This window comes from Neisseria maigaei (assembly GCF_958267405.1).
Lineage (GTDB): Bacteria > Pseudomonadota > Gammaproteobacteria > Burkholderiales > Neisseriaceae > Neisseria > Neisseria bergeri.
The window spans coordinates 1-57,499 of sequence record NZ_CATQFT010000044.1 but is presented as its reverse complement, the minus strand read 5'-3'; the positions used below and the strand labels follow the sequence as shown (position 1 = coordinate 57,499).

Annotated in this window: 47 protein-coding genes, 7 tRNA genes and 4 pseudogenes; 25 read left to right on the top strand and 33 right to left on the bottom strand. The window is 52.4% G+C overall.

From position 1 onward, the window contains the following. Positions 1 to 94 precede the first annotated feature (94 nt). Positions 95 to 424: pseudogene (locus Q3O06_RS08415) on the bottom strand (hypothetical protein); the annotation flags it as partial. A gap of 106 nt (positions 425 to 530) precedes the next feature. Further along, complete coding sequence (locus tag Q3O06_RS08410; RefSeq protein ID WP_301818409.1) at positions 531 to 659, bottom strand: hypothetical protein; 129 nt, start codon at positions 657 to 659, stop codon at positions 531 to 533. Here Q3O06_RS08410 and Q3O06_RS08405 point away from each other — a divergent pair. Further along, positions 653 to 844 carry a hypothetical protein gene (locus tag Q3O06_RS08405; RefSeq protein WP_301818408.1) on the top strand — a complete coding sequence of 64 codons (192 nt, stop codon included), beginning with the start codon at positions 653 to 655 and terminating at the stop codon, positions 842 to 844. The two genes, Q3O06_RS08410 and Q3O06_RS08405, sit on opposite strands and share 7 nt — an antisense overlap. 28 nt (positions 845 to 872) lie before the next feature. Here Q3O06_RS08405 and Q3O06_RS08400 read toward each other — a convergent pair whose 3' ends face one another. From Q3O06_RS08400 to Q3O06_RS08370, 7 genes are all read right to left on the bottom strand, one after another. Further along, complete coding sequence (locus tag Q3O06_RS08400) at positions 873 to 1,589, bottom strand: GntR family transcriptional regulator (protein WP_301818407.1); 717 nt, start codon at positions 1,587 to 1,589, stop codon at positions 873 to 875. A gap of 417 nt (positions 1,590 to 2,006) precedes the next feature. Beyond that, entirely contained in the window at positions 2,007 to 2,429 is a 423-nt protein-coding gene (locus Q3O06_RS08395) for an OsmC family protein (protein ID WP_301818406.1), read from the bottom strand. A 117-nt stretch (positions 2,430 to 2,546) separates the two neighbouring features. Beyond that, positions 2,547 to 3,218 (bottom strand): DUF3108 domain-containing protein, encoded by a 672-nt coding sequence (locus tag Q3O06_RS08390; protein WP_301818405.1) that lies wholly within the window; start codon positions 3,216 to 3,218, stop codon positions 2,547 to 2,549. Between the two features lie 15 nt (positions 3,219 to 3,233). Beyond that, on the bottom strand, positions 3,234 to 3,860 hold the full coding sequence (gene purN, locus Q3O06_RS08385) for a phosphoribosylglycinamide formyltransferase (protein ID WP_301818404.1): 627 nt from the start codon (positions 3,858 to 3,860) through the stop codon (positions 3,234 to 3,236). Between the two features lie 111 nt (positions 3,861 to 3,971). Next, entirely contained in the window at positions 3,972 to 4,790 is an 819-nt protein-coding gene (locus Q3O06_RS08380) for an FKBP-type peptidyl-prolyl cis-trans isomerase (RefSeq protein ID WP_301818403.1), read from the bottom strand. Between the two features lie 259 nt (positions 4,791 to 5,049). After that, a complete protein-coding gene (locus tag Q3O06_RS08375) occupies positions 5,050 to 5,490 on the bottom strand; it encodes a DNA polymerase III subunit chi (RefSeq protein WP_118792327.1) in 441 nt (146 codons plus the stop codon). 62 nt (positions 5,491 to 5,552) lie between these two features. Then, positions 5,553 to 6,959 (bottom strand): leucyl aminopeptidase, encoded by a 1,407-nt coding sequence (locus tag Q3O06_RS08370; RefSeq protein WP_301818402.1) that lies wholly within the window; start codon positions 6,957 to 6,959, stop codon positions 5,553 to 5,555. A 158-nt stretch (positions 6,960 to 7,117) separates the two neighbouring features. On the opposite strand from Q3O06_RS08370, the gene lptF reads away from it, so the two are divergent. The 4 genes from lptF to argF all read left to right on the top strand — a co-directional run bounded on the left by lptF (position 7,118) and on the right by argF (position 13,232). After that, positions 7,118 to 8,233: an LPS export ABC transporter permease LptF gene (lptF, locus tag Q3O06_RS08365; protein WP_301818401.1), complete on the top strand. Its 1,116-nt coding sequence runs from the start codon at positions 7,118 to 7,120 to the stop codon at positions 8,231 to 8,233. Then, positions 8,230 to 9,300 (top strand): LPS export ABC transporter permease LptG, encoded by a 1,071-nt coding sequence (lptG, locus tag Q3O06_RS08360; RefSeq protein ID WP_301818400.1) that lies wholly within the window; start codon positions 8,230 to 8,232, stop codon positions 9,298 to 9,300. The genes lptF and lptG overlap by 4 nt, the downstream gene beginning before the upstream one ends. Positions 9,301 to 9,509: 209 nt before the next feature. Then, on the top strand, positions 9,510 to 12,095 hold the full coding sequence (gene acnB, locus Q3O06_RS08355; RefSeq protein WP_301818399.1) for a bifunctional aconitate hydratase 2/2-methylisocitrate dehydratase: 2,586 nt from the start codon (positions 9,510 to 9,512) through the stop codon (positions 12,093 to 12,095). Positions 12,096 to 12,236: 141 nt separating this feature from the next. After that, positions 12,237 to 13,232 (top strand): ornithine carbamoyltransferase, encoded by a 996-nt coding sequence (argF, locus tag Q3O06_RS08350; protein WP_301818398.1) that lies wholly within the window; start codon positions 12,237 to 12,239, stop codon positions 13,230 to 13,232. A 117-nt stretch (positions 13,233 to 13,349) separates the two neighbouring features. On the opposite strand, the gene ilvC is transcribed toward argF, so the two are convergent. From ilvC to Q3O06_RS08320, 6 genes and pseudogenes are all read right to left on the bottom strand, one after another. After that, positions 13,350 to 14,363, bottom strand: a complete 1,014-nt coding sequence (gene ilvC / locus Q3O06_RS08345) for a ketol-acid reductoisomerase (RefSeq protein ID WP_002226185.1) — start codon at positions 14,361 to 14,363, stop codon at positions 13,350 to 13,352. Between the two features lie 80 nt (positions 14,364 to 14,443). Next, entirely contained in the window at positions 14,444 to 14,737 is a 294-nt protein-coding gene (locus Q3O06_RS08340; protein ID WP_118792333.1) for a putative quinol monooxygenase, read from the bottom strand. Positions 14,738 to 14,796: 59 nt separating this feature from the next. Then, positions 14,797 to 15,288, bottom strand: a complete 492-nt coding sequence (gene ilvN / locus Q3O06_RS08335) for an acetolactate synthase small subunit (RefSeq protein WP_118792334.1) — start codon at positions 15,286 to 15,288, stop codon at positions 14,797 to 14,799. Positions 15,289 to 15,298: 10 nt separating this feature from the next. Continuing rightward, positions 15,299 to 17,026, bottom strand: coding sequence for a biosynthetic-type acetolactate synthase large subunit (ilvB, locus tag Q3O06_RS08330; RefSeq protein ID WP_301818397.1), 1,728 nt, complete (start codon positions 17,024 to 17,026; stop codon positions 15,299 to 15,301). 419 nt (positions 17,027 to 17,445) lie between these two features. Further along, positions 17,446 to 17,556 (bottom strand): annotated as a pseudogene (locus tag Q3O06_RS08325) (IS5/IS1182 family transposase); the annotation flags it as partial. A gap of 177 nt (positions 17,557 to 17,733) precedes the next feature. Next, positions 17,734 to 17,818, bottom strand: a tRNA-Leu gene (locus tag Q3O06_RS08320). A gap of 275 nt (positions 17,819 to 18,093) precedes the next feature. Here Q3O06_RS08320 and Q3O06_RS08315 point away from each other — a divergent pair. The 9 genes and pseudogenes from Q3O06_RS08315 (at position 18,094) to Q3O06_RS08275 (ending at position 26,204) form a co-directional block, all read left to right on the top strand. Then, complete coding sequence (locus Q3O06_RS08315; RefSeq protein ID WP_025457746.1) at positions 18,094 to 18,747, top strand: SCO family protein; 654 nt, start codon at positions 18,094 to 18,096, stop codon at positions 18,745 to 18,747. Between the two features lie 78 nt (positions 18,748 to 18,825). Continuing rightward, on the top strand, positions 18,826 to 19,479 hold the full coding sequence (gene hisG, locus Q3O06_RS08310; RefSeq protein WP_301818411.1) for an ATP phosphoribosyltransferase: 654 nt from the start codon (positions 18,826 to 18,828) through the stop codon (positions 19,477 to 19,479). Between the two features lie 103 nt (positions 19,480 to 19,582). Further along, positions 19,583 to 20,478, top strand: a pseudogene (locus Q3O06_RS08305) (LEM-3-like GIY-YIG domain-containing protein). Further along, a complete protein-coding gene (gene hisD, locus Q3O06_RS08300) occupies positions 20,475 to 21,764 on the top strand; it encodes a histidinol dehydrogenase (protein ID WP_301818395.1) in 1,290 nt (429 codons plus the stop codon). The pseudogene Q3O06_RS08305 and the gene hisD overlap by 4 nt, the downstream one beginning before the upstream one ends. A 45-nt stretch (positions 21,765 to 21,809) precedes the next feature. Next, complete coding sequence (gene hisC / locus Q3O06_RS08295; protein ID WP_301818394.1) at positions 21,810 to 22,907, top strand: histidinol-phosphate transaminase; 1,098 nt, start codon at positions 21,810 to 21,812, stop codon at positions 22,905 to 22,907. Then, positions 22,904 to 23,821, top strand: a complete 918-nt coding sequence (hisB, locus tag Q3O06_RS08290; RefSeq protein WP_301818393.1) for an imidazoleglycerol-phosphate dehydratase HisB — start codon at positions 22,904 to 22,906, stop codon at positions 23,819 to 23,821. The genes hisC and hisB overlap by 4 nt, the downstream gene beginning before the upstream one ends. A 75-nt stretch (positions 23,822 to 23,896) precedes the next feature. Beyond that, positions 23,897 to 24,766, top strand: a complete 870-nt coding sequence (locus tag Q3O06_RS08285) for an NAD(P)-dependent oxidoreductase (RefSeq protein WP_301818392.1) — start codon at positions 23,897 to 23,899, stop codon at positions 24,764 to 24,766. A 124-nt stretch (positions 24,767 to 24,890) separates the two neighbouring features. Next, complete coding sequence (locus Q3O06_RS08280) at positions 24,891 to 25,322, top strand: MarR family winged helix-turn-helix transcriptional regulator (protein WP_301818391.1); 432 nt, start codon at positions 24,891 to 24,893, stop codon at positions 25,320 to 25,322. 9 nt (positions 25,323 to 25,331) lie between these two features. Next, positions 25,332 to 26,204: an ABC transporter six-transmembrane domain-containing protein gene (locus Q3O06_RS08275; protein ID WP_301818390.1), complete on the top strand. Its 873-nt coding sequence runs from the start codon at positions 25,332 to 25,334 to the stop codon at positions 26,202 to 26,204. Between the two features lie 50 nt (positions 26,205 to 26,254). Here Q3O06_RS08275 and sohB read toward each other — a convergent pair whose 3' ends face one another. From sohB to Q3O06_RS08225, 10 genes are all read right to left on the bottom strand, one after another. After that, complete coding sequence (sohB, locus tag Q3O06_RS08270; RefSeq protein ID WP_301818389.1) at positions 26,255 to 27,307, bottom strand: protease SohB; 1,053 nt, start codon at positions 27,305 to 27,307, stop codon at positions 26,255 to 26,257. 103 nt (positions 27,308 to 27,410) lie between these two features. Further along, positions 27,411 to 27,500, bottom strand: a tRNA-Leu gene (locus Q3O06_RS08265). Positions 27,501 to 27,600: 100 nt separating this feature from the next. Beyond that, a tRNA-Cys gene (locus tag Q3O06_RS08260) sits at positions 27,601 to 27,674 on the bottom strand. 26 nt (positions 27,675 to 27,700) lie between these two features. Beyond that, a tRNA-Gly gene (locus tag Q3O06_RS08255) sits at positions 27,701 to 27,776 on the bottom strand. Positions 27,777 to 27,797: 21 nt separating this feature from the next. After that, positions 27,798 to 27,873, bottom strand: a tRNA-Gly gene (locus Q3O06_RS08250). Between the two features lie 23 nt (positions 27,874 to 27,896). Beyond that, positions 27,897 to 27,972 (bottom strand) — tRNA-Gly (locus Q3O06_RS08245). 25 nt (positions 27,973 to 27,997) lie between these two features. Further along, a tRNA-Gly gene (locus tag Q3O06_RS08240) sits at positions 27,998 to 28,073 on the bottom strand. A gap of 80 nt (positions 28,074 to 28,153) precedes the next feature. Further along, positions 28,154 to 28,717 carry a CDP-diacylglycerol--glycerol-3-phosphate 3-phosphatidyltransferase gene (pgsA, locus tag Q3O06_RS08235; RefSeq protein ID WP_301818388.1) on the bottom strand — a complete coding sequence of 188 codons (564 nt, stop codon included), beginning with the start codon at positions 28,715 to 28,717 and terminating at the stop codon, positions 28,154 to 28,156. A 105-nt stretch (positions 28,718 to 28,822) separates the two neighbouring features. Then, a complete protein-coding gene (locus tag Q3O06_RS08230; protein WP_301818387.1) occupies positions 28,823 to 29,293 on the bottom strand; it encodes a hypothetical protein in 471 nt (156 codons plus the stop codon). A gap of 128 nt (positions 29,294 to 29,421) precedes the next feature. Further along, positions 29,422 to 29,757, bottom strand: coding sequence for a carboxymuconolactone decarboxylase family protein (locus Q3O06_RS08225; RefSeq protein ID WP_118811801.1), 336 nt, complete (start codon positions 29,755 to 29,757; stop codon positions 29,422 to 29,424). A gap of 128 nt (positions 29,758 to 29,885) precedes the next feature. On the opposite strand from Q3O06_RS08225, the gene mtrA reads away from it, so the two are divergent. Further along, the gene (gene mtrA / locus Q3O06_RS08220; protein ID WP_301818386.1) at positions 29,886 to 30,791 is read left to right on the top strand and encodes an efflux transporter MtrCDE transcriptional activator MtrA; all 906 of its coding nucleotides are present in this window, start codon (positions 29,886 to 29,888) and stop codon (positions 30,789 to 30,791) included. A 60-nt stretch (positions 30,792 to 30,851) separates the two neighbouring features. On the opposite strand, the gene Q3O06_RS08215 is transcribed toward mtrA, so the two are convergent. Further along, positions 30,852 to 31,340 carry a prokaryotic membrane lipolipid attachment site family protein gene (locus tag Q3O06_RS08215; RefSeq protein ID WP_107819453.1) on the bottom strand — a complete coding sequence of 163 codons (489 nt, stop codon included), beginning with the start codon at positions 31,338 to 31,340 and terminating at the stop codon, positions 30,852 to 30,854. 147 nt (positions 31,341 to 31,487) lie between these two features. Here Q3O06_RS08215 and Q3O06_RS08210 point away from each other — a divergent pair, with 147 nt between their 5' ends. Beyond that, entirely contained in the window at positions 31,488 to 32,390 is a 903-nt protein-coding gene (locus Q3O06_RS08210) for a DMT family transporter (protein ID WP_301818385.1), read from the top strand. Between the two features lie 40 nt (positions 32,391 to 32,430). On the opposite strand, the gene Q3O06_RS08205 is transcribed toward Q3O06_RS08210, so the two are convergent. Further along, complete coding sequence (locus Q3O06_RS08205; protein ID WP_301818384.1) at positions 32,431 to 33,561, bottom strand: polyamine ABC transporter substrate-binding protein; 1,131 nt, start codon at positions 33,559 to 33,561, stop codon at positions 32,431 to 32,433. Positions 33,562 to 33,764: 203 nt separating this feature from the next. Between Q3O06_RS08205 and alaS the strand changes: the two genes are divergently transcribed. Continuing rightward, positions 33,765 to 36,389, top strand: a complete 2,625-nt coding sequence (alaS, locus tag Q3O06_RS08200) for an alanine--tRNA ligase (protein WP_301818383.1) — start codon at positions 33,765 to 33,767, stop codon at positions 36,387 to 36,389. Positions 36,390 to 37,078: 689 nt separating this feature from the next. Next, entirely contained in the window at positions 37,079 to 39,961 is a 2,883-nt protein-coding gene (locus Q3O06_RS08195) for a class I SAM-dependent DNA methyltransferase (RefSeq protein WP_301818382.1), read from the top strand. Between the two features lie 1,398 nt (positions 39,962 to 41,359). Here the strand turns inward: Q3O06_RS08195 and Q3O06_RS08190 are convergent. Then, a complete protein-coding gene (locus tag Q3O06_RS08190) occupies positions 41,360 to 42,043 on the bottom strand; it encodes a 2,3-diphosphoglycerate-dependent phosphoglycerate mutase (RefSeq protein WP_301818381.1) in 684 nt (227 codons plus the stop codon). A 146-nt stretch (positions 42,044 to 42,189) separates the two neighbouring features. Between Q3O06_RS08190 and parC the strand changes: the two genes are divergently transcribed. From parC to Q3O06_RS08170, 4 genes are all read left to right on the top strand, one after another. Next, positions 42,190 to 44,493, top strand: a complete 2,304-nt coding sequence (gene parC, locus Q3O06_RS08185) for a DNA topoisomerase IV subunit A (RefSeq protein WP_301818380.1) — start codon at positions 42,190 to 42,192, stop codon at positions 44,491 to 44,493. Positions 44,494 to 44,512: 19 nt separating this feature from the next. Then, positions 44,513 to 46,105 (top strand): ATP-binding protein, encoded by a 1,593-nt coding sequence (locus Q3O06_RS08180; RefSeq protein ID WP_301818379.1) that lies wholly within the window; start codon positions 44,513 to 44,515, stop codon positions 46,103 to 46,105. Then, the gene (locus tag Q3O06_RS08175) at positions 46,098 to 47,612 is read left to right on the top strand and encodes a sigma-54-dependent transcriptional regulator (protein WP_301818378.1); all 1,515 of its coding nucleotides are present in this window, start codon (positions 46,098 to 46,100) and stop codon (positions 47,610 to 47,612) included. Before Q3O06_RS08180 ends, Q3O06_RS08175 begins: the two co-directional genes overlap by 8 nt. Before the next feature lie 106 nt (positions 47,613 to 47,718). Continuing rightward, entirely contained in the window at positions 47,719 to 48,471 is a 753-nt protein-coding gene (locus Q3O06_RS08170) for a class I SAM-dependent methyltransferase (RefSeq protein WP_301818377.1), read from the top strand. Between the two features lie 144 nt (positions 48,472 to 48,615). Here Q3O06_RS08170 and Q3O06_RS08165 read toward each other — a convergent pair. The 4 genes and pseudogenes from Q3O06_RS08165 to Q3O06_RS08150 all read right to left on the bottom strand — a co-directional run. Then, positions 48,616 to 48,729 (bottom strand): annotated as a pseudogene (locus Q3O06_RS08165) (IS5/IS1182 family transposase); the annotation flags it as partial. A 1,264-nt stretch (positions 48,730 to 49,993) separates the two neighbouring features. After that, positions 49,994 to 50,200, bottom strand: coding sequence for a DUF2788 domain-containing protein (locus Q3O06_RS08160; protein ID WP_002212781.1), 207 nt, complete (start codon positions 50,198 to 50,200; stop codon positions 49,994 to 49,996). 86 nt (positions 50,201 to 50,286) lie between these two features. Next, on the bottom strand, positions 50,287 to 51,456 hold the full coding sequence (gene metZ, locus Q3O06_RS08155) for an O-succinylhomoserine sulfhydrylase (protein WP_301818376.1): 1,170 nt from the start codon (positions 51,454 to 51,456) through the stop codon (positions 50,287 to 50,289). Between the two features lie 144 nt (positions 51,457 to 51,600). Continuing rightward, positions 51,601 to 52,371 (bottom strand): hypothetical protein, encoded by a 771-nt coding sequence (locus Q3O06_RS08150; RefSeq protein ID WP_301818375.1) that lies wholly within the window; start codon positions 52,369 to 52,371, stop codon positions 51,601 to 51,603. A 254-nt stretch (positions 52,372 to 52,625) separates the two neighbouring features. Here Q3O06_RS08150 and Q3O06_RS08145 point away from each other — a divergent pair, with 254 nt between their 5' ends. The 3 genes from Q3O06_RS08145 (at position 52,626) to Q3O06_RS08135 (ending at position 54,017) form a co-directional block, all read left to right on the top strand. Then, positions 52,626 to 52,877: an NGO1151 family protein gene (locus tag Q3O06_RS08145; RefSeq protein WP_107819397.1), complete on the top strand. Its 252-nt coding sequence runs from the start codon at positions 52,626 to 52,628 to the stop codon at positions 52,875 to 52,877. A 51-nt stretch (positions 52,878 to 52,928) separates the two neighbouring features. After that, positions 52,929 to 53,735 carry a basic amino acid ABC transporter substrate-binding protein gene (locus Q3O06_RS08140; RefSeq protein ID WP_301668494.1) on the top strand — a complete coding sequence of 269 codons (807 nt, stop codon included), beginning with the start codon at positions 52,929 to 52,931 and terminating at the stop codon, positions 53,733 to 53,735. 84 nt (positions 53,736 to 53,819) lie between these two features. Continuing rightward, positions 53,820 to 54,017: a hypothetical protein gene (locus Q3O06_RS08135; protein WP_301818374.1), complete on the top strand. Its 198-nt coding sequence runs from the start codon at positions 53,820 to 53,822 to the stop codon at positions 54,015 to 54,017. A 518-nt stretch (positions 54,018 to 54,535) separates the two neighbouring features. Here Q3O06_RS08135 and Q3O06_RS08130 read toward each other — a convergent pair. Continuing rightward, on the bottom strand, positions 54,536 to 57,415 hold the full coding sequence (locus Q3O06_RS08130; protein ID WP_301818373.1) for an autotransporter outer membrane beta-barrel domain-containing protein: 2,880 nt from the start codon (positions 57,413 to 57,415) through the stop codon (positions 54,536 to 54,538). Positions 57,416 to 57,499: the final 84 nt, after the last annotated feature.

Below are 57,499 nucleotides of genomic sequence, written 5' to 3'. Positions count from 1 at the left end.
ACAAGGGAAGACTTACTCGTGGCTGCAACCCTACTAGCTCAAAATTTATTCACACATGGTTACGCTTTGGGGAAATTATGAGGGGATCTCTCAGTACTGAGCTTTCAATTAATTGAACTGAATTCTTTGGCTCAATACCAGCATCAAACTTAAACCCTAACTGACCAAGAGTATGTTTAGGATTAGATTTATAAGTAGTTTCACTAACCGTTTTATCTGGATTTTTAATTTTTATTGAGATAGCTTGAGGAACAGGTATAGAAGACTCTACTCCCTGTCCTTTAGACATACCAAAATCATTCTTTTGATAATTCTTCTGATGATTCTTCGACGCCAACACCGTATCCGGAATCCTGTCCCCCTTCGCAACATTGCCGTTTGCAGGGATACGGATATCCCCCGCACCCGCTAATAAGGGATCGCTTATCTCGCCCCATCAAAGGCTCACTGCTTTTCTTAACTACCTTTTTAACAACCGGGCGAAAAAGCTTTTTATGTCATCAGATAAATTAATATAAATTGATATTTCCTTACCTGTCGAACCCCGCCTTTCGGATGGCGGGATACGGCTTGGTTCGGAAAACCGACGATTGGTGCGGCACGCGGTTTGTTCCCGATGTGCGCCCCGCGTATTGGAACGCATCGGCATCAAATGCCATATTCCCCTGCCCTTACGCCTGGCTGCCCGCAACATCTGCACGCCATATCCGATGCCTTGCCCCATTCGGGAAGCCATACCCCGATTGCGGCAAAATGCGGGTCGATGCCGTCTGACCACTGCGGGGCCGCATTTCGGCTTCAGACGGCATCAGGTTCGCCATTAAAAAACCGCCTGAACATCTGATTCAGACGGTTTTCTCTCCATTAGGCATTCAATCCTCCAAGGTCCGCTCCAAGCGTTCCATACAGTTGCCCAAATGGCGGCGCAGGATTTTGACCACGCGGTTGCGCCTGCCCGCCAGCAGCAGGTCGAGGATTTCGCGGTGTTCGGAATGCGTGTGCGTATTGATGGCGTGTTTTTCCTCGCGATGCACGCCCGCCACGGCGACAATCAGGGAAGACCGCGCGCACAGCGTGTTCATAATGTCGAACAGCACATCGTTGCCCACCAGGCGCGCCAGTTCGACGTGGAAGGCATTGGACAGGCGATTCCAGCCGACGCGGTCTCCTCTGCCGGAAGCCTCTTCTTCGCGCCTTATCATCGCATAAAGCGGCTTGAGGCGCGTTTCCAAATCCGGCAGGTCGGCGAGGATATTCAAAATCATCGTCTCCATTTCGATGCGCGCATTGAACACATCCTGCATTTCTTTCAAATCGGGAACGTGGACGAACGCGCCCCTGTTGGGTTGCAAATCGACAATCTTGTCGTGCGCCAAAAGCGACAGCGCGCCGCGGACGGTGTTGCGCGAACACACCATCTGACGGCAAAGTTCGGATTCGGTCAGCTTTTTGCCGGGCAGCAGCACCTGATCGGTAATGCCGTCCAAAATCAGGGCGTAAACACGGAACAGTTCCGAATCGTGCCGCTCTTCGAGAATCAGGGAAGACGTGGTCGGCGCATGGATAATGTCGTCGTTTTCAAAGTTCATGATGTTTTCCGTATTTTTACGCTTTCAAGTTTTTTAAGATGTTTTAAGACGGCTGTGTTTCAAATCGTGTCGGAGAAATTAAAGTATTACACAAATTTATTTTAATTCAACAAATTAATATATGGCTTAAAATAACGAGATACCCGCCTTCCGCCCGCCCGCAGAAGCAGGCGGGCACCATTTTAAAACGCGGCATTTAAAATTTGACCGAAAATTGTTGACAATCCGGAATCAAGCCTGCACAATACCCCGACAAGTCCAAGTATTATAAAGGCTGAATAAAGAGGAAACAGCAGGCAGATATATTCGGGAGGTGCAGTCCGAATATATCTGCTTTTTTATGCACTTCCGACTTATCCGCCATTCCTTTTCCTTTCAGACGGCATCGGATATTTTCCTCATGATGCCGTCTGATACTTATTTCTCCGCCTCGACAGTTTCAAAACTATGGGTAATCTTTGCCGCTTTGCCCAACATAATCGAGGCCGAACAGTATTTTTCGGCAGACATCTGAACGGCGCGCTCAATGGCCGATTCTTTCAAATCATGTCCGATTACCTTGAAATGAATGTGGATTTCAGTAAACACGCGCGGCGCATCGTCTGCCCGTTTCGCCGTTACCGTCGCACGGCAGTCAGTTACTTTCTGACGCTGTTTTTCGGCAATCATCACCACATCGATACTCGAACAACCCGCCACGCCCAACAGCAGCATTTCCAAAGGGCTGGGTCCGCGCCTGACCGCACCTTCCGCCGCCGAACCCTCCATAACGACGCTGTGCCCGCCTTCCGCCGTGCCGACAAAGCACATTCCGTCTATCCATTTTGATGTAACCTGCATAGTGTCATTCCTGAAAATAGCGTTAAAACCGCCCTGCATATGGCGTTATTGTAAACAATTTCAAGCGGCTTATACAGAAATATGGACAAAACGGCAAAAAACCGCCCGAAAACCGGTTTACGGTTTGGCGGCCTGGCCGTTGATCTGCACCGATTTGAGCTTCAGCGTATAGGTTTTGCCGTCGTCGGTATAGCCGATTTGTGCCGGAATATTGTTCAGGGACGGTGCGAAGAAATACGTTACCGTATCGTCGCCGCGCCGCACCCGATATTTGACGACTTCGGTTTCCACGCCGCCTATGCTGTATTTTCCCGTACCCGCCTTATTCAGACCGCCGACGGAATAAAGTTTTTTACCGTTGGTGATTTTCAGACCCGGGGGGAGTTTCGCGTCATTTGCCGCCAACTGCCAGGCAAGCGTGAACAAATCCATAGCCTTGGGGCTTTGCTCGGTTTTGCTCTCGCCCGCTTTGCCGTAGGTTACGCTGCCGTCGGCGAATTTGGCTTCCGCATACAGTTTGCCCCTGCGTATGTCTTTATAGTAGGCGGGGTGCAGGGTATTGCCGGCAACCGTACCGCCGGACTCGAAACGGATATTGTATAGCGGCACTTTAATCGTCGAAACGATTTTGTAAGCATTGCCGCTGCGTTCAAATGTCATCGTAGCGGGAATGCCGTAGCTGCCGGAATAGTGCAGCACGGCGGATTGGGGCAGCCCTGCCGCATACGCGCACGGCAGGGCGGCGGACAAAATGGCGGCGGAAAATATATTTTTAAAAGTCTTCATCATTTGCTCCCGCCCGGTTTACGCCGTTAGAAAACGGGCGGCATCGGCGCTTTCCGAATTTCTGACGCGGTTTCCCTCGATAATCAGGCGGCCGGCGGCAAAATCGGCAACGGCTTTCGGATAGAGTCTGTGTTCGACAGCCAAAACCCGGGCGGCAACATCGTCTGCCGTATCACCGTCGAGTATCGGCACAACCCCTTGCGACACAATCGGGCCGCAATCCAGTTCGGCAGTAACGAAATGAATCGTACAGCCGGCAACGCGGCAACCTGCCTCCAAAGCACGTTCATGCGTATGAAGCCCGGTAAACGAAGGAAGGATGGACGGATGGATGTTCATCAGCCTGCCTTCGTAATGGGCGCAGAACTCGGGAGTCAGAATCCGCATAAAACCTGCCAAAACCACCAAGTCGGGTTGATATGCGTCGATTTTTTCCATCATGGTCGTATCGAAGGCAAGTCGTGATTCAAAGTTTTTATGATTCAGGCTGTCGGTCGGAATACCCTGACCGGCCGCCCATTTCAGTCCTTCCGCCGTTTCGCTGTTGCTTAACACGGCAGCGATATGGACATTTGGAACGGCGGCATTGACGATGGCTTGCATGTTGCTGCCGCGCCCTGAAATCAGAATGACAATCTTCTTCATATGGGTGTACTTTTTGGAGTGTGCACCGCCTGCTTCCTACGCTTGATGCGCAATTCAGACGGCATTGACCGTAAAAATGCCCGAAAACCTGTTTCGGGCATGGATTCGGACTTAATTTACTTTTTTGATGTCGACTTGTGCCGGCTGTTGGGCAGGTGCATTTTCGGGTGCACCAACCTTAACCAGTTTCACATCAAATACCAAAGTAGAGTTCGGACCGATTTTTTCGCCCGCACCCTGTTCGCGGTAGGCAAGGTTGGACGGAATGTAGAACGTGGCTTCGCCGCCTTCTTTCAGGAGTTGAACGCCTTCGGTCCAACCCGGAATCACTTGGCTTAATGGGAAGGTTGCCGGACCGCCGTTGGCTTTGCTGCTGTCGAATACGGTACCGTCAATCAGGCGGCCTTCGTATTCCACGGTAACGATGTCGTCTTTTGTCGGCTGTTTGCCTTCACCCTGTTTGGTGATTTTGTACTGCAAACCGGAAGCAGTAGTCTTCACGCCGTCTTTGGCGGCATTTTCCTTCAGGAAGGCTTCGCCTTTTTCTTTATTGGCCTTCGCGTCCGCCTTGTGTTTTTCTACGGCTTTTGCCTGTTGTTCCTGAAGGAATTTCATCATGACTTCCTGAGCCTGCTCTTCGGTCATTTTGATTTCTTTGCCGTCATACACTGCCTGCATGGCTTCGGTAAAGACTTTCAAATCGATTTCCGCGCCCTGTTCCTTCATTTGTTTCAGGGAGCGTCCGATGTCCACGCCCATCGCGTAGCTTGCCTGCTGCATCGTGCTGCCGATTGAAGAGGTGTCGCCCTGCGCGGCAGAAGCGGCGGCAGGTTCGGATGCGGATGCGGGTACGTTTTCTTTTTTGCCGCAGGCGGAAAGTGCCAAAGCGGCGGAAAGGGTCAGTGCGCTGATTTTGAAAATTGTGTTCATGATGGATCTTCGCTGTCGATAAGGTCGGAAAAACGGGATTATAGCCGAGTTTGAATGTTTCAACACACAGGACGACACATAAAGCGTCAATCTGTGTGCTGCCCTGTTTTGGAAGGGATTGAACCTTCCCAAATAAGGTCTGATTCTACCGCCCCGAAGGACAGATGTCCAAGTGGCGGGGTTCAACCGATAAGGAAATTTTAATCAAATAGAATCAAGCCTGTTTAAATTTTGTAAATGTGGCATTTCAGACGGCATTTCATGCCTTGCCCTCCATGCCGTGATGTTCGATGGCAAAACCGCTTCGGCGGTAGGCGGCAAAGCGTTCGCGCGCGTCGGCGAGCTCTTCCAGGCTGTTGCCGACGATTTCAAGGATGCGTTCCGGCAATACGGGCGCGGTGTCCCAAAAATCATCCGATAAATTAAGAACCGTCATATCTTCCGCAATTTCGGGAATGCTGCCGCCTGCCGCCAGCAAAACCGGCGTATCCTCCGGCATCGGACACCCCGCCTCCCAAATTTCGTGCGGAATGAAACTCTCGGCTTCGTATTGCCAAAGCATTTTGTCCAATTCCTGAAGCCGCCCGAACGAATCGGACCACACCAGTATCCTGCCGCCGTCCCGAATCGCACGGGCAATCAGGCGGCAGGTGAAAATCGGAACTTGGGCAACGTGCGTGTAAAAGGTGGCTTTCGGCATATTGTTTGAGCATTTGACAGGATGATGCCGTCTGAAAGGCTTCAGACGGCATTTTGGCAAAATTAAAGATTCCGCAGATAGTTCAGCAGCAGGGGAACGGGGCGGCCGGTCGCGCCTTTTTCCGCACCGGATTTCCACGCCGTACCCGCGATGTCAAGGTGTGCCCACGGGTAGCCTTCGGTGAAGTAAGACAGGAAGGTGGCGGCGGTAATCGTGCCTGCACCCGGCGTGCCGATATTGGGGATGTCGGCGAAGTTGGATTTGAGCTGGTCTTTGTAGGTCTCAAAGAGCGGCAGTTGCCATGCTTTGTCGTCCACGTTACGGGAAGCGGCGAGCAGGCTGTCGACCAAATCCTGATTGTTGCCCATCACGCCGCTGACATCGTGCCCCAAGGCGACGATGCACGCGCCGGTCAGGGTGGCGACATCGATGACGGCTTTGGGTTTGAACTGTTCGGCGTAAGTGAGCGCGTCGCACAAAATCAGACGACCTTCGGCATCGGTGTTCAACACTTCAATCGTCAGGCCTTTCATGCTTTTCACGACGTCGCCCGGTTTGTTTGCCGCGCCGGAAGGCATGTTTTCACAAGTGGCGACGACGGCGATGAGGTTGATCGGCAGTTGCAGTTTGACGGCGGCGCAGAAGGTACTGATGACGGTTGCCGCGCCACACATATCGAACTTCATTTCGTCCATATTCAGGCCGGGTTTGAGGGAAATGCCGCCGGTGTCGAAGGTAATGCCTTTGCCGACCAATACCACAGGCGCGGCTTCTTTGTCGGCCGCACCGAAATAGCTCAGTTCGACCAAATATGGGGCTTCGACACTGCCTTTGGCGACAGACCAGAACGAACCCATGTTTTCTTTGATGTAGTCTTTTTCAATGATTTTGGCGTGTGCGCCCAATTTTTCGGCTTCGGCTTTGGCGGTACGCGCTAAAAATTCGGGCGTGCATTCGTTGGGCGCTGCATTGCCCAAATCGCGGCAGAGGCTTTGTCCGTAAACCTGCGCTTCGGCGACGAGCAGGGCTTCTTTGACGGCGGCTTCGTGTGCAGTGTGGAACACGGCTTGCGAGAACTTGGCGGGCTTGGCTTCTTTTTTGTAGCGGTCGAAACGGTAGGCGGCATTACCGAACGCGATGGCAAACGCTTCGGCAACGGCGGCGGCTTGCGCTTCTTCAAAGGCGTGAACGTCCACATTGACCGTTTCTTGATTTTGCGCCCATTTGGCGGCTTCGGCTGCGGCTTTATTCAATGCGGCGCGGTCGGTTTTTTCGAGGCGGGCGACGGCGACTGCCTGCAAACCGTTGTCCGTCGGGATTTTGGTGTCGGCGAAATTTTGACCTTCTTCAAGCGAAGACAAAAGGGCAAGGGCGGTCGGGTGGTTTAATTGCGCCTCTTCGGAGCAGACAAATAATTGCGCACCTGCCTGTTGAGCCTGCAAAGTTTCGGCTTTTGTGCTAAATTTCACGTTTATTCTCCTGATTGGAACGGTTGTCGGTTATTCAGACGGCCTGTTGACCAACCGTCCGAACAGATGAAAATCATTGTACTCCATTTGTGTCATGCCGTCTGAAGCCTTATGAATAAATATAGGTTTCCCATAAACCGTAGACCACGCTCAATCTTATGATTTACCAAAGAAACCTGATTAAAGAACTTTCCTTTACCGCCGTCGGCATTTTCGTCGTCCTCTTGGCGGTACTGGTTTCCACACAGGCCATCAACCTGCTCGGGCGCGCCGCCGACGGGCGCGTCGCCATCGATGCCGTGTTGGCATTGGTCGGCTTCTGGGTAATCGGCATGACCCCGCTGTTGCTGGTGTTGACCGCATTTATCAGTACGCTGACCGTATTGACCCGCTACTGGCGTGACAGCGAGATGTCGGTCTGGCTCTCCTGCGGATTGGCGTTGAAACAATGGATACGCCCGGTCATGCAGTTTGCCGTGCCGTTTGCCATTTTGATTGCCGTCATGCAGCTTTGGGTGATGCCGTGGGCAGAGTTGCGCAGCCGTGAATATGCCGAAATTTTGAAGCAGAAGCAGGAATTGTCTTTGGTGGAAGCCGGCGAGTTCAATAACTTGGGCAAGCGCAACGGCAGGGTTTATTTTGTCGAAACCTTCGATACCGAATCCGGCATCATGAAAAACCTGTTCCTGCGCGAGCAGGATAAAAACGGCAACGACAACATCGTTTTTGCCAAAGAGGGCAATTTTTCGCTGACCGACAACAAACGCACGCTTGAATTGCGCGACGGCTACCGTTACAGCGGTACGCCCGGCAAAGCCGATTACAACCGCGTTTCTTTCCAACACCTCAGCCTGATTATCAGCACTACGCCCAAACTCATCGACCCTGTTTCACACCGCCGCACCATCCCGACCGCCCAACTGATTGGCAGCAGCAATCCCCAACACCAAGCGGAATTAATGTGGCGTATTTCCTTGACCGTCAGCGTTTTGTTACTGTGCCTGCTTGCCGTGCCGCTTTCCTATTTCAATCCGCGCAGCGGCCACACCTACAATATCTTGATTGCCATCGGTTTGTTTTTGGTTTACCAAAACGGGCTGACCTTCCTGCGCAATGCCGTGGAAGACGGCAAAATCCATTTCTGGCTCGGACTGCTGCCCATGCACATCATCATGTTTGTGATTGCCGTCGTCCTGCTGCGCGTGCGCAGTATGCCTAGCCAACCCTTCTGGCAGGCGGTTGCCAAAAGTCTGACATTGAAAGGCGGAAAATGAACCTGATTTCACGTTACATCATCCGTCAAATGGCGGTTATGGCGGTTTACGCCCTTCTTGCCTTCCTCGCTTTGTACAGCTTTTTTGAAATCATCAACGAAGTCGGCGATCTTGGAAAAGGCAGCTATAACGGCGCAAAATTGGGGCAGTATGTTTTAATGCAGATGCCTGCGCGCGCGTATGAACTGATGCCGCTTGCCGTTTTGATCGGCGGCCTGATTTCCCTCAGCCAACTGGCTTCCGGCAGCGAACTGACCGTTATCAAAGCCAGCGGCATGAGCACCAAAAAGCTGCTGTTGATTCTGTCGCAGTTCGGTTTGATTTTCGCTATTGCTACCGTTGCCCTCGGCGAATGGGTTGCCCCCACGCTGAGTCAAAAAGCCGAAAACATCAAAGCCGCCGCCATCAACGGCAAAATCAGTACCGGCAATACCGGCCTTTGGCTGAAAGAAAAAAACAGTATTATCAACGTGCGCGAAATGTTGCCCGACCATACGCTTTTGGGCATCAAAATTTGGCAGCGCAACGATAAAAACGAACTGACCCAAGCGGCAGAAGCCGAATCCGCCGTTTTAAACAACGACGGCAGTTGGCAGTTGAAAAACATCCGCCGCAGCATATTGGGCGAAGATAAAGTCGAGGTTTCTACTGCCACAGAGGAAAACTGGTCGATTTCCGTCAAGCGCAACCTGATGGACGTATTGCTCGTCAAGCCCGACCAAATGTCTGTCGGCGAATTGACCACCTACATCGACCATCTGGAAAAAAACAACCAAAATACCCAAGTCTATGCCATCGCATGGTGGCGCAAGCTGGTGTATCCCGTAGCCGCATGGGTGATGGCGCTTGTTGCCTTCGCCTTTACGCCGCAAACCACCCGCCACGGCAATATGGGCTTGAAACTCTTCGGCGGTATCTGCCTCGGTTTGCTGTTCCACTTTGCCGGACGGCTCTTCGGCTTTACCAGCCAACTCTACGGCGTCCCACCCTTCCTTGCCGGCGCACTGCCCACCATAGCCTTCGCCCTGCTCGCCGTTTGGCTGATACGCAGGCAGGAAAAACGTTAAAAACATGCCGTCTGAACTTCTTTTCAGACGGCATTCGTTTTCATTGACATGTCCATACCGACAGATAGTCAAGCTCTATTATATCGGGCAATATAACAGTTCCATTTTTGTTAAAACTGGTCTATGATAGCAATGTAAATATTGTTTACAATCTTTAACGCAAATCATTTGCAACAGACAGAAGAAAAACAGAAAAAAGGAACAAAGAGATGTTAGAAGCCTATCGTAAAGCCGCCGCCGAGCGCGCCGCCCTCGGTATCCCCGCCCTCCCTTTGAACGCGCAGCAAACCGCCGATTTGGTTGAGCTGCTGAAAAACCCGCCCGCAGGCGAAGGTGAGTTCTTGGTCGAACTGCTTGCCCACCGTGTTCCGCCCGGTGTGGACGATGCCGCAAAAGTCAAAGCCTCATTCCTGGCTGCCGTTGCCGAAGGCAGCGCGTCCAGCCCGCTGGTTTCCCCCGAATATGCGACCGAACTCTTAGGTACGATGCTTGGCGGTTACAATATTCACACCTTAATCGAACTCTTGGACGAGGACAAACTCGCGCCTATTGCCGCCAAAGGCTTGAAACATACGCTTCTGATGTTCGATTCTTTCCACGACGTTCAGGAAAAAGCCGAAAAAGGCAACAAATACGCGCAAGAAGTTTTGCAATCTTGGGCGGATGCCGAATGGTTTACCTCACGCGCCAAAGTTCCCGAAAAAATCACCGTTACCGTCTTCAAAGTCGACGGTGAAACCAATACAGACGACCTCTCTCCTGCACCTGATGCATGGAGCCGTCCTGATATCCCTCTGCACGCGCTGGCGATGTTGAAAAACCCGCGCGACGGTATCACACCTGACAAACCAGGCGAAGTCGGTCCGATTAAATTGTTGGAAGAACTCAAAGCCAAAGGCCATCCGGTTGCTTACGTTGGCGACGTGGTCGGTACCGGTTCTTCACGTAAATCCGCGACCAACTCCGTGATTTGGCATACCGGCGAAGATATTCCGTTCGTACCGAACAAACGTTTCGGCGGCGTATGCCTGGGTGGCAAAATTGCTCCTATTTTCTTCAATACTCAAGAAGACTCCGGCGCATTGCCGATTGAAGTCGATGTATCTGCTCTGAAAATGGGCGATGTCGTCGATATCCTGCCTTATGAAGGCAAAATCGTGAAAAACGGCGAAACCGTTGCCGAATTCAGCCTGAAATCACAAGTATTGCTGGATGAAGTGCAAGCCGGTGGCCGTATCAACCTGATTATCGGTCGCGGCCTGACTGCCAAAGCACGCGAAGCATTGAAACTGCCTGCTTCTACCGAATTCCGTCTGCCTCAAGCACCTGCCGAAAGCAAAGCCGGTTTCACGTTGGCCCAAAAAATGGTTGGTCGCGCCTGCGGTTTGCCGGAAGGCAAAGGCGTGCGTCCGGGTACTTACTGCGAACCACGCATGACTACTGTTGGTTCGCAAGATACTACCGGTCCGATGACTCGCGACGAATTGAAAGACCTGGCTTGCTTGGGCTTCTCAGCAGATATGGTGATGCAGTCTTTCTGTCACACCGCCGCTTATCCGAAACCCGTTGATGTGAAAACCCATAAAGAATTGCCTGCTTTCATCTCTACCCGTGGCGGTGTATCCCTGCGTCCGGGCGATGGTGTGATTCACTCATGGCTCAACCGTCTGTTGCTGCCTGATACAGTGGGTACCGGCGGCGACAGCCACACCCGTTTCCCTATCGGTATTTCCTTCCCTGCCGGTTCCGGCTTGGTTGCTTTTGCAGCAGCCACCGGCGTGATGCCACTCGATATGCCTGAGTCCGTATTGGTACGCTTCAGCGGCAAACTGCAACCGGGCGTAACCCTGCGTGACTTGGTGAACGCCATTCCGCTTTACGCGATTAAACAAGGTTTGCTCACCGTCGCCAAAGCCGGTAAGAAAAACATCTTCTCCGGCCGCATCCTCGAAATCGAAGGTCTGCCTGACTTGAAAGTGGAACAAGCCTTTGAATTGACCGACGCATCCGCCGAACGCTCCGCCGCCGGCTGTACCGTGAAGCTCAACAAAGAGCCGATTATCGAGTACATGAAATCCAACGTCGTGTTGATGAAAAACATGATTGCCAACGGCTATCAAGATCCGCGCACTTTGGAACGCCGCATCAAAGCTATGGAAAAATGGCTGGCAAATCCCGAGTTGCTCGAAGCGGATAAAGATGCCGAATACGCCGCCGTGATTGAAATCAACATGGATGACATTAAAGAGCCGATTATTGCCTGCCCGAACGACCCTGATGACGTGTGCTTCATGTCTGAACGCTCCGGCACCAAAATCGACGAAGTGTTCATCGGTTCGTGCATGACCAACATCGGCCACTTCCGCGCTGCTTCCAAACTCTTGGAAGGCAAGAGCGACATCCCCGTCCGCTTGTGGGTAGCACCGCCAACCAAAATGGACGCGAAAGAGTTGTCCGACGAAGGCCACTACGGTGTGCTCGGCCGTGCAGGCGCGCGTATGGAAATGCCGGGTTGCTCATTGTGTATGGGTAACCAAGCCCAAGTACACGAAGGCGCAACCGTCATGTCCACTTCGACCCGCAACTTCCCGAACCGCTTGGGTAAAAACACCTTCGTTTACCTCGGCTCGGCTGAGTTGGCGGCAATCTGCTCCAAACTGGGCAAAATCCCGACCGTTGAAGAATACCAAGCCAACATCAGCATCATCAACGAGCAAGGCGATCAGATCTACCGCTATATGAACTTCAACGAAATCGACAGCTACAACGAAGTAGCCGAAACCGTGAATGTTTGATCCCCGTCATCCGTATGAAGTAAGGGATTGACCGCAATGCCGTCTGAACAACCTTCAGACGGCATTGCAACATTCCGCTAACCCTTCTTTCCGCAAACGCTGCAAATACGGCGTTCACTCCCCCACATAAAGGAAACGACAGTGAACCTGAAAAACCGCCACTTCTTGAAACTCTTAGACTTCACACCGGAAGAAATCACCGCCTACCTCGACCTTGCCGCCGAATTGAAAGCCGCCAAAAAAGCAGGGCGAGAGATTCAGCAGATGAAAGGGAAAAACATCGCCCTGATTTTTGAAAAAACATCCACACGCACACGCTGCGCGTTTGAAGTCGCCGCACGCGATCAAGGCGCGGGTGCAACCTATCTGGAACCGTCTGCCAGCCAAATCGGGCACAAAGAAAGCATCAAAGACACGGCGCGCGTCTTGGGCAGGATGTACGATGCCATCGAATATCGCGGCTTCGGTCAGGAAATTGTTGAAGAATTGGCGAAATACGCCGGCGTGCCCGTATTCAACGGTCTGACCAACGAGTTCCACCCCACTCAAATGCTTGCCGACGCGCTGACCATGCACGAACATAGCAGCAAACCTTTGAACCAAACCGCGTTTGCCTACGTCGGCGACGCGCGTTACAACATGGGCAATTCCCTGCTGATTTTAGGGGCAAAATTGGGGATGGACGTGCGTATCGGCGCACCGCAAAGCCTGTGGCCATCTGAAGGCATTATCGCCGCCGCACACGCCGTCGCCAAAGAAACTGGAGCAAAAATTACCCTGACCGAAAACGCGCATGAAGCCGTCAAAGGTGTCGGTTTCATTCATACTGACGTATGGGTCAGCATGGGCGAGCCGAAAGAAGTCTGGCAGGAACGCATCGATTTGCTGAAAGATTACCGCGTTACGCCCGAACTGATGGCGGCATCGGACAATCCGCAAGTCAAATTCATGCACTGCCTGCCCGCCTTCCACAACCGCGAAACCAAAGTCGGCGAATGGATTTACGAAACCTTCGGACTGAACGGTGTGGAAGTTACAGAAGAAGTATTCGAAAGCCCCGCCAGCATCGTGTTTGATCAGGCGGAAAACCGTATGCACACGATTAAAGCGGTAATGGTCGCGGCTCTGGGCGACTGACAAAACTGTACCTGTTTAAATTCATCCGCAACACAGATGCCGTCTGAACACGATGTTCAGACGGCATCCATATAAAAACTGCCTACACAATGTGTAGGCAGTCCCGTTTGAAAACAATCAGTTTTTGTCTTGATCAACCAATTTGTTGGCAGTAATCCAAGGCATCATGGCACGCAGTTGTGCGCCGACTTTTTCAACTTGGTGGTCGGCATTCAAACGGCGGCGGGCAGTCATAGATGCGTAGTTTACATTACCCTCTTGGATAAACATTTTTGCGTATTCGCCGGTTTGGATGCGTTTCAGAGCATTGCGCATGGCTTCTTTGCTGGAAGCATTGACCACTTCAGGGCCAGTAACGTATTCGCCGTACTCCGCATTGTTGGAAATGGAGTAGTTCATGTTCGCAATACCGCCTTCGAAGATTAAGTCGACGATTAATTTCATTTCGTGCAGACATTCGAAGTAAGCCATTTCAGGTGCATAACCTGCTTCAGTCAAAGTTTCAAAACCGGCCTTAATCAATTCGACCACACCGCCGCACAACACCGCTTGCTCGCCGAACAGGTCGGTTTCGGTTTCTTCGCGGAAAGTGGTTTCAATCACACCGCCTTTGGTGCCGCCGTTGGCAGCCGCATAAGACAGGGCGATGTCTTTGGCTTTGCCGGAATTGTCTTGGTAAACGGCAATCAGAGAAGGCACGCCGCCGCCGCGTTTGTATTCACTGCGTACGGTATGGCCCGGACCTTTGGGGGCAACCATAATCACGTCCAAGTCGGCACGCGGAACGATTTGGTTGTAGTGCACGTTGAAGCCGTGTGCAAATGCCAGCGTTGCGCCTTCTTTCAGATTGGCTGCAACTTCTGCGTGATAGACGGCAGGCATGGTTTCGTCAGGCAGCAGCAGCATAACGACATCGGCTTCTTTGGTCGCTTCAGCAACAGTTTTGACGACATGGCCGGCTGCTTCGGCTTTTTTCCAAGAAGAACCTTGGCGCAGACCGATCACCACGTTTACACCCGAATCTTTCAGGTTGGCGGCATGGGCATGACCTTGCGAACCGTAACCGATGATGGCAACGGTTTTGCCTTTGATCAGGGACAGATCGGCATCTTTATCGTAATAGACTTGCATTTGATTTCCTTTAAGGTAAATGGTTGTCGAAGCCTTAATAATGTTGAGCGGCTTCGGACGGGTTAAACAGAGTGTGCCGCTTAAGCGGCAACTTCATTCATCAATACGATTTCCAACGCTTCGGTTTTGCCGTCAACGGACTGGACGAAGGCTTGGAAATGCGCGCTGGCGTTATGTTCGTCAATAGCTGCTTGGGATTTCCAATTTTCCACGAAAACAAAACGGTTCGGTTTGCCGATTTCCTGATGGAGATCGTAGCTGATGTTGCCCTCTTCCGCGCGGCTGGCTTTGACCAGGCTTTGGAACAAGGGTTTCAGCGTTTCCGTGTATTCGGGTTTAACAGTAACCAGTGCGACGATTTTAATGTTTGACATCAATCTCTCCTACCGCTTTGTTTTTCAGACGGCATATTGCCGTCTGAAAAACGGTGGTATTAAATTTTCAAGATACGCTCGCCGCGGCCGATGCCGGCTGCGCCTGTACGTACGGTTTCCAAAATCTGGGCGCGTCCGACAGTTTCGAGGAAAGAGTCGAGTTTGTCGGTTGAGCCTGTGATTTCGATGGTGTAGCTGCGGTCGGTTACATCGATGATGCTGCCACGGTAGATTTCTGTCAGGCGTAAAAATTCGTCGCGGTCTTTGCCGACGGCGCGGACTTTTACCAGCATCAATTCGCGTTCGACAAAACGGCTTTCGTTCAAATCGACCACTTTAATCACCTCAATCAATTTATTGAGTTGCTTGGTGATTTGTTCGATAACATGCTCGTCGCCATGAGTAACGATGGTCATGCGTGAAAGCGTTTTGTCCTCGGTCGGGGCTACCGCCAAGGAATCGATGTTGTAGTCGCGAGCTGAGAAAAGACCGACCACGCGGCTCATCGCACCTGATTCGTTTTCGATCAGAACAGATAAGATATGTCGCATTTGCCTCTCCTTACGCCTTTCCGTCCGCACGCATATGCGGCGGAAGTACCATTTCGTCCAAACCTTTGCCGTTGCCGACCATGGGCATCACATTCTGTTTCTGGTCGGTCAGGAAGTCGATAAACACCAGCCTGTCTTTTTGGTTCAATGCCTCCAACAACGCACCTTCCACATCAGACTTCTTGTCCACGCGGATACCGATATGGCCGTATGCCTCGGCAAGTTTGACGAAATCGGGCAAAGAATCGAAATAGGTTTCCGACTCTCGTCCGCCGTAATATATTTCCTGCCACTGGCGTACCATACCGAGATAACCGTTGTTCAGCGTAATGACGTTAACCGGAATCCGATATTGGAAACAGGTGGACAACTCTTGGATGTTCATCTGGATCGAGCCGTCGCCGGTAATACAGAATACGTCTTGATCCGGGGCAGCAAGTTTCGCACCAATCGCATAAGGCAGACCTACGCCCATCGTACCCAAACCGCCGGAATTGAGCCATTGGCGCGGACGTTCGAAGGGATAATATTGAGCCGCAAACATTTGATGCTGCCCTACATCCGATGTGATGATTGCCGAATTGCCGGTAATCTCGGCAAGCTTCTGAATCACATATTGGGGCTTGATAATTTCGCTGCCATTGTCAAACCACAAGCAATCGCGGGAACGCCATTCCTCTATGGTTTTCCACCATTTGCCCAAAGCATCTTCAGACGGCATGGACTCTTGTTTTTGCCACAGCGCAACCATCTCGGACAAAACGTTTTTCACGTCGCCGACAATCGGAATGTCCACCTTCACGCGTTTGGCGATGCTGGAAGGGTCGACATCGATATGGATAACCTTCTTCGCCTTCTCGAAAAATTTGGACGGTACGGAAACCACACGGTCGTCAAAACGCGCACCTACGGCAAGAACGACATCAGCATTCTGCATGGCAAGGTTTGCCTCGTAAGTACCGTGCATACCGAGCATACCGAGGAATTGGCGGTCGCTGGAAGGATAAGCACCCAAGCCCATCAGTGTACCCGTGCACGGAGCACCCGTCATTCGGACAAATCGGGTCAGCTCTTCAGAAGCATTACCCAACACCACGCCGCCGCCAAAATAGACGACCGGACGTTTGGCAGATGCCAACATCTGCACGGCCTTTTTAATCTGACCGATATGCCCTTGAACAACCGGTTGATACGAACGGATAAAAATGTCTTCCTGAGGATAGCTGAATTTCGCCATCGCCTGCGTAACATCTTTCGGGACATCGACCACCACGGGTCCCGGCCGGCCGCTTGCGGCAATTTGGAATGCCTTTTTAATGGTTTCCGCCAACTCATTGATGTCCGTAACCAGGAAATTGTGTTTGACGCACGGACGGGTAATGCCCACCGTATCAACTTCTTGGAACGCATCCGTACCAATCAGGGAATTGCCTACCTGTCCGCTGATGACCACCATCGGAATCGAATCCGTATAGGCAGTAGCAATACCGGTCAGCGCATTGGTAACGCCCGGGCCGGATGTAACCAATGCCACGCCCACCTTACCGCTGACGCGCGCATACGCATCTGCCGCGTGTACTGCCGCCTGCTCATGGCGGGTAAGAATGTGTTTGAATTTATTGAGTTGGAACAGGGCATCGTAGATTTCGATAACCGCACCGCCGGGATAACCGAAAACGTACTCGATGCCTTCGGCTTTGAGACTCTGCACTATGATTTGTGCGCCTGATAACTGCATAACGACCTCTTTTATACGGTTTCAAACCAATAGGGACAAACCGCTTTGCCACAGCACCTGTAATGCAATTCCACCAAGCAGCGATTTAGGGTACGCGCATTGGAAGAACACGGCAACAGACGGATTATCCAATCAATTGGAAAGGAACACAGAGTTTGTGAAAAAGAGTAGAAACGATAACGCAAACCGACAGTTCAATCAAGAAAAATCTTTCATCTTTTAATATTTTTTGAAGACGGAGAAATTATTGATTGATTTTAAAAGAATAAAATCAGGAGCGCCTTTTTTGAAAGATGGGAATTGTTGACAGTTTGCATGAGGGCAGATGTGAAAAAACCCTTCTTCGGTATCAAGAATTTTAAAATTTACAGGGTTTCATCCCAATTAAAGACTCGGGATATTGATTGAACTTGATTTTATAGTGGATTAACTTTAAACCAGTACGGCGTTGCCTCGCCTTGCCGTACTATTTGTACTGTCTGCGGCTTCGTCGCCTTGTCCTGATTTAAATTTAATCCACTATATTTTTGATATATCAAAAATATTCCCAACCATACTTCCTGAAAATAGCTCATTGCACCGGACTGTATTGGGCGGCATTGACAGAACCAAGAGGGCTAACAACGACTTAAGATATTGATTGTATTTAGTCTTATCTATTCCAGTAAACAGCAATAGACAAAAAAATAACCGCTATAAAGCGGTTGTGGTGCCCAGGGTCGGACTCGAACCGACACACCTTGCGGCGGGGGATTTTGAGTCCCCTGCGTCTACCAATTTCGCCACCTGGGCTGGTGAAGAAGTCGCCATTATAATGGCTTTTGAGATTCTGTAAACCTTTTTTTGAAATTATTTTATCTGTTTTTATTTTATTTTTGATTTTAAATAGAATTTTTATTATTTTAATCTTACTGTGCTTTCCGCTTCAAAGCATTCTGTATGATTCGGCAATTCCTGCCGTACAGACAATGTAAAAAATACTACATTAAATCTGCCAAACGCGTTAAGATGGAAATATTCAAATTCCGTACGAATCAGGTTTTTCTATTTATTCTTGGGAGATTGTCATGTTTTCTGTACCGCGTTCCTTTTTGCTGGGCGTTTTCGCACTTGCCTCGCTTGCCGCCTGCAAACCTCAAGACAACAGTGCGGCGCAAGCCGCTTCTTCAAGTGCATCCGCGCCGGCTGCGGAAAATGCGGCAAAACCGCAAACACGCGGTACGGATATGCGTAAGGAAGACATCGGCGGCGATTTCACGCTGACCGACGGCGAAGGCAAGCCTTTCAGCCTGAGCGATTTGAAAGGCAAGGTCGTGATTCTGTCTTTCGGTTATACGCACTGTCCCGATGTCTGCCCCACCGAGCTGCTGACTTATAGCGACACGTTGAAGCAGTTGGGCGATCGGGCTAAAGATGTGAAAGTGGTGTTCGTCAGTATCGACCCCGAGCGCGATACGCCCGAAATCATCGGCAAATATGCCAAGCAGTTCAATCCGGACTTTATCGGTCTGACGGCAACGGGCGGCCAAAGCCTGCCGGTTGTCAAACAGCAATACCGCGTGGTTTCTGCCAAAGTCAATCAAAAAGAAGACGGCGAAAACTATTTGGTCGACCACTCTTCCGGTGCGTATCTCATCGACAAAAACGGTGAGGTTGCCATTTTCTCGCCTTACGGAAGCGAGCCGGAAACGATTGCCGCCGATGTAAGGACCCTGCTCTGATAAAACCGTATGCCGTCTGAACCGCCGATGCCTGTTCAGACGGCATTATTGTTTCAACCGACAAAGGACATCCAAACCATGCAGGATAATGCTTTGACCATCGCCTTATCCAAAGGGCGCATTTTTGAGGAGACGCTGCCGCTGCTTGCCGCTGCCGGCATTGTTCCGACTGAAGAGCCCGAAAAATCGCGCAAGCTGATTATCGGGACGAACCATGAAAACATCCGCCTTGTCATTGTCCGCGCAACCGATGTGCCGACTTATGTCCGCTACGGTGCGGCGGACTTCGGCATTGCGGGCAAAGACGTGCTGATCGAACACGGCGGCTCCGGGCTTTACCGGCCTTTGGATTTGGAGATTGCCAAGTGCCGCATGATGGTTGCTGTGCGTAAAGGGTTTGATTACGAAGCAGCTTCGCAACCCGGATGCCGTCTGAAGATTGCCACGAAGTATCCTGAAATCGCGGCATCTCATTTTGCCGGCAAGGGTGTCCATGTGGACATTATCAAACTGTACGGCTCGATGGAACTTGCGCCGCTGGTCGGCTTGAGCGATGCGATTGTGGACTTGGTTTCGACGGGCAACACCTTGAAGGCAAACGGCTTGGAAGCAGTCGAACACATCGTCAACATTTCCAGCTACCTGGTAGTCAACAAGGCTGCTTTAAAAACGAAATACGCACTGCTGGAGCCGATTATTCAGGCGTTCAGCGGCGCAGTGAAGGCGAAGTGAGCATTCATTTGAATAAAGATGCGTTTTCAGACGACCCTATCCGTTCCCGCCGACAGGTCGTCTGAAAATATCACCGGCAGTAAACTGTATAGGAGAAGTTAAAATGGTTGCAAAAATAAAAAAATTCTCAGATTCAACCCTTTCCGTTTTGAATAACGGCGAGCGTCGATTTTATGTCTATTGTCTGACCGACCTGAAAAAAGACAAAATCCTCTACATCGGAAAAGGCTGCGGTAATCGTATCTTCGAGCATGAATGGGTTGCTAGTCGTTCACAAGATCCAGTCTCCGGCGAGATTATCGATCGGAAACTCAAAGCCATCTCCAAATGCAAGAAACTCGGTCGCTATATCATCAGCTATCATCTGACTGAAGTCGAAGCGCTCGCCGCCGAATCTGCCTTAATTCATTTTGTTAAATCTGTCTTGGGTAAAAAACTCAAAAATAAAATTGCCGGGCATGGTCCGGGTGGTATTAGTGTAGAAGAGCTAGATCGCCGCTTTGGATTCTCTTCTCTCCCACTTAACGAGATTAACCCCGACGGGCTGATTCTCGCCGTCAAAATCCATGATGCTTTCGATTTAGATACTGACGAAGAATTAGACTACCATTTCAACAACCGAGACGATGCAAACCTTAAATCGCGTACCTTAGGCAACTGGTGGCTCAATAAAGATGCCGCCTCCAAAGTGAAATACGTTATCGGCGTTCACACCGGTCTGCAAAACGCTGTTGTTAGCGCATACGAAGTGGACGGTTTTGAAACAATGATTGGTGAAAGCAAAAACGGCAGACCACAAACCCGTTACCGCTTCCATACCATCTCGCACAGCGAAGACGTATTAGCCAAACTCGGCCTGCAACAAAAATGCCTACCCGAATTGAAGTTTGCCAGCAGGGGAGAAAAGGCTTATATCAGACCCAAAACAGAGGCAGAAACTGAACAAGAGAATATTCAGACGACCCCAGTCCAAAAATAAAAAAGGAGAACAAATCATGAAAAAACTCAACACATTATCTGCAAATTTCCAAGCCAGACTCAAAGCCCTGCTGGCTTTTGAAACCGCGCAAAACCCCGAAACCGAACGCATCGTCGCCGACATTTGCGCCGACGTGCAAAAGCGCGGCGATGCGGCTTTAATTGAATACACCAACAAATTCGATCAGACAAACGCTAAAAGCATCGATGATTTAATACTCACGCAAGCCGATTTGAAAGCCGCGTTCGAGCGCATTCCGAACGACGTTCAGACGGCATTGCGGATTGCCGCCCGCCGTGTCGAAAGCTACCACCAACGCCAAAAAATGGAATCGTGGAGCTACACCGACGAAGACGGCACGCTGTTGGGGCAACAGATTACCCCGCTTGACCGCGTCGGTATTTACGTCCCCGGCGGCAAGGCGGCATATCCGAGTTCCGTCATCATGAACGCGATGCCCGCCCACGTCGCAGGCGTGAAAGAAATCATTATGGTCGTACCGACACCGAAAGGCGAACGCAACGACATCGTGCTTGCCGCCGCATACGTCGCCGGCGTAACCAAAGTCTTCACCGTCGGCGGCGCGCAAGCCATCGCCGCCCTCGCCTATGGCACGGAAACCATCCCCCAAGTCGATAAAATCACCGGCCCGGGCAACGCCTTCGTCGCCGCCGCCAAACGCCGCGTGTTCGGCGTGGTCGGCATCGACATGGTGGCGGGGCCGTCTGAAATTTTGGTCATCGCCGACGGCACGACACCTGCCGATTGGGTGGCGATGGATTTGTTCAGCCAGGCCGAACACGACGAAATTGCCCAAGCCATCTTAATCGGCACGTCGCAAGCGTATCTCGACAAAGTAGAAGCCGCCATGAACCGCCTGATCGAAACCATGCCGCGCCGCGACATCATCGAAGCCTCACTCGGCAACAGGGGCGCGATGATACTCGCCAAAGACTTGGACGAAGCCTGCGAAATCGCCAACTACATTTCCCCCGAACACTTGGAACTGTCAGTCGAAAACCCGCAGGAATGGGCGAAAAAAATCCGCCACGCAGGCGCGATTTTCATGGGACGCTACACTAGCGAAAGCCTCGGCGACTACTGCGCCGGCCCAAACCATGTGCTGCCCACCAGCCGCACCGCCCGCTTTTCCTCGCCGCTGGGTACTTACGACTTCCAAAAACGTTCCAGCCTGATTCAGGTTTCGGAACAGGGTGCGCAAAAATTAGGCGAAACCGCCAGCGTGCTGGCACACGGCGAAAGCCTGACCGCCCACGCCCGCGCGGCAGAGTTCCGTATGAAATAATGCCGAAACGGTGTACAGGCATATTCCAACCATTAAGGAAACACGATGAAATCCGTCCGACACCTCATCCGCGACGACATACGGGCTATGTCGGCATATCAGATTGCCGACGTTCCGCCCGGCTTTGCCAAACTCGATGCGATGGAAAGCCCCGCCCATCCTTTTGAGGGGCACGAAGCCCTGATGCGGGAATGGCGGGCGCAACTGGCATCCGCCCCCATCCACCTCTATCCCGACCCCGCAAAGAGCGGTTTGCAGGAAGCATTGCGTTCGGCGTTCGACATCCCTGACTGCGCCGCCGTCGCCTTAGGCAACGGTTCGGACGAGCTGATACAGTTCATCACCATGCTGACTGCCAAACCGGGCGCGGCAATGTTGGCAGCCGAACCCGGTTTCGTCATGTACCGCCACAACGCCGCCCTTTACGGTATGGATTATGTCGGCATTCCATTGAACGGAGATTTCACCCTCAACCTGCCCGCCGTCCTCGAAGCCGTCAGGAAGCACCGCCCTGCCCTGACCTTTATCGCCTATCCGAACAACCCGACCGGCGTATGTTTCACGCGTGCCGAAATCGAAGCCGTCATCAAAGCTTCAGACGGCATCGTCGTCGTCGATGAAGCCTACGGTGCCTTCAACGGCGACAGCTTCCTGCCTCAGGCAGGCAGGATTCCCAACCTGATAGTCTTACGCACCCTCAGCAAAATCGGTTTTGCCGGACTGCGTATCGGTTATGCGGCAGGCTGTCCCGAAGTCATCGGCGAACTGCAAAAAATCCTGCCGCCCTACAATATGAACCAACTGAGCCTGACCACCGCCAAACTCGCCCTGCAACACTACGGCATCATCTCTGCCAACATCGACAGCCTGAAAAACGAACGCGAACGGATGTTCGCCGAATTGGGCAAAATATGCCGTCTGAACGCCTTTCCAAGTCAGGCAAACTTCATTACCATACGCGTACCCGATGCAGACATCCTGTTTGACACGTTCACACAAAACCGCATCCTGGTCAAAAAACTGCACGGCGCACACCCGCTTTTGGAACACTGCCTGCGTATTACCGTAGGCAGCCCCGCACAAAACGATGCCGTTCTCGACATCATCCGCCAACTTTACTGCCAACCAACGGATTTCCTATGAATTTGACTAAAACACAACGCCACCTGAACAACTTCCTGACCCTAGTCCAAGAAGCAGGTTCACTGTCCAAGCTCGCCAAACTCTGCGGCTACCGCACCCCCGTCTCACTTTACAAACTCAAACAACGCCTTGAAAAGCAGGCAGAAGACCCCGACGCGCGCGGCATCCGTCCCAGCCTGATGGCAAAACTCGAAAAACACACCGGCAAACCCAAAGGCTGGCTCGACAGAAAACACCACGAACGCACTGTCCCCGAAACCGCCGCAGAAAGCACCGGAACTGCCGAAACCCAAATTGCCGAAACCGCATCCGCTGCCGGCTGCCGCAGCGTTACCGTCAACCGCAATACCTGCGAAACCCAAATCACCGTCTCCATCAACCTCGACGGAAGCGGCAAAGCCAAACTAGACACCGGCGTTCCCTTCCTCGAACACATGATCGACCAAATCGCCCGCCACGGCATGATCGACATCGACATCAGCTGCAAAGGCGACCTGCACATCGACGACCACCACACCGTCGAAGACATCGGCATCACACTCGGACAGGCAATCCGGCAGGCACTCGGAGACAAAAAAGGCATCCGCCGTTACGGACACGCCTACGTCCCGCTCGACGAAGCCCTCAGCCGCGTCGTCATCGACCTTTCCGGCCGCCCCGGACTCGTGTACAACATCGAATTTACCCGCGCCCTGATTGGAAAATTCGATGTCGATTTGTTTGAAGAATTTTTCCACGGCATCATCAACCACAGTATGATGACCCTGCACATCGACAACCTCAGCGGCAAAAACGCCCACCATCAGGCGGAAACCGTATTCAAAGCCTTCGGGCGCGCCCTGCGTATGGCAGTCGAACACGACCCTAGGATGGCAGGGCAGACCCCGTCGACCAAAGGCACGCTGACCGCATAACACCCAAAAACAGGCCGTCTGAAGCGCAGAAAGCCTTCAGACGGCATTACAGCACCCCAACAAAGGAGAAACACTATGTCCGCAGAAACATACACAAAAATTGGCTGGATAGGCTTAGGGCAAATGGGCCTGCCTATGGTAACGCGCCTTTTGGACGGCGGCATCCGGGTCGGCATATACAACCGCTCGCCCGGCAAAGCCGCCACCTTAGTTGAAAAAGGCGCAAAAGTTTACGGCAGCACCGCCGAACTCGTCCGCGACTATCCCGTCATTTTCCTGATGGTTTCCGACTATGCCGCCGTGTGCGACATCCTGAACGGAGTCCGCGACGGATTGGCCGGCAAAATCATCATCAATATGAGCACCATCTCACCAACCGAAAACCTTGCCGTCAAAGCACTTGTCGAAGCCGCAGGCGGACAGTTTGCCGAAGCACCCGTTTCCGGATCGGTCATGCCCGCCACCAACGGCACGCTGCTGATTCTCTTCGGCGGCAGCGAAGCCGTTTTAAACCCGCTGCAAAAAATATTTTCCCTCGTCGGCAAAAAAACCTTCCACTTCGGCGAAGTGGGCAAAGGCTCGGGCGCGAAACTCGTCTTGAACTCGCTCTTGGGCATTTTCGGCGAAGCGTACAGCGAAGCGATGCTGATGGCGCGGCAGTTCGGCATCGATACCGACGACATCGTCGAAGCCATCGGCGGCTCGGCAATGGACTCGCCCATGTTCCAAACCAAAAAATCCCTGTGGGCAAACCGTGAGTTCCCCCCTGCCTTTGCACTCAAACACGCTTCCAAAGACCTTAACCTTGCTGTCAAAGAACTGGAACAGTCGTACAATACCCTGCCTGCCCTCGAAGCAACCGCCGCCAGCTACCGAAAAGCATTCGAAGCGGGTTACGGTGATCAGGACGTTTCCGGCGTTTACCTGAAGCTGGCAGAACACTGACTTCCCTTTCCAAACAATATGCCGTCTGAAATATTTTCAGACGGCATTTTTATTGCCCAACGCTTGAAATTAGTCTTGATTATGACCATAATCCGCGCAAATTTAGTCAATATCGAGACCAATTATGAACCAACTCGACCAACTTGGAACCCGTATCAACCTGATTTGCAATGTCTTCGACAAATGGATCGGGCAGCAGGATCTGAATTACAACCTCTTTGCCGTACTTTATACCCTGGCAACCGAAGGCAGCCGCACGCAAAAGCATATCGGCGAAGAGTGGAGTCTGCCCAAACAGACCGTTTCGGGCGTATGCAAAACCCTTGCCGGACAAGGGTTGATCGAATGGCAGGAAGGCGAACAGGACCGGCGCGAACGGTTGCTGTCGCTGACCGAAAAAGGCAAAGCCCATGCCGCACCTTTAACAGAAAGCGCGCAGGAATTCAGCGACAAAGTATTTGCCACATTCGGCGACAAGCGCACAACCCGGCTGTTTGCCGATTTGGATGCACTGGCGGAAGTGATGGAAAGAACAATCTCAGAAAATAAAAAATAGAGAGCAAATATGTGGAAAATGTTGAAACACATAGCCAAAACCCACCGCAAGCGTCTGCTCGGCACGTTTTCTCTGGTCGGACTGGAAAACCTTTTGATGCTGGTGTATCCGGTGTTTGGCGGCTGGGCGATCAATGCCGTGATTGCGGGGAGGGTGTGGCAGGCGTTGCTGTATGCTTTGGTTGTATTTTTGATGTGGCTGGTCGGTGCGGCGCGGCGGATTGCCGATACGCGCACGTTTACGCGCATTTATACCGAAATCGCCGTGCCGGTCGTGTTGGAACAGCGGCAGCGGCAGCGGCAAGTCCCGCATTCAGCGGTAACTGCGCGGGTTGCCCTGTCGCGTGAGTTTGTCAGCTTTTTTGAAGAACACCTGCCGATTGCCGCGACATCCGTCGTATCCATATTCGGCGCGTGCATCATGCTGCTGGTGCTGGAATTTTGGGTCGGCGTGTCAGCGGTGGGCATACTTGCGTTGTTTTTATGGCTTTTGCCACGTTTTGCCGCCATCAACGAAAACCTGTATTTCCGCCTGAACAACAGCTTGGAACGCGACAACCACTTTATCCGAAAAGGAGACCGGCGGCAGCTGTACCGCCATTACGGACTGGTTGCGCGCCTGCGTGTGCTGATTTCCAACCGCGAAGCCTTCGGCTATCTCTGCGTCGGCGCGGCGATGGGTATTTTGTTCGGCTTTACTTTTGTGATGATGACGCTCAAAGGCCACGGCAGCGCGGGGCATATTTATTCGGTCAGCACTTATCTGTGGATGTTTGCCATGAGTTTGGACGACGTGCCGCGATTGGTCGAACAATATTCCAATTTGAAAGACATCGGACAACGGATAGAGTGGTCGGAACGGAACATCAAAGCCGGAACTTGAAAAATGCCCTCTGAACACGCTTCAGACGGCATTTCCATCCGTTCGGCAAACTACATCACATCCGCCCGCCGGTTGACAAGTTTGGCAAACAAATTTTCAACAGAGGCTTCCGCCTGCAAACCGATGCGCTGAATCAGGTTTTTCTTCTCTTGGTACTTCACTTCGATAATCTGCTTGTTATCAACCTCTTTCAACAGCAAATCATCACTGGTTGAAATACTGTCAACCAGATTCAGCTCCAACGCCTGCCGACCGAACCAATGCTCGCCCGTTGCCACTTTCTCAATATCCACTTGAGGGCGGTTCTCGCTGACAAACTGCTTGAACAACTGATGCGTCTCCTCCAATTCCTGCCGGAATTTCTGTTTGCCCTTTTCCGTATTTTCACCCATAAAGGTAACCGTACGCTTAAACTCACCTGCCGTCATCACATCCACATCGATATCATGTTTTTTCAACAGGCGGTGGATATTCGGCACTTCCGCCACCACACCCACCGAACCGACAATCGCAAACGGAGCGGAAACAATTTTATCCGCCACACACGCCATCATATAGCCGCCGCTTGCCGCCACCTTATCGACGGCGACGGTCAGCAGAATATTGCGTTCGCGCAAACGCCTAAGCTGCGAAGCCGCCAAACCGTAACCGTGAACCACGCCGCCCGGACTTTCCAATCTGAGCAGAACCTCATCTTCAGGCTTGGCAATCAAAAGCACCGCCGTAATCTCATGACGCAAGGATTCTACGGCGTGTGCATACAAATCGCCGTCAAAATCCAACACAAAAAGGCGGGATTTTTGCGTTTCGGCAGATTTCTCCCCACCCTCCTTCAAACGCTTTTTCTCTGCTTTGGCTTCCGCCTTTTCCTTTTTCTTTTCTTCTTTTTCCTGATGTTTTGCCTCTTCCCCGCTTAAAAAGAATGCTTCAAACGATTGCCGCTGTTTTTTATAATTTTCCGAAAAATCCGTCAGTACGACACTGCCGCTTTCCGACTGTTTCTTACTCTGTACGATAGCCAACACAATCAGCGCAATTGAGCCGAACACGGTAAGCAGTTCGAGCAGGAAAATACCGTAATTCAGTAAAATTTCTTTCCACATTGATTGGATTTCCTCTTGTTCAGGCATGAACATGTCAATATTGTCCATCACCGTCCGACAGATAAAAAAATAACCGCTTGGAGCGGCATTGTCATTTTCAGCTTGGTGCCCGGAGCCGGAATCGAACCGGCACGGGATGTTTAGTCCCGACGGATTTTAAGTCCGTTGTGTCTACCTATTTCACCACCCGGGCATTTGTGAAAGGTGGAGGCGGGGGCGCGGATTTTAACCGGCCTGTATGAAGATTGCACTCCTCATAGCATAAACACTCTGCCACCCCGCCGTAATATATATGGAGGCGAGAGTCGGAATCGAACCGGCGTAGACGGATTTGCAATCCGCTGCATAACCACTTTGCTATCTCGCCCTAAAACTGGCTTATCTAAAAAAACTTGGAGCGGGAAACGAGTCTCGAACTCGCGACCTCAACCTTGGCAAGGTTGCGCTCTACCAACTGAGCTATTCCCGCGCGTTCAAACATATCGGTTTTTGGAGCGGGAAACGAGTCTCGAACTCGCGACCTCAACCTTGGCAAGGTTGCGCTCTACCAACTGAGCTATTCCCGCGTTGATATGTTTGAAATAAAACTTGGAGCGGGAAACGAGTCTCGAACTCGCGACCTCAACCTTGGCAAGGTTGCGCTCTACCAACTGAGCTATTCCCGCAATGATTGTGGGAAAATGAAATTTTTGGAGCGGGAAACGAGTCTCGAACTCGCGACCTCAACCTTGGCAAGGTTGCGCTCTACCAACTGAGCTATTCCCGCCCAATTTCACTCTCCGACATCGAAGAAGACGCAATTATTATGGATTATGTTTTTACCGTCAAGCTATTTTTATGTTTTTTTCAGGCAATTTCTTTCCACGCCATTTTCAGATAATACAGCATCGACCAAACCGTCAGCAAAGATGCGATAAACATCAATATGTTGCCGATAACAACAAGATTAAATCCGTAAAAATCGGGAAAATTCAGCAGCAAAAAGAAAATCGCCAGCATTTGCGCGGCGGTTTTGAACTTGCCGATGGTGGCGACGGCAACGCTGCTCCTTTTTCCCATTTGCGCCATCCATTCGCGCAATGCGGAAATGGTAATTTCCCTGCCGATAATGATCATCGCGAACAAGACATAGGTCCGATCGAGTTTGACCAGCAAAAGCAGCGATACGGCAACCATCAGCTTGTCGGCGACGGGATCGAGGAATGCGCCGAAATCGGAAGTCTGTTTCCACAACCTTGCCAAAAATCCGTCAAACCAGTCGGTCAAGGCGGCAACGGCAAAAATGACGGCGGCGACAACATTGACTGCTTCTTCCGAAAACCATGAGAAAGGCAGGTAGAAAAGGACAATCAGTACGGGAATGAGCAAGACCCTCAACCATGTGAGGAAGATGGGGATGTTCCAAGGCATCGGTTTTCTCTGTGCGGACTGTAAAATTATGATTATAACGGTTATCCTCATAACCCAAAACGTAAAATTTCCGCATAGTCATTCCCCCGCCCCGCCAATCTGTTTTCACATTCTTTTCAAACGCAGGAAAATGGCGGGCAATAAAAGCAAAATACCCAGTTTCAGGCTGAAAACGGCAGGTTGTGCCAACACTTCGACAAGGCGGTCTTCCGTGCGGGAAAAATCTTTATTGCTATAGACACTGCCACTGTTGCGGTATTCCAACAGAACGCCGTTTAAAAAACCTTTTCCGACGGTGTCGCTTAAAACAATCTTAACCTGCCGCACCCTGATGGTTCTGCCGATATTGCTGCCTGTGCACAAACTGTCGAACCCGTAGCAGGAAAGCCGGTACTGCCGCCCGTCCGCCTCCAGTTTGATTGCCCGTCCGCTGCGGTTGGGTGCTGTAACGGTCAAATCCGCATATTCGAATATTTTTTCTTGTTCGTGAAATGCCGTCCGGTAAGGTGCAATAAAAACGGCGGACAACAGCAGACAGCTTATGGCGGCAAACAATGCCAAGCGGTGATATTTCATACTTGTTCCCTGTTTCTCAAATGCCGTCTGAAAAAACGGCTGCATATGTTGTCTGCAAAATATCGGGAAGCATATCAGACAAAATGCCGTCTGAAATATTTTCAGACGGCATTTCAATCCGAAACGGATTATTTTTGCGTTTCAACCGCTTCCAGTGCGCGCAGGGCGTAAGTGTAAGCGGCACCCGCATTCAGGGCGATGGCGGTTGCCAATGCACCGGCGATTTCGCTTTCGGTCGCACCGGCTTTGGCGGCGGCGGCGGCATGAACGCTGATACAGCTTTCGCAACGGGTGGTAATGGCAACGGCGATGGCAATCAGCTCGCGCGTTTTGGCATCGAGTGCTTCGGCAGCGGCGGCCTGTTCCAGTGCGCCGTAGGCTTGCAGCATTTTCGGATGGGATTTGCCCAGCTCGCCGAATGATTTTTTAACCAATGCGGTATGTTCTTTCCAATCTTTAAACATTTTCTTTTCCTTTGTCTTGTGTTTGACCCCGATACGCAGTTGCGTATCTGTTTTCGATGTGCGTATTATTGCAATTATTTGGTCGTATTTCTCGTTTAATCATCTCATTTTATGGTTCAAAAAGATTTATGGACATTCTGGACAAACTGGTAGAACTTGCCCAATTGACGGGCAGTGTCGATGTGCAGTGCCTTTTGGGCGGACAATGGTCGGTACGGCATGAAACCTTGCAACGCGAAGGACTGGTGCATATTGTTACGGCGGGCAGCGGCTACATCTGCATAGACGGCGAAACTTCCCCGCGTCCGGTCGGCACGGGCGATATTGTATTTTTCCCGCGCGGCTTGGGTCATGTGTTGAGCCACGACGGAAAATACGGAGAAAGTTTACAACCGGATATGCGCCAAAACGGCGCATTTACGGTCAAACAGTGCGGCAACGGACAGGATATGAGCCTGTTTTGCGCCCGTTTCCGCTATGATACCCACGCCGATCTGATGAACGGCCTGCCGGAAACCGTTTTTCTGAACATTGCCCATCCGAGTTTGCAGTATGTGGTTTCAATGCTGCAACTGGAAAGCGAAAAACCTTTGACGGGGACGGTTTCCGTGGTCAACGCATTATCGTCCGTTTTACTGGTACTTATCCTGCGCGCCTATCTTGAACAGGAAAAAGATGCCCAACTGTCGGGCGTATTGAAAGGTTGGCAGGACAAACGTTTGGGACATTTAATCCAAAAGGTGATAGACAAACCGGAAGACGAATGGAATGTCGACAAAATGGTGGCGGCCGCCAATATGTCGCGCGCGCAACTGATGCGCCGTTTCAAAAGCCAGGTCGGACTCAGCCCGCACGCCTTCGTCAACTACATCCGCCTGCAGAAAGGCGCGCTGCTGCTGAAAAAAACGCCGGATTCGGTTTTGTCGGTCGCGCTGTCGGTGGGTTTCCAGTCGGAAACGCATTTCGGCAAGGCGTTCAAACGGCAATACCTTGTTTCGCCGGGGCAATACCGCAAAGAAGGCGGGCAAAAATAAATCGGGGCTTCAAATGCAAATGCCGTCTGAAAAGGCTTTCAGACGGCATTTTCGTACATATCATTTCAAGGGCTGCATCTCCATCACTTCCATCAAAAAGTTGGTAAATGCGGGGTTATCGGGTTTGGCATCCATATTTTTCCAACGCTGCTGCCAGCCGCGCAGGGCATTTTGGATATACAGTTTGGACTGTTCGGTATTGATTTCGCCGCGCTGGCTGTCCACCGCCGAACGCAGGTAGATTTCATACATACTGTCATCGACGGCATTGCGCCCGACCAGACGTTTTCTAAAGTTGTTCAGATATTGCGCCGCCTGAACCTTGGTCATTTTGCCGATGTTCACCTGATAACCCAGGCGCGTCGCCTCGTCGCGGATTTTGGAAACGTCCGTCCAATGCGAAGGGGCGAGACGGAAACCTTTTGCAGACGCTTCCGCCGGAACGGTATTAATCGGTCTGACGGGGATTTCGGTCAGGGTGGGTACATAAACAGTTCCGCAGCCGGACAGGGCGGCCGCGATGGGGATGAGGGCAAGATATTTTTTCATACCCGCCATTATAATCAGGTTTGCCCTGAAAAAACAAATTGTTCCGAAAAAACGGGGGTTCGGCATCATTGGCGCGCGCCCGAATCCGCCGCCGCAAACCCTGCCGCAAGGTTTACAATTTGACCTTTTTATCGCGACAAATATTATATGGATACCGCAAAAAAAGACGTTTTGGGTTCCGGCTGGATGCTGGTGGCGGCGGCCTGCTTCACCATTATGAACGTATTGATTAAAGGGGCATCGGCAAAATTTGCCCTCGGCAGCGGCGAATTGGTCTTTTGGCGTATGCTGTTTTCAACCGTTGCGCTCGGTGCTGCCGCCGTATTGCGTCGGGACACCTTCCGCACGCCCCATTGGAAAAACCACTTAAACCGCAGTATGGTCGGGGCGGGGGCGATGCTGCTGCTGTTCTACGCGGTAACGCATCTACCTTTGGCAACCGGCGTTACCCTGAGTTACACCTCGTCGATTTTTTTGGCGGTATTTTCCTTCCTGATTTTGAAAGAACGGATTTCCGTTTACACGCAGGCGGTGCTGCTCCTTGGTTTTGCCGGCGTGGTATTGCTGCTTAATCCATCGTTCCGCAGCGGTCAGGAACTGGCGGCACTCGCCGGTCTTGCAGGCGGCGCGATGTCCGGCTGGGCGTATTTAAAAGTGCGCGAACTGTCTTTGGCGGGCGAACCCGGCTGGCGCGTCGTGTTTTACCTTTCCGCGACAGGTGTGGCGATGTCGTCGGTTTGGGCGACGCTGACCGGCTGGCATATGCTGTCTTGGCAGTCGGCGGTTTATCTGTCGGGCATCGGCGTGTCCGCGCTGATTGCCCAACTGTCGATGACGCGCGCCTACAAAGTCGGCGACAAATTCACGGTTGCCTCGCTTTCCTATATGACCGTCGTCTTTTCCGCGCTTTCGGCGGCGTTCTTTTTGGGCGAACAGCTTTTCTGGCAGGAAATACTCGGTATGTGCATCATCATCCTCAGCGGCATTTTGAGCAGCATCCGCCCCATTGCCTTCAAACAACGGCTGCAATCCCTGTTCCGCCAAAGATAAAAAATGCCGTCCGAACATCCTTCAGACGGCATATCGGGCTTTATTTCCCCGCCTTCACATCCTGCCACTGGCGCACCATAAACTTCAATGCCGCCGGCCGGATGGGAATCATAATAAAGCTGTTTTTCAAATCTTCCCCGCTCGGGAAAATCGTATTGTCGTTTTTAAATTCGTCCTCCATCAAATCGCGCGCCGGCTTGCTCGAAGGCGCGTAGGTAACGAAATTGCCGTTTTTCGCCGACACTTCCGGATCGAGGAAGTCGTTGATGTATTTGTGCGCGTTGGCGACGTTTTTCGCATCTTTCGGAATCACGAAAGAATCCACCCAAATCCCCACGCCCTCTTTCGGCATCATCACACGGATTTTTTCCTTGCCGCCTGCTTCTTCGGCACGGCGTTTGGCGATGTTCAAATCGCCGCCGAAACCGATTGTTACGCAAGTATCGCCGCGCGCCAAATCATCGATAAAGCCGGACGAAGTGAAACGTTTGATATTGGGGCGGTTTTTCTTGAGCAGGGCGGTTGCCTCCCTGATGTCTTCCGTATTGCTGCTGTTCGGGTTTTTACCCAAATAGTTCAACACCATAGGATAGATTTCCGCCGCGCTGTCCAAATAGCTGATGCCGCATTGCTTGAGTTTGGACGTGTATTCGGGATCGAACACCAAATCCCACTGGTTGTCCGGCAGCTTGTCCGTACCCAAAGCCTTTTTCACGCGTTCGGTATTGATGGCGAAGGTATTTGTCCCCCAATAAAACGGCACGGCGTATTCGTGGCCGGGATCGACCCCGTCCATCAGCCTCATCATTTCGGGGTTGAGGTGTTTATAATTGGGAATCAGCGACTTATCGATTTTCTGATAAGCACCTGCCTTAATCTGCCTGCCCACAAACGCATTGGACGGCGCGACAATGTCGTAACCGGATTTTCCGGTCAGCACCTTGCTTTCCAGCGTTTCATCGCTGTCGTACACATCATAAGTAACCTTGATGCCGTTTTTCTTTTCAAAATCGGCAACGGTTTCCGGATCGACGTATTCCGACCAATTGTAAATTTTCAATACGTTTTGGTTTTCCGCCGGTGCCGGTTTTTCGGCAGGCGGTTTGTCCGAACCGCCGCACGCTGCAAGCAGCAAAGCAGTCAGGACGGCGAGTGGCAGATGTTTGGCCATTATCATTCCTTGCATATCGGGTTGGAGAAAGCGGCCATTATAGCCGATATTGGGAACAGAGCTTCAGACGGCATTCAAAATCCCGCAATGCCGTCTGAAAGCCGCCGCTTCCATAGCTAGAAACAGGGATTTGCGGTAAGATACCGCCGTTCGTTTTCCCTGCTTTTACCATGACAAGACATTTGAGAGACATTGAAAAAATTATGAAAACCTCCGAACTGCGCCAAAAATTCCTAAAATTTTTTGAAACCAAAGGCCACACCGTCGTCCGCTCTTCCAGCCTCGTGCCGCACGACGACCCGACCCTGCTGTTTACCAACGCCGGTATGAACCAGTTTAAAGACGTATTTTTAGGTTTCGACAAACGCCCGTACAGCCGCGCCACCACCGCGCAAAAATGCGTACGCGCCGGCGGCAAGCACAACGACTTGGAAAACGTCGGCTACACCGCCCGCCACCACACCTTCTTTGAAATGATGGGCAACTTCTCCTTCGGCGACTACTTCAAACGCGACGCGATTCATTTTGCTTGGGAGTTTCTCACTTCCCCCGAATGGCTCAACATCCCCAAAGACAAACTCTTGGCGACCGTGTATGCCGAAGACGACGAAGCCTACAACATCTGGCTGAACGAAATCGGTATGCCGTCTGAACGCATCGTCCGCATCGGCGACAACAAAGGCACGAAATACGCGTCCGACAACTTCTGGCAAATGGGCGACACCGGCCCTTGCGGCCCCTGCTCCGAAATTTTCTACGACCACGGCGAAGAAATCTGGGGCGGCATTCCCGGCAGCCCCGAAGAAGACGGCGACCGCTGGATCGAAATTTGGAACTGCGTATTCATGCAGTTCAACCGCGACGAACAAGGCAATATGAATCCGCTGCCCAAGCCGTCCGTCGATACCGGTATGGGCTTGGAGCGTATGGCCGCCGTCATGCAGCACGTTCACAGCAACTACGAAATCGACTTGTTCCAAGACCTGCTCAAAGCCGTTGCCCGCGAAACGGGCTCACCTTTCAGCATGGAAGAACCCAGCCTGAAAGTGATTGCCGACCACATCCGCTCCTGCTCCTTCCTGATTGCAGACGGCGTATTGCCTGCCAACGAAGGCCGCGGCTACGTATTGCGCCGCATCATCCGCCGCGCCGTGCGCCACGGTTACAAACTGGGTCAAAGCAAACCGTTCTTCCACAAACTCGTTGCCGATTTGGTCAAAGAGATGGGCGATGCCTACCCTGAATTGAAAGAAAAACAAGCCCAAATCGAAGAAGCCTTGAAAAACGAAGAAAGCCGTTTTGCCCAAACTTTGGAAACCGGTATGGCTTTGTTGGAAAACGCGTTGGCCAAAGGCGGCAAAACACTCGGCGGCGAAATCATCTTCAAACTCTACGATACCTACGGTTTCCCATACGACCTGACTGCCGACATCTGCCGCGAACGCAATATCGATTTGGACGAAGCAGGCTTCGAGCGTGAAATGGAAGCCCAACGCGCACGCGCACGCGCCGCCCAAAGCTTCAAAGCCAACGCCCAACTGCCTTACGACGGTCAAGACACCGAGTTTAAAGGTTATACCGAACGCCAAACCGAATCCAAAGTCCTCGCCCTCTACAAAGACGGCGAGCAAGTCGACGAATTGAACGAAGGCGACAGCGGCGCAGTCGTTATCGACTTTACCCCGTTCTATGCAGAATCCGGCGGCCAAGTCGGCGACGTCGGCTATATCTTCGCAGGCGAAAACCGCTTTGAAGTACGCGATACCCAAAAAATCAAAGCGGCCGTATTCGGACAATTCGGCGTACAAACTTCAGGCCGTCTGAAAGTCGGCGACAGCGTTACCGCCAAAGTGGACGACGAAATCCGCAATGCCAATATGCGCAACCACAGCGCAACCCACTTGATGCACAAAGCCCTACGCGATGTATTGGGCGGACACGTCGAACAAAAAGGCTCTTTGGTTACCGCCGAATCCACCCGTTTCGACATTTCCCATCCCCAAGCGGTAACTGCCGAAGAAATCGCCGAAGTCGAACGCCGCGTCAACGAAGCCGTTTTGGCGAACGTTGCCGTCAACGCCGCCATTATGAGCATGGAAGACGCGCAAAAAACCGGCGCGATGATGCTCTTCGGCGAAAAATACGGCGACGAAGTACGCGTATTGCAAATGGGCGGTTTCTCTACCGAATTGTGCGGTGGCACGCACGTTTCACGCACCGGCGACATCGGCCTCTTCAAAATCATCAGCGAAGGCGGTATTGCCGCAGGCGTGCGCCGTATCGAAGCCATCACCGGCCTGAACGCACTCAAATGGGCGCAAGAGCAAGAACGCTTGGTGAAAGACATTATTGCCGAAACCAAAGCCCAAACTGAAAAAGACGTATTGGCGAAAATCCAAGCAGGCGCAGCACACGCCAAAGCATTGGAAAAAGAATTGGCTCGCGCCAAAGCCGAACTCGCCGTCCACGCAGGCGCAAAACTCTTGGACGATGCAAAAGACTTGGGCGCAGCCAAACTCGTTGCCGCCCAAATCGAAGCCGACGCAGCTGCCCTGCGCGAAATCGTAACCGACCTGACCGGAAAATCCGACAACGCCGTGATTCTTTTAGCGGCAGTAAACGACGGCAAAGTTTCCCTGTGCGCAGGCGTATCCAAAGCCCTGACCGGCAAAGTCAAAGCAGGCGATCTGGTTAAATTTGCAGCCGAACAAGTCGGCGGCAAAGGCGGCGGCCGTCCCGACTTGGCGCAAGCCGGCGGTACGGATGCCGGCAAATTGCCCGAAATGCTGGCAAGCGCAGAAGAATGGGTAAAAGCCAAACTCGCATAATCCCTCCGCCGCAAGCAAAATGCCGTCTGAACGCCCAAGCCTTCAGACGGTATTTTTTCCGCACGCAGTTGCGTAGGATGGGCTTCAACCCTCCGTTTCTTCATTTCCGATTATTAATTGGCGGACTGAAGCCCACCCTATGGTTACCGTCGGATTTCGGTTATGTTGGAATTTCGGGAAACTGATGAATCGTCATTCCCTCGCAGGCGGGAATCTAGGGCGTTCGGTTTCGGTTATGTCGGCATTTCGGGAAACTGATGAATCGTCATTCCCGCGCAGGCGGGAATCCAGACCTTAGAACAACAGCAATATTCAAAGACCGTCTGAAAATTAAGAGGTTCTAGATTCCCGCCTTCGCGGGAATGACGGCGGAGGTTGCTGTTGTTTCGGATAAATTCCTGCGGTTTCGAGTGTCCGGATTCCCACTTTCGTGGGAATGGCGGGATGCAGGTTTCCCTACGGACGCGTTCAGATTCCCACTTTCGCACAAATATAGTGGATTAACAAAAATCAGGACAAGGCGACGAAGCCGCAGACAGTACAAATAGTACGGCAAGGCAAGGCAACGCCGTACTGGTTTAAATTTAATCCACTATAACAGCGCAAATAGGGCAAAGATAAGGATATAGGGGTTTTTTCTTTGAATTTACTATACAATTCACCCGTCCCCGTTATAGAAAACCAAGCCGATGAAAACCCTGCTCCAACTCCAAACCGCCGCACAAAACTTCGCCGCCTACTACAAAGACCAAACCGACGAACGCCGCGAGAAAGACACCTTCTGGAACGAATTTTTCGCCATTTTCGGCATCGACCGCAAAAACGTCGCCCACTTCGAATACCCCGTCAAAGACCCTGCCGACAACACCCAATTCGTCGATATATTTTGGGAGGGCATCTTCCTTGCCGAACACAAATCCGCCAACAAAAACCTGACCAAGGCCAAAGAGCAGGCGGAGCGTTATTTGCAGGAAATCGGGCGCACCAAGCCCTCCGCGCTGCCCGAATATTACGCCGTCAGCGATTTTGCCCATTTCCACCTTTACCGCCGCGTACCTGAAGAAGGCGCAGAAAACCAATGGCAGTTCCCTTTGGAAGAATTGCCCGAATACATCACGCGCGGCGTTTTCGACTTCATGTTCGGCATCGAAGCCAAAGTCCGCCAAATTCAAGAAGAAGCCAACATTCAAGCGGCTTCGGCCATCGGCAGGCTGCACGACGCGCTCAAAGAAGAAGGCATTTACGAAGAACACGAGCTGCGCCTCTTCATCACGCGCCTGCTTTTCCTCTTTTTTGCCGACGACAGCGCCGTTTTCCAGCGCAACTATCTCTTTCAAGACTTTTTAGAAGGCTGCAAAGAAGCCGACACGCTCGGCGACAAGCTCAACCAACTCTTTGAATTTCTCAACACACCCGACCAAAAGCGCAGCAAGACCCAAAGCGAAAAATTTAAAGGTTTCGAATACGTCAACGGCGGCCTGTTTAAAGAACGCCTGCGCACCTTCGACTTCACTGCCAAGCAGCACCGCGCCTTAATCGACTGCGGCAATTTCGACTGGCGCAACATCAGTCCAGAAATCTTCGGCACGCTCTTCCAATCCGTCATGGACGCGCAAGAGCGGCGCGAAGCGGGCGCACACTACACCGAAGCCGCCAACATCGACAAAGTCATCAACGGCCTCTTTTTAGAAAACCTGCGCGCCGAATTTGAAGCCGTCAAAGCCCTCAAACGCGACAAAGCCAAAAAACTCGCCGCCTTCTACCAAAAAATCCAAAACCTGCAATTCCTCGACCCTGCCTGCGGCTGCGGCAACTTCCTTATCGTCGCCTACGACCGCATCCGCGCCCTTGAAGACGACATCATCGCCGAAGCCCTCAAAGACAAAGCAGGCGGCCTGTTCGACAGCCCGTCCGTCCAATGCCGTCTGAAACAGTTTCACGGCATCGAAATAGACGAATTTGCCGTCCTCATCGCCCGCACCGCCATGTGGCTCAAAAACCACCAATGCAACATCCGCACGCAAATCCGCTTCGACGGCGAAGTCGCCTGCCATACGCTGCCGCTCGAAGATGCCGCCGAAATCATCCACGCCAACAGCCTCCGCACACCTTGGCAGGCGGCGGACTACATCTTCGGTAATCCCCCCTTTATCGGCTCGACCTACCAAACCAAAGAGCAGAAAAACGACCTCGAAAGCATCTGCGGCCATATCAAAGGCTACGGCCTGTTGGATTACGTCTGCAACTGGTACGTCAAAGCCGCCGGCATCATGGCACAGAATCCCCAAGTTCAGACGGCATTTGTTTCCACCAATTCCATCTGCCAAGGCCAGCAGGTCGAAATCCTCTGGGGCAGCCTTTTAAACCAAGGCATCGAAATCCACTTTGCCCACCGCACCTTCCAATGGACGAGCCAAGCCGCAGGCAAAGCCGCCGTCCACTGCATCATCGTCGGCTTCCGCCAAAAGCCGCAAATGCCGTCTGAAAACGGCGGCGCAAACGCTTCGGAAAATCCCGCCCTGCCCAAATACCTCTACGACTATCCCGACATCAAAGGCGAACCCGTAAAACACGACGCGGCCAACATCAATCCTTATCTGATTGATGCGCCCGATTTGATTATTACCAAGCGCAGAAGCCAAATCAGCGGGGAAAATGAAATGTGCAAAGGCAATCAACCGACCGACGGCGGCAACCTTATCCTTTCAACCGATGAAAAAGAAGCCCTGATTGCCGCCGAACCCTTGGCGGAACAATACATCCGCCCCTTTATCGGCGCAGAGGAATTTATCAACGGCAAAACCCGTTGGTGCCTGTGGTTTCACGGCGTACCCGACGTTAAACGCAACCACGACCTGAAACAGATGCCCCAAGTCCAAGCCCGTATTCAGGCGGTCAAAGCCATGCGCGAAGCCAGCAGCAAAGCCGCCACGCAGAAAAAAGCGGCCACCCCGTGGCTCTTCGACGAAATCCGCCAGCCTTCAGACGGCAATTATCTTGCTATTCCCGAAGTATCATCAGAAACACGTCGTTTTATTCCTATTGGTTTCTTATCTTCTGAAAATATTGCCAGCAACAAACTTTATATGCTCGCAAGCAATACGCCGCTTTATCATTTTGGTATCCTCAACTCCACTATGCACAATGCCTTTATGCGTACCGTTTCAGGTCGTCTAGAAAGCCGCTATCAATACTCCGGTGGCATTGTGTACAACAACTTCCCCTTCCCCGAAAGCTGCCGGATGCCGTCTGAAAACGACCGCCCCGACCCGCTCCGCGCCGCCGTCGAAACCGCCGCCCAAGCCGTCCTCGACGCGCGCGGACAATACCGCCGAGAAGCGCGGGAAGCCGGTTTGCCCGAGCCGACCCTCGCCGAACTCTATGCGCCCGACGCAGGCTATACCGCCCTCGACAAAGCCCACGCCGCCCTCGACAAAGCCGTCGATAAAGCCTACGGCTACCAAACAGGCAAAAACACCGACGACGAAGCCGAACGCACCGCCTTCCTGTTCGAGCTGTACCGCAAGGCGATAGAAAGCGAAAACACCAAGCCGCCTAAAAAACCCAAATAAAGGCAAACCCTGCTTGGTTTACAGCAGCGTAAGGCGGGCTTCAGCCCGCCGTTTTTCTTCATTTTCGGTTGTCGATTGGCAGGCTGAAGCCCACCCTGCGGTTACAAAAATCCCGTCATTCCCGCGCAGGCGGGAATCCAGGGCGTTCGGTTTCGGTTATGTCGGCATTTCGGGAAACTGATGAATCGTCATTCCCGCGCAGGCGGGAATCCAGACCTTAGAACAACAGCAATATTCAAAGGTTGGTTGTCTGAAAATTCAGAGGTTCTAGATTCCCACTTTCGCGGGAATGACGGCGGAGGTTGCTGTTGTTTCGGATAAATTCCTGCGGTTTCGGGTGTCTAGATTCCCGCTTTCGCGGGAATGACGGCGGAGAAATTTCTGTTTTTCTAATAACTTACCGCAACTTAAAATCCCGTCATCCCCACGAAAGCAAAAATCCTGCCTGTCGGATTTCGGTTTTTTCGGGCATTTCGGGAAACTTATGAATCGTCATTCCCGCGCAGGCGGGAATCCAGAACGTGGGGCGGCGGCAATATTCAAAGGTTGTCTGAAAATTCAGAGGTTCTAGATTCCCACTTTCGTGGGAATGACGGGATATAGGTTTCCCTACGGACGTGTTCAGATTCCCGCCTTCGCGGGAATGACGGCGGAGCAGTTTCTGTCTTTCCGATAACTTACCGTAACTTAAAATCCCGTCATTTCCGCACAGGCGGGAATCCAGAAACGCGGGACGGCGGCAATATTCAAAGGTTGTCTGAAAATTCAGAGGTTCTAGATTCCCGCTTTCGCGGGAATAACGGCGGAGGTTGCTGTTGTTTCGGATAAATTCCTGCGGTTTCGGGTGTCTAGATTCCCGCTTTCGTGGGAATGACGGCGGAGAAATTTCTGTTTTTCTAATAACTTACCGTAACTTAAAATCCCGTCATTCCCGCACTGGCGGGAATCCAGGGCGTTCGGTTTCGGTTATGTCGGCATTTCGGGAAACTGATGAATCGTCATTCCCACGCAGGCGGGAATCCAGAAACGCGGGGCGGCGGCAATATTCAAAGGTTGTCTGAAAATTCAGAGGTTCTAGATTCCCGCTTTCGCGGGAATGACGGAGGAGCGGTTGCTGTTGTTTCGGATAAATTCCTGCGGTTTCGGGTGTCTAGATTCCCGCTTTCGTGGGAATGACGGCGGAGCAGTTTCTGTCTTTCCGATAACTTACCGTAACTTAAAATTCCGTCATTACTGCAAAAGCAGTTGCTACGGTTACTGATTCGTTCCCCCTCATCCGAATTACGCCGCACACCGCAAAAAACGCGCGCCCAATACAGTTACATAGTTGCTACGTTTACCGTCAAAAATGCCGTCTGAACGCCCAAGCCTTCAGACGGCATTTTTTATTTCAAACCCTTACAGGTAGAATTTTTCGATGACTTTCAGGTTGTCATCCAATTTGTACACCAGCGGCTGACCGGTCGGGATTTCCAAGCCCATGATGTCTTCGTCGGAAATGCCCTCGATGTGTTTTGCCAGCGCGCGCAGGGAGTTGCCGTGCGCCGCTACCAAGACGCGTTTGCCGCTCAAAATCGCGGGGGCGATTTGGTCTTCCCAAAACGGCAATACGCGCTCCAGCGTTACTTTCAGGTTTTCGCCGTCGGGTACGACATCGGCAGGCAGATGGGCATAGCGGCGGTCTTTGTGTGCGGAAAACGCATCGTCTTTATCCAAAAGCGGCGGCAGGGTGTCGTAGCTGCGCCGCCAGATGCGGACTTGCTCGTCGCCGTATTGTTCGGCGGTTTGTTTTTTGTCCAAACCTTGCAGTCGGCCGTAGTGGCGTTCGTTCAGCCGCCACGTTTTGATTTGCGGTACGAACAGTTGGTCGGATTCTTCCAAAACGATGTTGCAGGTCTTGATCGCGCGGGTCAGGACGGATGTGAAGGCGATGTCGAACTCATAGCCGTTTTCTTTCAGTTTTTTACCGGCGGCGGCAGCCTCGGCAAGCCCCTGCTCGCTCAGCTTCACGTCGCGCCAGCCCGTAAACAGGTTTTTCGCATTCCATTCGCTTTGCCCGTGGCGGATAAATACCAGTTCCATATCGTCTCCAAAGTGTGAAAGTGGGAAAACGGTATTTATAACATATTTTCACATTCCCGTATTTGATTCAGATTCAGACACGCGCCCACTATGGTTTGCCGTTTTGATTTACAATAATGCCCTTTGTTTTACATTCCGCATACACAATGAACACGCAAGCGCACGCCCCACATACCGATTCCAACACGCTGATGCTCGGCCGATACGCCGAACGCGCCTATCTCGAATACGCCATGAGCGTGGTCAAAGGCCGCGCGCTGCCTGAAGTTTCAGACGGCCAGAAGCCCGTGCAGCGGCGCATTTTGTTTGCCATGCGCGATATGGGTTTGACGGCGGGGGCGAAGCCGGTGAAATCGGCGCGCGTGGTCGGCGAGATTTTGGGCAAATACCATCCGCACGGCGACAGTTCCGCCTATGAGGCGATGGTTCGCATGGCGCAGGATTTTACCTTGCGCTATCCCTTAATCGACGGCATCGGCAACTTCGGTTCGCGCGACGGCGACGGGGCGGCGGCGATGCGTTACACCGAGGCGCGGCTTACGCCGATTGCGGAATTGCTGTTGTCCGAAATCAATCAGGGGACGGTGGATTTCGTGCCGAACTACGACGGCGCGTTTGACGAACCGTTGCATCTGCCCGCCCGCCTGCCTATGGTGTTGCTCAACGGCGCGTCAGGCATTGCAGTGGGCATGGCGACCGAAATTCCATCACACAATTTGAACGAAGTCACACAGGCGGCGATTGCGCTGTTGAAGAAACCGACGCTGGAAACCGCCGACCTGATGCAGTACATTCCTGCCCCCGACTTTGCCGGCGGCGGTCAAATCATCACGCCGGCGGACGAATTGCGCCGGATTTACGAAACCGGCAAGGGTAGCGTGCGCGTGCGTGCGCGTTACGAAATCGAGAAGCTGGCGCGCGGACAATGGCGCGTCATCGTTACCGAGCTGCCGCCGAACGCTAATTCCGCCAAAATCCTTGCCGAAATCGAAGAACAAACCAACCCGAAACCGAAAGCGGGTAAAAAGCAGCTCAACCAAGACCAGCTCAACACCAAAAAGCTGATGCTGGATTTAATCGACCGCGTGCGCGACGAGTCCGACGGCGAACATCCTGTGCGCCTTGTGTTCGAGCCGAAATCTAGCCGCATCGATACCGATACCTTCATCAACACGCTGATGGCGCAGACTTCGCTGGAAGGCAATGTGTCCATGAACTTGGTGATGATGGGTTTGGACAACCGCCCCGCGCAGAAAAACCTGAAAACGATTTTGCAGGAATGGCTGGATTTCCGCACCGTAACCGTAACACGCCGTCTGAAATTCCGTTTGAACCAAGTGGAAAAACGGCTGCACATCCTTGAAGGCCGTCTGAAAGTCTTTCTGCATATTGACGAAGTGATTAAAGTCATCCGCGAATCGGACGACCCGAAAGCCGATTTGATGGCGGCGTTCGGGCTGACCGAAATCCAAGCGGAAGACATTTTGGAAATCCGCCTGCGTCAGTTGGCGCGTTTGGAAGGTTTCAAACTCGAAAAAGAATTGAACGAGTTGCGCGAGGAACAAGGCCGTCTGAATATCCTTTTGGGCGACGAAAACGAAAAACGCAAGCTGATTATCAAAGAGATGCAGGCGGACATGAAGCAGTTTGGCGACGCGCGCCGCACGCTGGTGGAAGAAGCCGGACGCGCCGTGCTGACGCAAACCACCGCTGACGAACCGATCACGCTGATTCTGTCGGAAAAAGGCTGGATACGCAGCCGTGCCGGACACAACCTTGATTTGAGCCAAACCGCGTTCAAAGAAGGCGACCACCTCAAACAAACCCTCGAAGGCAGAACGGTTTTGCCCGTCGTCATTTTGGATTCATTAGGCAGAACCTACACGCTTGATGCCGCCGAAATCCCCGGCGGGCGCGGCGACGGCGTGCCGGTTTCATCGTTAATCGAGCTGCAAAACGGCGCGAAACCCGTTGCGATGTTGACAGGATTGCCGGAACAACATTATTTATTATCAAGCAGCGGCGGCTACGGCTTCATCGCCAAACTGGGCGATATGGTCGGACGCGTGAAAGCGGGCAAAGTGGTGATGACCGCAGACAGCGGCGAAACCGTCCTGCCGCCGGTTGCCGTCTATGCCTCCTCGTTCATCAACCCCGACTGCAAAATCATTGCCGCCACCAGTCAAAACCGCGCCCTCGCCTTCCCCATCGGCGAATTGAAAATTATGGCGAAAGGCAAAGGACTGCAAATCATCGGATTAAACGCCGGCGAATCGATGACGCATACCGCCGTTTCTTCCGAGCCGGAAATCCTGATTGAAAGCGAAGGCAGGCGCGGCGCGGCGCACAAAGACCGCATCCCCGTCTCCCTGCTTGAAGCAAAACGCGGCAAAAAAGGCAAACTATTACCCATATCGGGCAGCCTGAAACAGCTTTCTTCCCCGAAATAAACCCGGTTCCGCACATATTATGGTAATTTCCAATACCCGCGAACTTGAAAAACTCAAAGACCGGATTCCCAATCTGATCAACATCATCCGCGTCGCCATCGTTTTCCCGCTGATGATTATGCACATCCTCGGGCTGGAAACCGGCAGCCGTGCGAACCTGCACGCTTCGTGGACGGCGTGGGCGTTTTATGTTTGGCTCGCCATTGCCTGCTGGCTGATTTTCTTTTCCATCATCCATCCGCATTGGCAATGGCAGTCGCTGAAAATGCCGCGTTTCAGCGCGGTGGCGGACATCACGATGATCGGCGTGCTGACCTACCTGTTCGGCGGCATCGATTCCGGCTTCGGCATCCTGATCCTGCCCTTCGTCGTCTGCTCCTGCCTGCTCAGCTACGGGCGTTACCCCCTGCTCTATTCCAGCTACGCCGCCATCCTGCTGATATTCAACGCCATTGCCGACGGCAATATCGGCAAATACCCGCTCATATCGGATACCCGTACCGCCTCGGCAACCTTCATCCTCGTCGCCGCCTCCTATCTTTCCGCCATCTTCACTTCCCTGTCGGTCAAATACATCGACAGCGCCGGCCAACTGGCCCGCGACAACCACCTCGCCTACCGGCGCATCAAAGGCTTGAGCCAAACCGTACTCGAACGCGTTCAGGAAGCCGTCGTCGTCATCAATACCGAAGGGCTGGCGGTGCTGTTCAACCGGAAGGCGAAAGACCTTTTCCCCGCGCTCGAAATCGGACGGCGCGCCGGCCTGTCCGATTCTGCCGCCGAACGGTGGAATCAAGCCTCTCCGCACAATTTCGAATACGTCCTCGGCACACCCGGCCTGAACGCCGGCATCCGCGCCGTTCCGGTCAACAAAGGGCCGGACAAGCTGCTCATCCTCTACATCCGCCCGCAAAGCGAAATTCAGGCGGAAGCCCTATCCGTCAAACTTGCCGCGCTCGGACAACTGACCGCCAACCTTGCCCACGAAATCCGCAACCCGATGTCCGCCATCCGCCACGCCAACGACCTGCTGCGCGAAAATATGGAGGCGGGGGCGGCAGATCCGTTCAACGCCAAATTGTGCAAAATCATCGACGGCAACGTCTGCCGCATCGACAAAATGCTCGAAGACATTTCCTCGCTCAACAAGCGCAACAAAACCGAACGCGAAATCATCGGCCTGATACCGTTTTGGGAAGAATTCAAACAGGAGTTCCTGCTCGGCCATCCCGATGCCGCCGGCTGCATCCGTCCGGATATTCAAGGCGGCAGCCCGACCGCCTATTTCGATCCCGCCCACCTGCGGCAAATTATGTGGAACCTCGCCAACAACGCGTGGCGGCACAGCCGCAAACAGCCCGGCTCGATTTCCGTCACCATCCGCCCCGCGCAAAAAAACACCATCAGCATCCTGTTTGCCGACGACGGCGGCGGCGTTCCGCCCGAAGTGCAGGAACACTTGTTCGAACCCTTTTACACCACGGCGGAAAACGGCACCGGCCTCGGGCTGTATGTCGCCCGCGAACTGGCACACGCCAACTTCGGCGATTTGACCTACCTGCCCGAAACCAAATGCTTCGAACTCACATTACTGGAAAAAAGCAATGACTGAACTGCAACATCCCGTCCTCATCGTCGATGACGAAACCGACATCCTCGACCTTATGGAAATGACCCTGATGAAAATGGGGCTGCGCGTCCATACCGCGTCAGGCGTTGCCGAAGCCAAAAACAAGCTCGACAGCCAACGCTATTCGCTCGTCCTGACCGATATGCGTATGCCCGACGGCTCGGGGCTGGAGGTCGTCCAACACATCAACAGCAGCGCACTCGACATCCCGATTGCCGTCATCACCGCCTTCGGCAATGCCGATCAGGCACAGGAAGCGTTGCGTTGCGGCGCGTTCGACTACATCCAAAAACCCATCACCCTCGCCCGGCTGCGTTCCCTCGTCAAATCGGCAATCTCCGTTTCCGAAAACCAAAACAAGATTCCCGAACCGCCCGTTCAGACGGCATCCCCCGTTTCTTCCCCCATGCCGTCTGAAGCCCCGAAACCTGCAAACGCGATACCGACGGCACCGCCCGTTTCCGCCACCCTTCCCTATGCGGAACCCGATATGCCCCGACTGCTCGGCAGCTCTCCGCAGATGGTCGAAGTCCGCCACCTCATCCGCCGCCTCGCGCCCGGCAAAGTACCCGTCTATATTTCCGGCGAATCCGGCACGGGTAAGGAACAGGCGGCGCGCACCATACACGAACTGTCCGACCGCGCGGGCAAACCCTTCGTCGCCGTCAACTGCGGCGCGATTCCCGAAAATCTCATGGAAAGCGAATTTTTCGGCTACCGCAAAGGCAGCTTTACCGGTGCCGACAAAGACCATGCCGGTTTCTTCCGCCACGCCGACGGCGGCACTTTATTTTTGGACGAAGTCGCCGACCTGCCCCTTTCCATGCAGGTCAAACTCCTGCGCGCGATTCAAGAAAAAGCCGTGCGCCGCATCGGCGATACCGCCGAGCAGCCCGTCGATGTCCGCATCGTCTGCGCCACCCACAAAAACCTCGAAGCCCTTGTCGAAAGCGGCGCATTCCGCCAAGACCTGTATTACCGTCTCAATGTCGTCAGCCTCAATATGCCCTCCCTGCGTGAAATGCGCGAAGACTTGAAGCTGCTCATCCCCTACCTCCTGTACAAACACAGCCACAACAACCGGCCTTACACACTCTCCCCCGCCGCGCAACAGATGCTCCTGAATTACAGCTATCCTGGCAATTTCCGCGAACTGGAAAACATCCTTGAACGCGCCGTCGCCCTGTGCGTCGGACATACCGTGCAAATCGACGATTTGCAAATTCAAGACGTGCGCCGCAAACCCGTTCAGTCCGAAACCGCCGAACCCGTTGCCGATACCTTGCCGTCTGAAGCGTCCGCCCCGTCCTGCATCCTCCCATTCAACCCCGATACCATGCAGATACAGGACTACCTCGACCAAATCGAACGCGACATCATCGAACAAGTCCTCAAACAAACCGAAGGCAACCGCACCCAAGCCGCCAAACGCTTGGGCATCAGCTTCCGTTCCATGCGCTACCGTATGGAACGCCTCAACATCGGTTGACGGCAAAACGGCATCCGCACCATCCCCGCCCACCCGAAAAAAATGCCGTCTGAAACGGCACGGGAAAGCGGGTACCGCCCCTTGCTTCCGAACAAACAAAACTGCCATGACCGACATCCTTATTGACAACACCGCCACCGAAACCGTCCGCACCCTGATACGGGCATTCCCCCTCGTGCCCGTTTCCCAACCGCCCGAACAAGGCAGCTACCTCCTTGCCGAGCACGATACCGTCAGCCTCAGGCTTGTCGGGGAAAAGGGCGGCGTTACCGTCGATTTTGCCTCGGGAGCCGCACAATACCGGCGCACAAAAGGCGGAGGCGAACTCATCGCCAAAGCCGTCAACCACACCGCGCACCCCACCGTTTGGGATGCGACCGCCGGATTGGGGCGCGACAGCTTCGTCCTCGCCTCGCTCGGGCTGGCCGTTACCGCCTTCGAGCAGCATCCCGCCGTCGCCTGCCTGCTTTCAGACGGCATCCGCCGCGCCCTCCTCAATCCCGAAACGCAAGACACCGCCGCGCGCATCAACCTCCATTTCGGCAATGCCGCCGAACAGATGCCCCCCCTTGTTCAAACACAAGGCAAACCCGACATCGTCTATCTCGACCCGATGTATCCCGAACGCCGCAAAAGTGCCGCCGTTAAAAAAGAAATGGCCTACTTCCACCGGCTTGTCGGCGAAGCGCAAGATGAAGCGGCACTCCTGCATACCGCACGCCAAACGGCAAAAAAACGCGTCGTCGTCAAACGCCCGCGCCTGGGAGAACACCTTGCCGGACAAGCTCCTGCCTACCAATACACCGGCAAAAGCACCCGCTTCGACGTTTACCTGCCCTACGGAGCGGACAAGGGATAACGCCCATAAAACAAGACACCGAAAAATTTGCCGTTCTTATGCAAATGAGAAACCGGTTTTTGCGTTTCGACTGTTTTGGATAAGTCATCACACCTTAAAGTTTGTCATTCCCACGGAAGTGGGAATCCGATTCGTTCAGTTTTATAGTGGTTTAAATTTAAACCAGTACAGCGTTGCCTCGCCTTGTCGTACTGCTTGTACTGTCTGCGGCTTCGTCGCCTTGTCCTGATTTAAATTTAAACCACTATAGTTGTTTTCGAGTTTCAGGCAACTTCCAAACCGTCATTCCCACGGAAGTGGGAATCCAGAAATGAAAAGCAACAGGAATTTATCGTAAATGACCGAAACCGAACGGACTAGATTCCCGCCTGCGCGGGAATGACGAGGTTTCAGGTTGCTGTTTTTAAGTTGCTGTTTCGGGTTGCTGTTTTTTATGGAAATGACGAGGTTTTAGATTGCGGGAATTTATCCGCTCCTCCGTCATTCCCGCGAAAGTGGGAATCTAGAAATGAAAGGCAACAGGAATTTGTCGGAAATGACCGAAACCGAACGGACTAGATTCCCGCCTGCGCGGGAATGACGAGGTCTCAGGTTACTGTTTTTAAGTTGCTGTTTCGGGTTGCTGTTTTTTATGGAAATGACGAGGTTTTAGATTGCGGGAATTTATCCGCTCCTCCGTCATTCCCACAGAAGTGGGAATCCAGAAATGAAAAGCAACAGGAATTTATCGTAAATGACCGAAACCGAACGGACTAGATTCCCGCCTGCGCGGGAATAACGGGGCGGGAGGATGCCGTCTGAAATTCCGTCATTCCCGTGAAAACGGGAATCTAGAACTTCTGATTTTTCAGACAACTTTTGAACATTGCCGCTACCCAATGATCTGGATTCCCGCCTGCGCGGGAATGACGGGGTTTCAGGTTGCTGTTTTTAAGTTGCTGTTTCGGGTTGCTGTTTTTTATAGAAATGACGAGGTTTTAGATTGCGGGAATTTATCCGCTCCTCCGTCATTCCCACGGAAGTGGGAATCCGGAAATGAAAGGCAACAGGAATTTGTCGTAAATGACCGAAACCGAACGGACTAGATTCCCGCCTGTGCGGGAATAACGGGGCGGGAGGATGCCGTCTGAAATTCCGTCATTCCCGTGAAAACGGGAATCTAGAACTTCTGATTTTTCAGACGACTTTTGAACATTGCCGCTACCCAATGATCTGGATTCCCGCCTGCGCGGGAATGACGATGTAAAATTATCCGGGATTCAAAAAGACAGGCTTTCGCGTCCGTGGGAATGACTGCGGAAAGATGATTTTTATAGTGGATTAACAAAAATCAGGACAAGGCGACGAAGCCGCAGACAGTACAAATAGTACGGCAAGGCGAGACAACGCCGTACTGGTTTAAATTTAATCCACTATATTTTGTCATAAAAATCCGCACCTTAATCAGTTGGCGGTTAAATCAAACTTTTAAGGTGCAGATTACTTTTTATGATTTCAGACGGCATTTTGACAGACGGCAAACCTATTTCGGCAATACCAAAAACTTAATCAATAACTCTTTGAACACAAAACCGAACACGCCCAAGCCCAAGACCAAAAACAAAATGGCAATGCCGAATTTGCCCGCTTTAGACTCCTTGCCCAAATTCCAAACGATAAAACCCAAAAAAATAATCAAGCCGGTCAGGCAGATTTTCAACGCCCAATCGGCAAAAACCGCTTCATCCATATTTTTTTCCTATTGTTGATGTGTATGCCATATAAGATAAGGGTTTCAGACGGCATCTGCTGTCCAATGCCGTCTGAAACGCGCAATCAGCGTGCGAGTGCCTGTTTTAAATCGTCAATCAAATCGCCAACATATTCCAAACCGACCGACAGGCGCACCAATCCGGGGCGGATGTTGGCGGCGAGTTTTTCTTCGGGCTGCATCCTGCCGTGCGTGGTTGTCCACGGGTGGGTAATGGTCGAGCGCACATCGCCGAGGTTGGCGGTGCGGGAAAAGAGTTCCACGCCATCCACGACTTTCCACGCCGCTGCCTGATCGGCAACTTCAAAGCCGATGACGATGCCGCCGCCGTTTTGCTGTTTGCGGATAAGCTCCGCCTGCGGATGGTCGGGCAATCCGGTGTAGTACACGGCTTGAACCTGCGGCTGCACCTGCAGCCATTGTGCGATTTTCAGGGCGTTGTCGAACTGTTTTTCCATACGCAGCGACAGGGTTTCTACGCCGCTCAACAACTGCCACGCGTTAAACGGCGACATCGCCAAACCGCAAGAGTTGCAGTAAACGGCGACCTGCGCCATCAGTTCTTCCGAACCCGCCAACACGCCGCCCATCACGCGCCCGTGTCCGTCTATGGCTTTGGTCGCGGAGGAAACGGAAATATCCGCGCCGTGTTTCAAAGGCTGCGAGCCGACGGGCGACAGCAGGCTGTTGTCCACCACCAAGAGCGCGCCGATGCTGTGCGCCAATTCCGCCAAGGCTTCCAAGTCGGCTACTTCGCCCAAGGGGTTGGACGGCGTTTCCAAAAACAGCAGTTTGGTGTTGGCTTTGACGGCGGCTTTCCATTCGTTTATATCGGTCGGCGACACGTAGCTCACTTCGATGCCGAATTTGGTAACGATGTTATGGATAAAGCCGACGGTTGTGCCGAACAGGCTGCGGCTGGAAACCACATGGTCGCCCGCCTGCAGAAAGGTAAAAAACGCCGCCTGAATCGCGGACATCCCCGTCGAAGTGGCGACCGCGCGTTCCGCGCCTTCCAAAGCGGCGATGCGTTTTTCAAAGGCGGCGGTGGTCGGATTGGCAGTACGGGTATAAGTGAACCCTTTGATTTTTTTGGAAAACAAATCGGCAGCGTGTTGGGCGTTGTCCCACATGAAACTGCTGGTCAGGAACAATGCCTGATTGTGTTCGCGGTATCCGGTTTGTTCTTTGCCGCCGCGTATGGCGAGCGTTTGCGGATGAAGTTGTTTGCTCATCGGTGATTCCTCGGTTTTGTCCGTTCGGCAACGGGGCGTGCGCCCGTTGTTTAATTTATTAATATTTTGCGCCCGTTCCGTGTGCCTTTCAAGTCGGACGGGCAGGAAAATGCCGTCTGAAACGGCTTTCAGACGGCATGACGGTCAGCGTTTGTATTTTAACTCGTACTTGATGTCGTTGAGGATTTTGCGGATATCGTGTTCCAATACGTCTTCGACTACCGCACCCGCCTGCTCATGCAGCATCTGCTGGAGCTGATAAGTAAAGAGTGCCATCTGCTTTTGCACCGCCGTTCGGATGATGCCGTTGACGGTATCGGTCAGATGGGGGCGCAGGCGTTTGATCAGCCGTTCGGTCAGCTCCTGTTCGGACAGGCAGAACACTTCGCGCCGGTTGACGGCTTTCGGGTTCAGGATATTGATTTGGACGGGCATCAACGCCTCTTCCGCACCGCCTTCGCCGTTTTCCGCAACCCCGTCTGCCGCCGTACCCGATTCTGCCGCATCGGCGTTTTCCCCGCCTTCAATCTGTCCGGTTTCAAATTCGGCACTGTCTTTTTTGGCATCGAACCGGATTCTCCGCCGCGATTCGATGTGTTTTTCCAAAACCGACATTTGCAGGGAAGCCTGCGCGTTGAGCCAGTTTTCCTGAAGGACGATCATCGGGTCGGTTTCGACTTCCTCGCCGCAATCGGCAACGGCGGCATTGTGTTCCTCCTGCCATTTTTTCAGATACGCCTTCAACACGCGCTCGCGGTCCCCATCGTCCAGTTTCGGCATCGGCGCGTCCGTTCCGGTTTCAGAGGGACGGGACAGCGGCGCATAAGTCGGCACTGCCTTCATACGGCGCGTCTGACGCAGGTTTTCCAAACGTTTTTCCCAATTCGGCTCTTTATCCTGATTGTTTGTATCCATTTTTTCGGCTTCCGGTTCTTATAGTGGATTAACAAAAATCAGGACAAGGCGACGAAGCCGCAGACAGTACAAATAGTACGGAACCGATTCACTTGGTGCTTCAGCACCTTAGAGAATCGTTCTCTTTGAGCTAAGGCGAGGCAACGCCGTACTGGTTTTTGTTAATCCACTATAATCTTTGCAGGCAGACAAACCCGCGCATAAAGCGCGGTTTGATATAATGACGCATTTTAACAGATTTGCGAGGATACATCATGGGCAGCATCGAACAGCGTTTGGAATATCTGGAGGAAGCGAACGACGTGCTGCGTATGCAGAACCACGTCCTGTCCACCGCCTTCAAAGCCTTAATCCGCGCCCTTCCCGCCGACACCGCCGAAATCGCGGTCGAGTCCATCCAGCTTGCATTTGAAGACGCACTGGCTGAATTGAACTATGAGGACAGTCCGCACACCGATTTGTTTCACGATGTTACTTATGCGTTTTTCCGCGAAAAAGAACGTTAATTTTATGTTAAACTGATTTTTTAGGCTTTTTGATTACCGAAAGGAATGTTGATGAATATGAAAAAATGGATTGCCGCCGCCCTTGCCTGTTCCGCACTCGCGCTGTCTGCCTGCGGCGGTCAGGGCAAAGATGCTGCCGCGCCCGCCGCAAACCCCGACAAAGTGTACCGCGTGGCTTCCAACGCCGAGTTTGCCCCCTTTGAATCTTTAGACTCGAAAGGCAATGTCGAAGGCTTCGACGTGGATTTGATGAACGCGATGGCAAAGGCGGGCAATTTTAAAATCGAATTCAAACACCAGCCGTGGGACAGCCTTTTCCCCGCCTTGAACAACGGCGATGCGGACGTTGTGATGTCGGGCGTAACCATTACCGACGACCGCAAACAGTCTATGGATTTCAGCGACCCGTATTTTGAAATCACCCAAGTCGTCCTCGTTCCGAAAGGCAAAAAAGTATCTTCTTCCGAAGATTTGAAAAAGATGAACAAAGTCGGCGTGGTTACCGGCTACACGGGCGATTTCTCCGTTTCCAAACTCTTGGGCAACGACAATCCGAAAATCGCGCGCTTTGAAAACGTCCCCCTGATTATCAAAGAACTGGAAAACGGCGGCTTGGATTCCGTGGTCAGCGACAGCGCGGTCATCGCCAATTATGTGAAAAACAACCCGGCCAAAGGAATGGACTTCGTTACCCTGCCCGACTTCACCACCGAACACTACGGCATCGCGGTACGCAAAGGCGACGGGGAAACCTTAAAAGTAATGAACGATGCGTTGAAAAAAGTACGCGAAAGCGGCGAATACGACAAAATCTACGCCAAATATTTTGCAAAAGAAGGCGAACAGGCCGCAAAATAAGCCCGCCCATCCGAACAAAATGCCGTCTGAAGCCCTTTCAGACGGCATTTTTTATTGTCTGTGCCGTTTTGTGCCGGGACGGCAATGTCTAGCAGCGCGGCATTGTTATGCCGCCATTTGGGTTTTCAGACGGCATCGGGGGCTTCAGACGGCATTGTCCCACCGCCGTCATTCCCGCGAAAGCGGGAATCCGGTGTGTTCGGTTTCGGTTGTTTTTTTGGGTTTTCGGGTAATTTCCAAATCGTCATTCCCGCGCAGGCGGGAATCCAGACCTTGGGATAGCGGCAATATTCAAAAATTATCTGAAAGTTTGAGGTTCTAGATTCCCGCTTTCACGGGAATGACGGAAGGTTGCGGACATCAGGGAATGACGGGGTTTCAGACGGCATTTAATGCTTTATCGGGCTTCAGACGGCATCGCCCCCTCCGCCGTCATTCCCATAAAAACAGAAACCTAAAATTCCGTCATTCCCGCGAAAGTGGGAATCTGGTGTGTTCGGTTTCGGGTTTTTTTGGGTTTTCGGGCAACTTCTAAACCGTCATTCCCGCGCAGGCGGGAATCCAGACCTTGGGGTAGCGGCAATATTCAAAGGTTATCTGAAAGTTTGAGGTTCTAGATTCCCGCTTTCGCGGGAATGACGAAAAGTGGCGGGAATGACGGAGTTTCAAACGGCATTTAATGCCTTGTCAGGCTTCAGACGGCATCGCCCGCCTGTTTTGATATGGCGGCAAACCCCCCGACAAAAAACAATCCGGAACGCGTCTGACCGTTCCGGATTGTTTTCAGGCGCATCCGCGCATTAAAACATACTGCGTACGCCCATATTGACCTGCCAATTCTGCCGCATCTTGTGCATCGAAGACCTTTGCGCCTCAAAATAAAGCTGCCGCCCGTTTCCGGCATTGCGGCTGACCACGCCCAAGCCGTATTCCAACCAGCCGCCACGGTGTTTGAATTCCTCCACGGCAGAGCCGTTGAACCTGTGGCGGATCGTGCCGATAAACTCGCGTTTGTACATCAGCTTGCCGTAGATGTTCAGCCTGCCGCCGTCCAAACCGTCCACGCCCGCCCGAAAGCCGAACCGCCCCATCAGGCTGCGGAAGTTGTCCGTCTCGGTAGACAGCCCGTTTGACAGCGAAAAGCCGTAGCCGCGCGTAAACCAGTAGGACAACTGCGCTTCCGGCTGCCACCAATAGGTTTTGCCGCCGTCCTGTTTTTCCATCCGCCTGCCGGTTTCGGCGGAAAGCATATAGGCATTCAGGCGCGCCTCGTCCGATTCGACCCGTTTGCCGGAATAATTGGTCAGCCCGTAGCTGCCCTTATATCGGGCGATGTTGGCGACCAAATCGTAATAGGCCCTGCTTTCCCGGTTGAGCCAGGTGGAATAAACGCCTGCCGTCCTGCCGTAGATTTTGCCGATGCCGGCGTAGTCTTCGGGGGTGTAGGACGATTGGAGGTGGCGGAGCATCAGTCCTTTGTAATGAATCCATTTGTCGCCGAACCCCGTCCGGTTGAAGCCGCCGGCAAAGCCCCAATAGCGGTTGCTGTAGCCGCCCACGCGGTAATCGCTGCGGCTGCCGGCGAATTTTCCGCCGACGCGTTTGATCCAGACGTTGTTGTCTTCCTGCGGCGTTCCGTCGGCGTGGATTTCGCCCATACGCTGCACCAGCGTTTCATCGGAAACCGCGTTCAACTGATACAAAGCCTCGCCGAAAAGGACGCTGCTCGATGCGCCCGTTGACAGGGTGGCCGGGTAGAGGTAGAAGTCCCGCTTGCCGTCTGCGGAAATATTGACCTTTTTGGAATCACCCGACTCGCCCAAGGCAAAACACCACCCTCCCTGTTCCGTACAGCGGACATTTAATTCGTATGACGCTTTTGTGTTTTCGGCATCGCCCTTGTTTTCGACCAGCTTTAAAAATTCCCTGCCCGTCGTTGGTGCCTTGGCATTGTCTTCATATTCGATGATGTGTACGCCTTCGCTACCTTTTCGGGTAATCAGCTTGTCCGATTCGCCTTTGACGATGTTGCCATACATTTTGAACACGCCGCCATCGCCCTTGAGCTTGCTCACGGACACTTTGACGAATTTATTGTTGTCGCTAAATTCGACCTGCGCGCCTTCCGACAAATCCAACTCTTTCAGCATTGAATCATTGGTAACCGTCCAGCGCGCGCCGTTGCTCATTTTGAGGTTGATGGTGTTGTTTGTCTTGTCGTCGATCGCGCTGTCTTTAATCCAACCGTTTTCATCGAAGAAATCTTCATATTCTTTGATTTTTGCTTCGTCTCTCTCAATGCTTTTTATGGAGCTTTTTATGGAGCTTTCTTTTGATTTTATTTTGCGCTCTATTTTTTGTTTTCCTTGTGAATCATCTTCCTTGAGTTTAGCCAATTCTTCCTTAAGTTTAGCCAATTCTTCATCCAGCTTAAGCAATCTTTCCTGCTTTTTAACTAGACTTTTCCTTGTACTGTCGATACTTTGTTCCGTGGGCAGTACATTCCCGTCCGCATCCACGGTTTCGCCGAACATATCTTTCCCTTTGGCAAAGCTCCTTTTCCCGATATGGGCTTCCCCTTCAAAATAAGAATCTTTGTTGGCGAGGTTTACGCTCACGCTGCCGCCGTTGTAGGCGAAAATATCGCCTTTGATTTTGACAACCTTGTCTTCCCCGCCGACAATCTCGACTTTGCTGTTTTTCCCGTCAATCGCAAACGCGCTGCCTATGCTTTTCGGCCTGCCCTGCCCGTCATAAACCGGCGTTATATCGATATTGACATTCCCACGGAAAACCGCTTCCATTTTGGAGCCTTCCGGAAGCTGCTTCTTAATGCCGTTGCTATGGCTTGAATAGAAGCCGAAACCGTTGTTTTCCGCCTCGTCCTGTCCGTTCCTATCGATTTTAATATTCACATCGCCCTTGAACTCCATCGTGGTGATGCTTGGAAAAGCAGGATCGGGTCTTTTGCTACTATAGTGGTTGGCGCTAATGCCTTGTCCTACCGCTTTTCCTGATTTGATGTTGATGTCCAGTGTCGAGCCTTCTTCGGAAACAAGACGATATTCCCCCACTTTGACATTATTATTTAATAATAGGATACCGTCGATTTTGGGGTTGGCATTCGCGTCCGCATCCGCATTGATGGTGTTGCGCCCTTTAAAGGTAAGCGTCGCCGGCGCCAAGGTGCTAGAACCATTGATTTGGTCATAAGACAAAATACCGGCAGGCGCGTTATGGGCGGCTATGGTTACGTTTTCAAAAGTGATGTTGTTTTTGCCCTCATAGCTTTCATCCGCCAACATCACGGCACCACCCCTATGCCGTCCCGGTGTGTACGTTTCGGTTAATGTGTACGTGTAACCGTTTGTGTCTATCTTTGTTTGAATCGATTTATTGTCAATCGTCGGCGCGGCATCGGCAGAGCCGTCTGCCAATTTGCCTTTTATCGTAATGTTGTTCGTACCGCCGTTGGCGGCAATAATGAGGGAATTTAAGGGTTTGACTTCGGTTTCGCCATCGTAGGTGTAGTTGTTTACTTGCCCTTGTTTTGCGAGGACGAGGGTGTATTTGTCTGTCTTCTCTATCGTTCCACTGCTTGCAGCGTCCGCCCCTTGCGCGTGCATAGAAGCGGCTGCAAAACCAAGTAAGATGCACTGAACTGTCTTCTTTTGTTTCATTAGTTTTCCATTTTGAGAGCATATAATTTTTATATTATATGCTTAAATCATTGACACACCAAAAAAAAAAAAAAAAAAAAAAAA

What these genes read in the sequence shown, in the direction of transcription:
- Q3O06_RS08405 (WP_301818408.1), top strand. Translation starts at nt 653, where the DNA reads ATGCCATATTCCCCTGCCCTTACGCCTGGCTGCCCGCAACATCTGCAC.
- Q3O06_RS08410 (WP_301818409.1), bottom strand. Translation starts at nt 659, where the DNA reads ATGGCATTTGATGCCGATGCGTTCCAATACGCGGGGCGCACATCGGGA.
- Q3O06_RS08400 (WP_301818407.1), bottom strand. Translation starts at nt 1,589, where the DNA reads ATGAACTTTGAAAACGACGACATTATCCATGCGCCGACCACGTCTTCC.
- Q3O06_RS08395 (WP_301818406.1), bottom strand. Translation starts at nt 2,429, where the DNA reads ATGCAGGTTACATCAAAATGGATAGACGGAATGTGCTTTGTCGGCACG.
- Q3O06_RS08390 (WP_301818405.1), bottom strand. Translation starts at nt 3,218, where the DNA reads ATGATGAAGACTTTTAAAAATATATTTTCCGCCGCCATTTTGTCCGCC.
- purN (WP_301818404.1), bottom strand. Translation starts at nt 3,860, where the DNA reads ATGAAGAAGATTGTCATTCTGATTTCAGGGCGCGGCAGCAACATGCAA.
- Q3O06_RS08380 (WP_301818403.1), bottom strand. Translation starts at nt 4,790, where the DNA reads ATGAACACAATTTTCAAAATCAGCGCACTGACCCTTTCCGCCGCTTTG.
- Q3O06_RS08375 (WP_118792327.1), bottom strand. Translation starts at nt 5,490, where the DNA reads ATGCCGAAAGCCACCTTTTACACGCACGTTGCCCAAGTTCCGATTTTC.
- lptF (WP_301818401.1), top strand. Translation starts at nt 7,118, where the DNA reads ATGATTTACCAAAGAAACCTGATTAAAGAACTTTCCTTTACCGCCGTC.
- lptG (WP_301818400.1), top strand. Translation starts at nt 8,230, where the DNA reads ATGAACCTGATTTCACGTTACATCATCCGTCAAATGGCGGTTATGGCG.
- acnB (WP_301818399.1), top strand. Translation starts at nt 9,510, where the DNA reads ATGTTAGAAGCCTATCGTAAAGCCGCCGCCGAGCGCGCCGCCCTCGGT.
- ilvC (WP_002226185.1), bottom strand. Translation starts at nt 14,363, where the DNA reads ATGCAAGTCTATTACGATAAAGATGCCGATCTGTCCCTGATCAAAGGC.
- Q3O06_RS08340 (WP_118792333.1), bottom strand. Translation starts at nt 14,737, where the DNA reads ATGTCAAACATTAAAATCGTCGCACTGGTTACTGTTAAACCCGAATAC.
- ilvN (WP_118792334.1), bottom strand. Translation starts at nt 15,288, where the DNA reads ATGCGACATATCTTATCTGTTCTGATCGAAAACGAATCAGGTGCGATG.
- ilvB (WP_301818397.1), bottom strand. Translation starts at nt 17,026, where the DNA reads ATGCAGTTATCAGGCGCACAAATCATAGTGCAGAGTCTCAAAGCCGAA.
- Q3O06_RS08315 (WP_025457746.1), top strand. Translation starts at nt 18,094, where the DNA reads ATGTTTTCTGTACCGCGTTCCTTTTTGCTGGGCGTTTTCGCACTTGCC.
- hisG (WP_301818411.1), top strand. Translation starts at nt 18,826, where the DNA reads ATGCAGGATAATGCTTTGACCATCGCCTTATCCAAAGGGCGCATTTTT.
- hisD (WP_301818395.1), top strand. Translation starts at nt 20,475, where the DNA reads ATGAAAAAACTCAACACATTATCTGCAAATTTCCAAGCCAGACTCAAA.
- hisC (WP_301818394.1), top strand. Translation starts at nt 21,810, where the DNA reads ATGAAATCCGTCCGACACCTCATCCGCGACGACATACGGGCTATGTCG.
- hisB (WP_301818393.1), top strand. Translation starts at nt 22,904, where the DNA reads ATGAATTTGACTAAAACACAACGCCACCTGAACAACTTCCTGACCCTA.
- Q3O06_RS08285 (WP_301818392.1), top strand. Translation starts at nt 23,897, where the DNA reads ATGTCCGCAGAAACATACACAAAAATTGGCTGGATAGGCTTAGGGCAA.
- Q3O06_RS08280 (WP_301818391.1), top strand. Translation starts at nt 24,891, where the DNA reads ATGAACCAACTCGACCAACTTGGAACCCGTATCAACCTGATTTGCAAT.
- Q3O06_RS08275 (WP_301818390.1), top strand. Translation starts at nt 25,332, where the DNA reads ATGTGGAAAATGTTGAAACACATAGCCAAAACCCACCGCAAGCGTCTG.
- sohB (WP_301818389.1), bottom strand. Translation starts at nt 27,307, where the DNA reads ATGTGGAAAGAAATTTTACTGAATTACGGTATTTTCCTGCTCGAACTG.
- pgsA (WP_301818388.1), bottom strand. Translation starts at nt 28,717, where the DNA reads ATGCCTTGGAACATCCCCATCTTCCTCACATGGTTGAGGGTCTTGCTC.
- Q3O06_RS08230 (WP_301818387.1), bottom strand. Translation starts at nt 29,293, where the DNA reads ATGAAATATCACCGCTTGGCATTGTTTGCCGCCATAAGCTGTCTGCTG.
- Q3O06_RS08225 (WP_118811801.1), bottom strand. Translation starts at nt 29,757, where the DNA reads ATGTTTAAAGATTGGAAAGAACATACCGCATTGGTTAAAAAATCATTC.
- mtrA (WP_301818386.1), top strand. Translation starts at nt 29,886, where the DNA reads ATGGACATTCTGGACAAACTGGTAGAACTTGCCCAATTGACGGGCAGT.
- Q3O06_RS08215 (WP_107819453.1), bottom strand. Translation starts at nt 31,340, where the DNA reads ATGAAAAAATATCTTGCCCTCATCCCCATCGCGGCCGCCCTGTCCGGC.
- Q3O06_RS08210 (WP_301818385.1), top strand. Translation starts at nt 31,488, where the DNA reads ATGGATACCGCAAAAAAAGACGTTTTGGGTTCCGGCTGGATGCTGGTG.
- Q3O06_RS08205 (WP_301818384.1), bottom strand. Translation starts at nt 33,561, where the DNA reads ATGGCCAAACATCTGCCACTCGCCGTCCTGACTGCTTTGCTGCTTGCA.
- alaS (WP_301818383.1), top strand. Translation starts at nt 33,765, where the DNA reads ATGAAAACCTCCGAACTGCGCCAAAAATTCCTAAAATTTTTTGAAACC.
- Q3O06_RS08195 (WP_301818382.1), top strand. Translation starts at nt 37,079, where the DNA reads ATGAAAACCCTGCTCCAACTCCAAACCGCCGCACAAAACTTCGCCGCC.
- Q3O06_RS08190 (WP_301818381.1), bottom strand. Translation starts at nt 42,043, where the DNA reads ATGGAACTGGTATTTATCCGCCACGGGCAAAGCGAATGGAATGCGAAA.
- parC (WP_301818380.1), top strand. Translation starts at nt 42,190, where the DNA reads ATGAACACGCAAGCGCACGCCCCACATACCGATTCCAACACGCTGATG.
- Q3O06_RS08180 (WP_301818379.1), top strand. Translation starts at nt 44,513, where the DNA reads ATGGTAATTTCCAATACCCGCGAACTTGAAAAACTCAAAGACCGGATT.
- Q3O06_RS08175 (WP_301818378.1), top strand. Translation starts at nt 46,098, where the DNA reads ATGACTGAACTGCAACATCCCGTCCTCATCGTCGATGACGAAACCGAC.
- Q3O06_RS08170 (WP_301818377.1), top strand. Translation starts at nt 47,719, where the DNA reads ATGACCGACATCCTTATTGACAACACCGCCACCGAAACCGTCCGCACC.
- Q3O06_RS08160 (WP_002212781.1), bottom strand. Translation starts at nt 50,200, where the DNA reads ATGGATGAAGCGGTTTTTGCCGATTGGGCGTTGAAAATCTGCCTGACC.
- metZ (WP_301818376.1), bottom strand. Translation starts at nt 51,456, where the DNA reads ATGAGCAAACAACTTCATCCGCAAACGCTCGCCATACGCGGCGGCAAA.
- Q3O06_RS08150 (WP_301818375.1), bottom strand. Translation starts at nt 52,371, where the DNA reads ATGGATACAAACAATCAGGATAAAGAGCCGAATTGGGAAAAACGTTTG.
- Q3O06_RS08145 (WP_107819397.1), top strand. Translation starts at nt 52,626, where the DNA reads ATGGGCAGCATCGAACAGCGTTTGGAATATCTGGAGGAAGCGAACGAC.
- Q3O06_RS08140 (WP_301668494.1), top strand. Translation starts at nt 52,929, where the DNA reads ATGAATATGAAAAAATGGATTGCCGCCGCCCTTGCCTGTTCCGCACTC.
- Q3O06_RS08135 (WP_301818374.1), top strand. Translation starts at nt 53,820, where the DNA reads ATGTCTAGCAGCGCGGCATTGTTATGCCGCCATTTGGGTTTTCAGACG.
- Q3O06_RS08130 (WP_301818373.1), bottom strand. Translation starts at nt 57,415, where the DNA reads ATGAAACAAAAGAAGACAGTTCAGTGCATCTTACTTGGTTTTGCAGCC.